The following is a 53,598-nucleotide window of genomic DNA, read 5'->3' on the forward strand; positions in this document are numbered from 1 at the left end:
AACCTTGTGATTTCGATTACTTGGACTTCGATAAAACCCACGCTTTCCTGCGGGCTTCAGCGTTCTTCACCGGCGACGAACTCGTCGCCCGAGAGCCAGGGCGTCTCGGCGAGAAAGCCGTCGAGGATCGCCAGCTTCTTTGCGCTTGCCGCCACCGAGCGCTCGGTCGCGGCCTGATCCCGCTTGGCCTCGGGTGTGCGCACGAGATTGATGAAGGCATCGCGCTGGGCGTTGGCGTAGTCGCCTTGCCAGTCCATCCAGCGCTCGACCATCGCGCGCTTGGCCGGATCGGCGGGCCACCAGCGCTCGCCGCCGTACCGCGCCATGAGATAGCGCACGATCGTGTTCGATTCCCACAGCACGACCTCGCCGTCCGCGATCGTCGGAATGAGGGCGTTGGGGTTCTTCGCCAGGTAGTCCGCATCCATGCCGAACTGGCCGCCGACATCGATGCGCTCGTATTCGAGCCGCAGTTCCTCGGCGGCCCACACGACCTTCTTGACGTTGTGCGAATTGAGCCTGCCCCAGATCGTCAGCATCGCGTCAGCTCCTGTAGTCGGCATTGATCGAGATGTAGCCATGCGTGAGATCGCAGGTCCAAACGGTGGCACGGCCTTCGCCGAGACCGAGGTCGACCTCGATTGTCACGTCGCTGCCCTTGAGGTGCGCGGCGACCGGCGCTTCGTCGTAGTCGGCGAGCGGCAGGCCCTCGCGCGCGGCCCACACGCCGCCGAAGCCGATCGAGAGCCTGTCGCGGTCGGCCGGTTCGCCCGCCTTGCCCACCGCCATGACGACGCGGCCCCAGTTGGCGTCCTCGCCCGCGATCGCGGTCTTGACCAGTGGCGAGTTGGCGATCGCGAGGCCGACCTTGCGCGCGCTGTCGTCAGAGGCCGCGCCGGTCACGGTGATCGCGATGAACTTGCGCGCGCCCTCGCCGTCGCGCACCACGAGGTGAGCGAGCTGGCGGCAGACATCGGCGAGCGCGGCGGCGAAGGCGTCGGCGCCGGGGCTGTCGAACGAGACGAGCGGCGCGTTGCCCGCCTTGCCGGTGGCGAAGGCGAGCACGGTATCGCTGGTCGAAGTGTCGGAATCGACCGTGATGCACGAGAACGTGGCGAGGTTGGCGGCGCTCAGGCACTGCTGGAGGAAGGCGGGATCGACCGCGGCGTCGGTGAAGACGTAGCCGAGCATCGTCGCCATGTCGGGCGCGATCATGCCGCTGCCCTTGATGATCGCGGCGAATTCGACGCGGGTGCCGCCGATCATCGCCGAGGCCGTGGCGCCCTTCGCGAAGGTATCGGTGGTGCCGATCGTCTCGGCGGCCTCTTGCCATGAGCACGGCTCGGCAGCGAGCGCGCGGGTGACGCCATCGCGCGCCTTGTCCTTGGGCAGCGGCACGCCGATCACGCCGGTCGACGAGACGAAGACATCGCTCGCGTCGCAGCCGAGATGCTCGGCCACTTGCCCGGCGATCTGTTCCACCGCTTCGCGCCCGCGATAGCCGGTGAAGGCGTTGGAGTTGCCGGCATTCACCACCAGCGCCCGCGCCTTGCCGATCTTGACCTGTTCGCGGCCCATCTCGACCTCGGTCGAACAGCACAGGTTCTTGGTGAACACGCCAGCGACGGCAGTGCCCTCGGCCAGTTCGACATAAGTCAGGTCGCAGCGGCCCCAGTCCTTGTAGCCGGCGCGCGCCACGCGCGCGGTCACACCGGCGATCGCGGGCATCTGGGGGAAGGGCTGGGCGAGCGGCGAGGCGGGAATCGTCATGGCGCCGCGCTATCGCCTGGTGCGGTCCAGTCAAGCATTCGCGCGGGGCGCGCGTGGGCGGCGCCTTGCGTGGCGGGCGAATTCCTCCCTCAATTCACGCGTTTCGAGCGGGCCGCAGGGGAATAGTGCGCTTCGGTAGTGGACTATTCATCGGCGCCTACCTATCTGGCGGCCATGGCCAGCCGCTTTTTCCTGACCCTGCTGGCCCTTCTGACGGGGCTCGCTGCGCAGGTATCGCCTGCGCAGGCGCGGGACTGCGCGCGCACCACCTCGGTTGTCTCGACTCTCGCCAGCCCGGGAACGCGCCGGCCTTCCCCGGTCCCTGCAGGGCTGGCCCGGCTGCCCGCACCCGGTCTGCGCACGACGCGGCTGGTCGCCGAGCCGATCGCCGCGCCCGCGTCGGGCTATCGCCCCTTTGCCGTGCGCCCCGGGATCGATCGCGCCCACGAATAGCGCCGGCGGCTTTCGAGCCGACCCCGACCCCCCGCGTCTTCCGCCGACTGCGTGCGGGGCCGCCGCTTTCGCAGATCTCCCGATATCAGAACGAACAGGAAAACCGCCATGCTCGGCGCACTCGTCAAAACCATCTTCGGCTCGGCCAACGAGCGTTACGTCAAATCGCTCGACAAGATCGTCCAGCAGATTAATGCCTTCGAACCCGCTATCGAGGCGATGAGCGACGACGAGCTCTCGGCGCAGACCGCCAAGTTCCGCCACATGCTGTCCGAGGGCACGACGCTCGACGCGATCCTGCCCGAAGCCTTTGCGACGGTGCGAGAGGCTTCGAAGCGCGTGCTGGGCATGCGCCACTTCGACGTGCAGATGATCGGCGGCATCGTCCTCCATCGCGGCGAGATCGCCGAAATGCGCACCGGTGAGGGCAAGACCCTCGTCGCCACGCTCGCGACCTATCTCAACGCGCTCGAGGGCAAGGGCGTCCACGTCGTAACCGTCAACGACTATCTCGCCCGCCGCGACGCGGAGTGGATGGGCCAGCTCCACAATTTCCTCGGCCTGACGATCGGCGTGATCGTACCCAACCTCAACGAGTTCGAGCGCCGCGAGGCCTATGGCGCCGACATCACCTACGGCACCAACAACGAGTTCGGCTTCGACTACCTGCGCGACAACATGAAGCACGATCGCGGCCAGATGGTGCAGCGGCCGTTCAACTTCGCGATCGTCGACGAAGTGGACTCGATCCTGATCGACGAGGCGCGCACGCCGCTGATCATTTCGGGCCCGACCGACGACAAGTCCGAGCTTTACATGGCGGTCGACGCCGTGGTGAAGCGGCTCGAACCGGAGGACTACGAGACCGACGAGAAGACCAAGAACATCACCCTCACCGAGGACGGCGTCGAGAAGGCCGAGCGCATCCTCGAGGCCGAGGGCCTGCTCGAAGGTTCCAACCTCTACGACGTCGAGAACACCCAGGTGGTCCACCACCTCGACCAGGCGCTCAAGGCCGTGGTCATGTTCAAGCGCGACACCGACTACATCGTCAAGGACGACAAGGTCGTGATCATCGACGAGTTCACCGGCCGCATGATGGAGGGCCGGCGCTGGTCGAACGGCCTTCACCAGGCGGTCGAGGCCAAGGAGGGCGTCAAGATCGAGCCCGAGAACCAGACCATGGCCTCGATCACCTTCCAGAACTACTTCCGCATGTACCCGAAGCTGTCGGGCATGACCGGCACCGCCGCGACCGAGGCGGCCGAGTTTTACGACATTTACAAGATGAACGTCGTCACCATCCCGACCAACGTGCCGGTGCAGCGCGACGACGAAGAGGACGAGTTCTACAAGAACACGACCGACAAGTTCGCCGCGATCGCGCGTCTGATCCGCGAGAAGAACGAGAAGGGCCAGCCGGTCCTGGTTGGCACGGTCTCGATCGAGAAGTCCGAACTGCTGTCGAACTTTCTCAACCAGGAAGGCGTCAAGCATTCGGTGCTCAACGCCCGCTTCCACGAGATGGAGGCGCACATCGTCGCGCAGGCCGGACGGCTCGGCGCGGTGACCATCGCCACCAACATGGCGGGCCGCGGCACCGACATCCAGCTTGGCGGCAACATCGAATTCCGCGTCGAGGACGAACTGCGCGACGTGCCCGAGGGCCCCGAGCGCGAGGCGGGCCTTGCGCGTATTCGCGAAGAGGTCGCCGCCGAAAAGCAGCAGGTGCTCGACGCGGGCGGGCTGTGCGTGATCGGCACCGAGCGCCACGAAAGCCGGCGCATCGACAACCAGCTTCGCGGCCGCTCGGGGCGCCAGGGCGACCCGGGCATGAGCAAGTTCTACCTCTGCCTCGAGGATGACCTGCTGCGCATCTTCGGCCCCGATACGCTGTTCGCGCGGATGATGAACTCGAACCTCGAAGACGGCGAGGCGATTGGCTCGAAGTGGCTTTCGAAGGCGATCGAGACGGCGCAGAAGAAGGTCGAGGCGCGCAACTACGAAGTCCGCAAGCAGGTCGTCGAGTACGACGACGTGATGAACGACCAGCGCAAGGTCGTGTACGAACAGCGCGCCGACATCATGGATGCCGAGACGGTCGACGACATCGTCGCCGACATGCGCGCCGATACGGTCAACGCCATCGTCGGCGCGGCGTGCCCGCCGGGGTCCTATCCCGAGCACTGGGACATCGAGGCGCTCAAGGCGAGAGCGCTCGATACGCTTGCGGTCGAAGTCCCGATCGAGGCCTGGATCGAGGAAGACGGCATGGAGCCGGAACTGATCGAGGAACGCCTCGCCGCGCTCGCGAGCGAGCACATGGACGCCAAGATGGCCAAGGACGATCCCTCCGTCTGGCGCCAGGTGGAAAAGAGCGTGCTGCTCGACCGGATCGACCACCACTGGAAGGAACACCTCGCCACGCTCGACGCGTTGCGCCAGGTCGTGTTCCTGCGCGCCTATGCGCAAAAAACGCCGATCAACGAATACAAGCAGGAAGCGTTCGGCCTGTTCGAGCGCATGCTCGAGACGATCCGCGAGGATGTGACGCGTATTCTCTCGGTCAGCGAGCTGCGCATGCCCGAGCCGATCGAACTGCCCGAGCTGCCCGATTTCCTGACCGGCCACATCGATCCGTTGACCGGGCTCGACAATTCGGACGATGGCGACGGTTCGGCGCAGCGCGCGGCGCTGTTCGGCTCGCTCGCGGGCAGCGCGCAGGCCGCCGCCAGTCCCGGCGGCGCGGGCGACAATCCCTATGCCGACATGCCGATCAGCCGCAATGCGCCGTGCCCCTGCGGATCGGGCAACAAGTACAAGCATTGCCACGGGGCGCTGGCCTGAAGACTTCTCGCAAGCAAGGGAGGGGGAATTGGTTGACGCGATCAACAAGCTGCGTTCGGTGCATTCGTTCGCCTCGCGTATCGATCACTACGAAGTACCCGACTGCGCCGAGCTGAACGCGGAGCTTCTGGAGGCGGTCGCCAAGTGGCGCGCCGACGATCCCGGCTTGCAGGTCAGCAATGTTACGGGCTGGCACTCGCCTACGACCTTGTTCTCGCGCGAGGAGCCCGCGTTCCAGAAGCTCGTCAAGGCGATCAGGGGCGCGCTGATCGGCTCGGTCCGCGGATACTGGCCGGAATTCGATCCGCTCAAGCATCCGTTCCTGACCGAAGGCTGGGTCAACGTCAGCGGGAACGGGGCGATGAACATGCCGCATACGCATGCCATGAGCAATCTTTCGGGATGCTACTATGTCGCGACGCCCGGCTCGGACGTCGATCGCAGCGGCACCATTGAATTCCAGAACCCCGCAGGCGGCCTCAAGCCGATGAACAAGTTTGCGGAGCGGATGATCTTCGAAGCCAGCCGTATCGACCCGCATCCGGGTCTCTTGCTGATCTTCCCCGGATATCTCAGGCACATGGTCTATCCCAACTATGCCGAAACGGATCGCGTCACGATCGCCTTCAACATGACCATTCTCGATCAGGGACGGCCCCGCCAGGCCCGGGTCGCCACCACCCGTCGCGGCTAGGCGGGGATGCGCCAGCCGCTCAGGCGGGGATGAGGCTGCCGTCCCAGGCGAGGTGCTGCCCGCTGTGCTCGCGCCGGAGACCGTCGATCACTTCTCGCAACCGCGCGGCGCTGAATTCGGGCGTGAACAGCTTGCCCTCCGGAACGCTGCCCTGGAACGGTTCGGACAGCCGGGTATCGACGGTCCCGGGATGCAGGGCCACGGCGATCGCGGCGGAATTGCGGCGTGCCAGTTCGATCGCGAAGTCCTTAACCAGCATCGCCAGTGCCGCCTTCGAGGCGCGGTAGCTGTGCCAGCCGCCGAGCCGGTTATCGGCGATCGAACCGACCCGCGCGCCCAGCACGGCGAAGACAGAGGGGCGCTGGCGTGCCAGCAACGGCAGGAAATGCTTGGCGATGAGGGCGGGTCCGATCGTGTTGACCGCAAGCACTTGGCGCATCGCTTCAGGATCGATCATCGACCAGCTCTTTTCCGGTCCGAAGCCCTGTCCATGCAGCAGACCCGTCGCCACGAAGACCATGTCGAGCGGACCGTCCGCTCCTGTGGTCCGCGCCGCCTCGGCGATCGAGGCTTCTTCGGTGAGGTCGAAGCGGAACGGGATCATAGCCGAAAGCCGTTCGCCGCCGCCCGAGCGCGAGCCCGCGTGAACGGTCCATCCCTCGCGAGCGAGCTGGCGGGCGAAGGCGCCCCCGATACCGCCACTGGTGCCGAACACGCAGGCGCGGCGCGGTCCGGGCGGGGCTGCCCGGGGAGAGGGCCCGGCGCTCATCGCGGAGCCGCCGGTGCGGGTGATGGTGGGCTTGCCGTCATCCTCGCGAGACTGCCGCCTGCGGCGTCACCGCGCGACATGTCCGAAAAGGCACGGTTTGCTCAGTGGCCCGCCTCGATCGCGATCCGGATCGCCTCGGCGGCGGTGCGCACGCCGAGCGCCCTGAAAAGCGCGGAACGGTGCATCTTGATCGTCCGTTCGCTCAGCCCGAGTTCGAACGCGATTTGCTTGTTGAGCTTGCCTTCCGCCATCTTCACCAGGATTTCGCGCTGACGCGGGCTGGCTGCGGCGAACCGGGTGCGGGCCGACTGCACACGGTGACCGTTGGCCTCACCGTCCCTGCCATCCTCCGGCACTTCCACCTGCGAGCCGAGGAACCATTCGATGCGCCCGTCGGCATCGAAGATCGGGGCGATCAGCACGGCGTTGCGGAACGTCGAGCCGTCCTTGCGATAGTTGAGGAGCTCGACCTGCACGGGCCGGCGTTCGCGAATGGCGATGCGCATGCGCTGCGACTGCCAAGGCTCGGTGTCCGGGCCGGCAAGGAACCGGCAATTGCGGCCGATGACTTCCTCTCGTTCGTAACCCGTCAGTTCCAGGAAAGCATCGTTGCAGGCGATAATCGGCGTATCTTCGGAGTGCGGGTCTGCAATCAAAGCCGCAATCGGACTGTTCTTAATCATTTCTTCCGGAGACATGAACCGACTTTAGCCAACGCTTGATGCCAAGGAAACCCAGTATGTTTGACAGGTCGGATCAACTGGCGCGCGACGTCGTCTAACCTTTGTCCGCCAAGAAACGTTTTGGTGCGATTGTCGGTAATTTCCGCATTTTCGTTGCAGACCGGGGGTTTCCTCGTGTTATGTCGCGTCACCGAAGCCGGATGGTGCCGGTTTCGGTCCTGTGTCCCGCAACCCGGTGTCGCGGGTTAGGGCCGTTTCGGGGACCCGGGTCGCGAATGGCGCTGACGTGCCGTCGGAGGATAAGGTTGGCAGATCGGCAATTGTGCTTTGCCTGCAATTTCTGGCTTCAGGTGGATTTTCGCGACGGTAGCCTGTTGGGACAGTGCCGTCGCAATCCGCCGCACTACGAAGGCTGGCCGCTCACCTTCCACAACGACTGGTGCGGCGAGCACACGCCGTCGCCGCCACCGGCCGACGTCCACCACTGAGCTTCGCGCCATGGCCGGCGACGCGCCGGTGATGCCGTGCGCGATCCATCTCCCGCCGACGAGACATTTGCGACAATCTTTGTCGCGGACCCGACACCTGTCCTGAGCGCCAACGCCCGGATTCGCTGCGTTTCAGTGCTGGCACGCTTCCTGCATCGACCTGGAAAAAGCAGGAGACGAACCATGGCCTACAAGATCATCGCCTCGCAATGCACTGGCTGCAGCGCCTGCGAATTCGAGTGTCCCAACGCCGCGATCCGGATGAAGGGCGATACCTTCATCATCGATCCGGCGAAGTGCACCGAATGCGAAGGGCACTTCGATCACCCCCAGTGCGACGCCGTGTGCCCGGTGCCCGGGACCTGCGTGCCGGCCTGACGGATCGGGCGGTGATCGCAGGTGTCCGAGGAGGATCTCGCGGCGGCGCTCGACTGGAAGGGGCGCCCGGTGCGCTGCCGCGAATGCGACCATCAGTCGATCAACGCGGCGGGGCTCTGCGCCAAGGGCAGGGCCTGCATCCGTGACCGCCGCGCGCGGCGGGTGGAGCGTTTCCTTTCGGCCAATCCGGAACTGGCGGAGCAATATCTTGACCATCCCTACTTCGAAGTCCGCGCCGGCGCGGCGCGCTATGCCAACGTCTTCCGGCTCGGCGCCCTGCTCGCCGACACCGAGCCCGAGGTTCGGGCCATGGCAACGCTGCGCATGCCCGCCGACAGGGTGCGTCACATGATCCACGACGAGGATATCGACGTGCGCATCGCGGCGGCCTCGCGGCTGACCGGCCAGGACCTGCTGCCGGCGATCAGCGACGAGGCCTACATGGTGCGCATCACCGCGGTGCGGCGGATGCCCGCCGAGCTGCTGCCGCTGGTGCGGCACGATCCCGATCCCGAAGTGCGCGCCTGGGTGGCGCGGCGCATCGACGTGCGGGCGCTGCCCGACATGTGCTTCGACCCCGACCCGCTGGTGCGTCGCGAAGTGGCAATGCGGCTGCCGCTTGATCAGCTCCGGCTGCTTCTTGTCGACAGCGACATGCGCGTGCGCTTCGCCGTGGCCGAGCGGATCGCCGAGGAGGAGCTGGAACCGCTGCTCGACGATCCGGAAGCGACCATCCGCGATCTCGCCCGTGAGCGCATCGCCAGAGTGCCGCAACTCGCCCGTCTGCTCGAACCGCGCGTGATGCGGCTCGTCGAACCCGACCCGTCCCAGTCTGCGGAGGAGCCGCAATGAAAGTCATGATCCGCCGCGCCGAAGGCGTGCTGTCCGCCTACGTGCCCAAGAAGGACCTCGAGGAACCGATCGTCGAGACCGAGCGCGAGAGCCTGTGGGGCGGCTGGGCCCGGCTCGCGAACGGCTGGATTCTCGAGCTGCCCGAGATGGCCGAGGACACGCGGCTGCCGATCACGGTCGAGGCGCGCAAGCGCGCCGCCGCCGAGGAGGACTGAGGCCATGAACTCCGCCACCATCGACGATCCGCGCGAAATGCTCGGCGATGTCGCCGAGGGCCTCAAGGCGGGGGCGCTGGTGCCCTACCTCGGCCCCGGCATCTCGGCCCTCTCGCAACCCGAAGCGCCGATGACGCCCGAGGCGATCGCGGCCTTCTTCGCGACCAAGACCGCGCTGCCCAAGCGGGCGCGGGACAATGCCTGGGCGGCTGCCCAATACATCGAGAGCTACAAGTTCCGCGACACCGTGACCGCCTGGATGAAGGACGCCTTCGCGGTCGGCGTCGCGCCCGCCCCCTTCCACGAATGGCTCGCCGGGCTGCCGCTGCGGCTGATCGTCGATAGCTGGTACGCGGGCGAGATGCGCCAGGCGCTTGCGTCTCGCACCGGCTGGATCGAAGTGCAGGGCATCACCCGCGCCGGGATCGGCGAGGACCGCTGGTTCCGGTTCTACGATCCGAGCGGCGCGCAGGTCGATGCCGCTGCGGCCGAGGCGGCCGCGACGCTGCTCTACACGCCGCACGGTGGCATCGCGCCCGAAGCCAATTTCCTCATCTCCGACGCCGACTATGTCGAGGTTCTGACCGAGATCGACATCCAGACGCCTATTCCCGAAGAGGTCCGCCGGCGTCGCACCGGGCTGGGTTTCGTTTTCCTCGGCTGCCGGTTCCACGACCAGTTGCTGCGCACTTATGCCCGCCAGATCATGAAGCGGTCGGGCGAGCGGCACTACGCGGTGGTCGAGCTCGATACGCTCACGCGCAACGAGCGGCGTTTTCTCGAAGAGCAGGGCATCGGCGTGATCGACATGGCGCTCGCTCCCGCGCTCGAGCACCTGATGGCTTGATCGGTTTCCCCCCTTGTCGGCAAGCCGGGCGGTCGTCCTCGCGTGCGAGGGCGGCCGCTTTCCTTCGCATGCCGCACGACGGAAGATTGCTCGGGAACACCGGGCCGCGAACGATGTCGGGGTCGTGACATTGGCGCGAAACGCACATCCGCGCTTGCGACATTTTTTGCTGCGACGCGGCATAAGGCCCCGGATTACGGCGCTTTTGCGCGAATGGCACGAGGCTTGCGATGGATCTGGCAGCAAAACATGTCCCGGCGCCGTCAGGTTGTCGGACCGGGCCAGACCGGGGAGTCTCGTATGACCGAAACCAGTTTCGACGATCTGAACGACGCGCAGGATGCTGACGGCGTCGTCGATATCGCGGACGTCATGCAGAAGATGGCGGAGCACAAGGGCTGCGGCACCAGCAGCGATGGCGGCAAGGCGAGCTGCGGCTCGAGCGCGGGCCCGGCGGATATGCCGGCCGAAATCTGGGAAAAGGTGAAGAACCACCCGTGCTATTCCGAAGAGGCGCACCACCACTATGCCCGCATGCACGTCGCGGTCGCGCCCGCCTGCAACATCCAGTGCAATTACTGTAACCGAAAGTATGACTGCGCCAACGAGAGCCGCCCCGGCGTCGTCTCCGAACGGCTGACCCCCGAGCAAGCTTCGAAGAAGGTGCTCGCGGTCGCCTCGACGATTCCGCAGATGACGGTGCTCGGCATTGCCGGTCCCGGCGATCCGCTCGCCAATCCGGCCAAGACCTTCGAGACGTTCCGGCTGATCAGCGAAGTCGCGCCCGACATCAAGCTGTGCCTTTCGACCAACGGCCTCGCGCTGCCCGACTGGGTCGACGAGATCGCCAAGTACAAGGTCGATCACGTCACCATCACCATCAACATGGTGGACCCGGAAATCGGCCAGCACATCTATCCCTGGGTGTTCTGGGAGAACAAGCGCCTCCAGGGCTACGAAGCCGCCAAGATCCTCACCGAACGCCAGCTTCTCGGTCTCGAGATGCTCACCGAGCGCGGCATCCTCGCCAAGATCAACTCGGTGATGATCCCGGGCATCAACGACAAGCACCTCGTCGAGGTGAACAAGGCGGTGAAGTCGCGCGGGGCGTTCCTGCACAACATCATGCCGCTGATTTCGGCGCCCGAGCACGGCACCGTATTCGGCCTCAACGGCCAGCGCGGCCCGACCGCGCAGGAGCTGAAGGCCCTGCAGGACGAGTGCGAGGGTGACATGAACATGATGCGCCATTGCCGCCAGTGCCGCGCCGACGCGGTCGGCCTGCTCGGCGAGGATCGCTCGGAGGAATTCACCACGGACAAGATCATGGCGATGGAGGTCGAATACGACGCCGAGGGCCGCAAGGCCTATCAGCAGGCGGTCGAGGCCGAACGCCAGGCGAAAGTCGCGGCCAAGGCAAGCGAACTCGACGGGCTCGAGGCCGCGGGCGACATCAAGATGCTCGTCGCGGTGGCGACCAAGGGCCACGGCGTGATCAATGAGCATTTCGGTCACGCCAAGGAGTTCCAGATCTACGAGCTTTCCTCGGGCGGAGCCAAGTTCGTCGGCCACCGCCGCGTCGATCTCTATTGCCAGGGCGGCTACGGCGAAGACGAGGGGCTCGAGACGATCATCCGAGCGATCAACGATTGCCACGCGGTGTTCGTCGCCAAGATCGGCGGTTGTCCCAAGGCCGACCTGACCAAGGCCGGGATCGAGCCGGTCGATGCCTATGCGCACGAATACATCGAGCAGTCGGCGCTGGTCTGGTTCAAGGACTACCTTGCCAAGGTGGCGTCGGGCGAACTCGTCCACGAGGCGCGCGGCGATGCGGCGATCCGGCAGGGCGCGCTGCTCCAGAAGGCGGGGTGACGCGCGATGCCGTTCAAGATCGTCGCCAGCCAGTGCACCAATTGCACCGCCTGCGAGGCGCTCTGTCCCAACCAGGCGATCTCCGAGGCGGGCAATACCTTCGTCATCGACCCGGCGCTGTGCACCGAGTGCATCGGCCACTTCGACGACCCGCAGTGCGTTGCCATATGTCCGGTCGATGACACCTGTGTCATCGACCGGAGCCTGCCGAGGTACGCGCCGTGACGGACAAGTTCGATCCGCTCGAAGGGGCCGGGGGGGCGGCCGGCGACAGGATGGCCGACGAGATCCTGCAGAGCCCGCTGCTTGGCGGCGGGCTCCCGGCCGAGGCGCGGCGGCAGCTTGATCTCGCGGCCGAACGCTACCGCTTCACCGATGTCGCCGAGACGCACTTGTTCGAGGCCGAGCGGATCGCGCCCGATCATGCCGCTGTGCTGATCGCGCTTTATCGGTTCTACTTCTACAAGGGGCGTCTCACAGAGGCGCTCGATGTCGCGCGCGCCTGCGTCGAAAAGGCGCTCAAGCTCAACGTGCTCGGGGACGACTGGCGCAAGGTCGAGCCGGACGACGCGCCGTTCGGCCGCTGGGAGGCGCTGCTGCCGCGCTTCTTTCTCTTCAGCCTCAAGGGCTACGCCTACCTCTCGCTGCGGCTCGGCATGGTCGAGCAGGGCCGCGCGGCGGCCGAGAAGCTGCTCGCGCTAGACCCCCGCGACCGGATCGGCGCCAAGGTCCTGATCGACGTGCTCGACGCGATGGAGGAAGCCGATGACTAACATCGTGCGCGACAGCGACGTGGTCGAACTCAACGGCCCGCCCGCCTTCCGCTACGGTGAGCGGGTGCGCGCCAAGCGCCTCGTGCGCAACGACGGCACGTACGCGGGCCGCGAGATCGGCGACCAGCTCTGCCGCAAGGGCGAGGAGGGCGTGGTCGTATCGATCGGTACCTTCCTGCAGCAGTTCTACATCTACGGCGTCGAGTTCCTCGAAAGCGGGCACCGCGTCGGCATGAAGCGCCGCGAGCTCGAGCCGGTCTGGACCGGCGAGGAAGACGAGGACGAACTGCCGAGCGCGCTGCCGATCTCGGCCTCGGCAGCGGGAGCGGGCCGATGATGGACATCCGCGAACCGGCTTTCCAATGGGGCCAGCCCGTGCGGGCCGTCGCCGACATCGTCAACGACGGCAGCCATCCGCACGCGGGCCCGGACGAACTGCTCGTCGCGCGCGGCGCGCCTGGCGAAGTGGTCAACGTCGGTCACCACCAGGACAGCAACCAGCCGGTCTACATCGTCGAATTCGCCGGAGAACGCGGCACGGTCGTGGTCGGCTGCTTCGAGGAGGAACTGGCCGCGCGAGCGGGAGGGCCACGCTGATGTCGATTGCCGCCGCCGCCACGCGCCGATTTGCTGCCGGCAGGAGCAGCCCGCGCCATCCCAACGAACTCGACGCCATGCGTATCTCGCGCGCGATCGAGACGCGCGAGCGCTATCGCTACGTCCAACCGACCGTGCAACTCGTCGAGAACGGCTATCTCGTGCGCAGCCCGTGCTGTTCGCGCAAGGTCGATCCCGAGGGCGGCGAAATCGACGTCGCCTGGCTCGAATGGGATGAGCTCCGCGCCGAATGGACGCTGCTGCGCAAGGACCACGCCGCCGGGTGCTGGCTTGAGGACAGCCGCTATGCGCGCCTCGGCGAGCTGCTGATGCGGCTGGCGAGCGATCCGGCGCGGACGTTCTGGCAATGAGCGCCGAGGAACTCGCGCGCCTTGGCGCCCTGGTCGATGCGCTCAAGGGACAGGGCGCCGACGCGATGGCTTACGGCATCTCCAGGCTGCTGCCGCACATCACCACGCGCCGCTGCGATGCGTCGGACGTGCTCGAGGAGCCGTATGTGTCGAACGAGGCCTGCGACGTCCACCTGCTCGACGCGAGCGGCCACTGCATCCGGGTGACCGACGAGCCCGGCGAGGCGAACGCCATCCTCATCGCCGAAAGGACATCGCCATGAGCGCCGAAGTCATCGCCATCACGACCGGCGAGCCGGTCCAGATTCCGCTGTGTGACCCCGACCTGACACTGCACGACGTGCTCGCCGTCGAGCATGTGCTGCGCGGCAATCGGCTCGGCGAGGGGCCGGTCGCCGAGGAACTCGAACGTGCCTTCGCCGGCTATGTCGGCCGCGCGCGCGGTCTCGCGGTCTCGAATGCGGCGCTGGGCCTGCTGATCGCGCTCACCGCCAAGGGCATCGGCGCGGGCGACGAGGTAATCCTGCCCGCGCACGGCTATCGCGAACTCGGCCACGCCGTGCTGCGCAGCGGTGCGACCCCGGTCTTCGCCGACATCGACTACTGGTCGGGCTGTCTCTCGCCCGACAAGGCTGCGGCGCAAGTCACGCCCAGGACCCGGGCCGTCATCGCCGGCAACGTCTGCGGCCATCCGGCCAACTGGCCGAAGCTGCGCGAACTGGCCGACGCGCACGGTCTGTTCCTCATCGAGGATTCGAGCGAAGCCATCGGCTCGCGGCACCAGGCGGGCATGGTCGGCAGCTTTGGCGACGTGGCGATCTTCGACTTCGCGCAGCCCGGCGTGATCTGCTGCGGCGAGGGCGGCCTCGTGCTGACCGACGATGCCACGCTGGCGATGGCGATGCGCCGGCTGCGCTCGCGCGCGCTGGCCGATCGCGGCTCGGTTTCGGCGACGGTCGATGCACCCTTCGGCGCGGCGATGGGCGAAGTCACCGCGGCCCTCGCGCTGGCGCAATTCGAACGGCTCGACGTCGCGCTCGAGCGCAGGCGCGGCATCCAGGCGATGTACGACGGCTTCATGCAGAGCTTCGAGGGGATCAAGCCACCCTACGTGGCGCCCGAGGTCGAGGAAGTGCACTGGTTCCTCTACGTCGTCCATCTCGGCACCCGCTTCACCCGCTCGTCGCGCGACGCGATTCTGGAGGATCTGCGCACCGAGGCGATCGAGGCACATGCCTATTCGAGTCCGCTGCATCTCCAGCGCGCCTATCGCGAGCGCGGCTGGAAGAAGGGCGACCTGTTCGTCACCGAAAAGGTCGCCGATCGCGCCATCGCACTCCCGTTTCACGCCCACCTCACGCCCGAGCAGGTCGCCTTCATCGTCGCCCGGCTCAAGGACGCCTCGATCAATTCGGGCGCGGGCGCGGCGATCTATTGAAAGGACCAAAGACCATGACCACGCTCACCATCATGCCCTCCGCCACCGCGCTTGCGGTCAGCGAGGGCGACAACCTGCTCGCGGTGCTCAACGCGGCGGGCGCGCCGATCCGGACCAAGTGCGGCGGCGAAGGCAATTGCGGCAAGTGCCACATCTTCGTGACCGAGGGCCGTAAGGGCCTCTCGAAGATCTCCCGCGAGGAGAACGCGACGCTCGACACCATCGTCGGTGTCGGCTCCAAGTCGCGCCTCGCCTGCCAGACGACGATCCTGGGCACCGAGGACGTGACCGTCGAGATTCTCTCGTTCGTCTAGGGAGCCGCGCCATGGCCATGAACTCCGAGGAGATCGAATCGCGCATCACCGCCGCCTTTCCCGACGCGCAGGTGATCATGGTCGATCTCGCCGGCGACGGCGATCACTGGGCGGCGCGGGTCACGTCGTCGGCCTTCGCCGGCAAGAGCCGGATCCAGCAGCACAAGATGGTCTACGCCGCGATCGGGCCGGACATGGGCGATGCGCTTCACGCGCTCGCGCTGCAGACATTCGTTCCTGTAAACTGAAAGGAAATGGCGATGACGACATCAGACCGCATCCGCAAGCTCGTCACGGATAACGAGATCGTCGTGTTCATGAAGGGCGATCCCACCCAGCCCAAGTGCGGCTTTTCCGCCGGCGTGGTGAAGGTGCTCGATGCCCTCGGCCGTCCCTACCTGGGCGTCGACGTGCTCGAGGACCCGTTCCTGCGCGAAGGCATTAAGGAATACTCGGACTGGCCGACGCTGCCGCAACTCTACGTCAACGGCGAATTCGTCGGCGGCTGCGACATCGTGCGCGAAATGTACACCAGCGGCGAACTCCAGGCGATGTTCGCGGACGCGAGCGCCTGACATGGCGACGCTCGCGCGGTTGCCGGTACGGAGCCGGACGACGCTGCGCACCAGCGCGCGCAACATGCTCTCAGGGATCGTCACCGCCATCTCGCATGGCCCGGTGAACGCCGAGGTGGGGCTGCTCGTCAACGAACACATCGTCATCGATGCGCTCGTTTCGAACGGATGCCTTGCCGCGCTCGATCTCGTCGCCGGGGGCCGGGCCGTGGCGCTGATCAACGCAAGCTTCGTGACCCTGCTCGCCGATACGCCCGACCTCAGGATTTCGGCGCGCAATCTCATCGGCGGCACCGTCGTCGCGGTGACCGAAGGGCCGGTCGACAGCGAGGTCGTGCTCGCCATCGGCGGCGGCCGCGAGCTGGCCGCCATCGTCACGACCCATTCGCTGCGCGAGCTGGGGCTGGTGACCGGGGGCGAAGCGCTCGCCTGCTTCAAGGCGAGCCACGTCATTCTCGCCGCCGAGACCTGAGGAGCTGGAGGAGGAGGATGGCCGGCGGTGCCCGAGCACCGCTGGCCGTCCTTTCATTCGGCCCGCGTGGGGCTTTCCGGCTACTTGCCGATCATCACGTCGCTGGCCTTGACGATCACGGTGACCGCGTCGCCTGGCGCGAGGCCGAGATCCGCGATCGCTTCCTCGGTGATGTTCGCGGTGATCGTCTGGCCGCCGCCGATGGCGACCTTTACGCTGCCGTTGACGGCGCCGGGCGTGATCGTTTCGACCGTGCCGCTGATCTGATTGCGTGCGCTGATCTTCATGGTTGCGTCCCTTCAAATTGGCCTTGATGTCGGCCCTCCGGGCAATCCGCTCACCGGGAGGCAGAATATCGCACGGCGCGCCAAGCGCCAGTGCCTTCGATGCGCTCCCCCTGTTCGCGGCGCCTGGCGAGTCCAGGCGGCGGTTACAGCCCGCCGAGCTGGATCAGCGGCGCGCCGCCAGCGCGGCCGAGCACGGTATCGACCTTCTGGCGCACCGCCTCGATCCGCAGCGGCTTCATCAGCGCCCCGGCGGCGCCCGCCTTGAGCGCGGCGAGGCCGAGTTCCTCGTCCTCCTGCCCCGCGACGATCAGCACCCGCGCGGCCGGATAGCGCTCGGCGATCCTTGCCAGCGCTTCGAGCCCTTCGGCGCGCAGGATCGACATGCCGAGGATCAGCACGTCGGGCTTGAGCCACTCCTCGCCCTTGGCGAAGGCCTCGGCCAGGCTCGCCAGTTCGTGCGTCTCGATCTCATCGTGCAGCATGAACTGCAGCGCGGCGCGAGTGATCTCGTCTTCGTCGACCACGAAGATGCGGCGTTCGTCGAGCGTCTTGGAAGTTTCGACACCGATCTGCATTGCGGGTTCTCCATCGGACTGTTTCCGCCAGGAGCCAAGCAAGTCGCGCGCCAAGCCGCGCTGCGGCGCAAAATGGCCCGTCGGGCACGGCCGGAGCATGTCGCACGTGTGTCCTTTGCGACAAGCAGGGCGGCTTTGTTCGCTTTGTCACACGGTCCGACACGGCCCGACATTTGCGCGAAACCCGCAAGAAACGGGCTTCTTTTTGCGGTTGCGAGCATTTGGCACGGCCCGTGCAGAGGGGTTGGCGCAGCGGAGGTTGGCCCGCTGGCCCGTCGCTCACGATTTGCGCGGCGGGGAGAGGCCGGAGGGGCTGAACCCTTCGGCCAAAGACCGTGCAAACAGCTTAGGAGCATGCAATGTCACTTCGTCAAATCGCCTTCTACGGCAAGGGAGGCATCGGCAAGTCCACGACTTCGCAGAATACGCTCGCCGCTCTCGCCGATCTGGGCCAGCGCATCCTCATCGTCGGTTGCGATCCCAAGGCCGACTCCACTCGCCTGATGCTTCACGCCAAGGCGCAGGACACCATCCTCTCGCTCGCCGCCGAGGCCGGTTCGGTCGAGGACCTCGAGCTCGAGGACGTCATGAAGATCGGCTACAAGGATATCCGCTGCGTTGAATCCGGCGGTCCCGAGCCGGGCGTCGGCTGCGCCGGCCGCGGCGTCATCACCTCGATCAACTTCCTCGAGGAAAACGGCGCCTACGAGGACATCGACTACGTCTCGTACGACGTGCTCGGCGACGTCGTATGCGGCGGGTTCGCGATGCCGATCCGCGAGAACAAGGCGCAGGAAATCTACATCGTCATGTCGGGTGAGATGATGGCGATGTACGCCGCCAACAACATCTCGAAGGGCATTCTCAAATATGCCAACTCGGGCGGTGTGCGCCTCGGCGGCCTCATCTGCAACGAGCGTCAGACCGACAAGGAACTCGAACTGGCGGAAACGCTGGCCGGCAAGCTCGGCACCGAGCTCATCCACTTCGTGCCGCGCGACAACATCGTGCAGCACGCGGAACTGCGCCGCATGACCGTCATCGAGTACGCGCCGGATTCGAACCAGGCCGACGAATACCGTCAGCTCGCGCAGAAGATCCACAACAATGCCGGCAAGGGCATCATCCCGACTCCCATCACCATGGACGAGCTCGAGGACATGCTCATGGAGCACGGCATCATGAGCGCCATCGACGAAACCCAGGTCGGCAAGACCGCGGCCGAACTCGCCGTCTGACCGATCGAACCCGGGCCTGCCGCCACGTGCGACCGGCGGCAGGTCCGGGCCTTCGAGGAACGATCGGAACCGAGCACCCGAAGCAGGAGATCAAATCATGAGTGTCTCAGACAACACCGACATCGCACAGGTCAAGGAACGCAACCGGGCGCTGATCCAGGAGGTCCTTGAAGTCTATCCGGCCAAGTCGGCCAAGCGCCGCGCCAAGCACCTCAACGTCCACGAGGACGGCAAGAGCGACTGCGGCGTCAAATCGAACGTCAAGTCGATCCCGGGCGTGATGACCATTCGCGGCTGCGCCTACGCCGGATCGAAGGGCGTGGTGTGGGGTCCGATCAAGGACATGATCCACATCAGCCACGGACCCGTCGGCTGCGGCCAGTATTCCTGGGCCGCGCGCCGCAACTACTACATCGGCACGACCGGCATCGACACCTTCGTGACGATGCAGTTCACGTCCGATTTCCAGGAGAAGGACATCGTATTCGGCGGCGACAAGAAGCTCGCCAAGATCATGGACGAGATCGAGATGCTGTTCCCGCTGAACAAGGGCATCACCGTCCAGTCCGAATGCCCGATCGGCCTGATCGGCGACGACATCGAGGCCGTCTCGAAGGCCAAGAGCAAGGAGTACGGCGGCAAGACCATCGTGCCCGTGCGCTGCGAGGGCTTCCGCGGCGTGTCGCAGTCGCTTGGCCACCACATCGCCAACGACGCGGTGCGCGACTGGGTGTTCGACAAGACCGACGACAAGGCGCCGACCTTCGAGCCGGGGCCCTACGACATCGCGATCATCGGCGACTACAACATCGGCGGTGATGCCTGGTCGAGCCGCATCCTCCTCGAGGAGATGGGCCTGCGCGTGATCGCGCAGTGGTCGGGCGACGGCTCGATCGCCGAGCTGGAAGCGACGCCCAAGGCGAAGCTCAACGTCCTGCACTGCTACCGCTCGATGAACTACATCTCGCGGCACATGGAAGAGAAGTACGGGATCCCCTGGGTCGAGTACAACTTCTTCGGGCCCTCGAAGATCGAGGAATCGCTGCGCAAGATCGCCAGCTACTTCGACGAGAGTATCCAGGAAGGCGCCGAGCGGGTCATCGCCAAGTACAAGGCGCTCACCGAAGCGACGATCGCCAAGTACAAGCCGCGTCTCGAGGGCAAGAAGGTCATGCTCTACGTCGGCGGGTTGCGTCCGCGCCACGTGATCGGGGCCTATGAGGACCTCGGCATGGAAGTGGTCGGCACCGGCTACGAATTCGGCCACAACGACGACTACCAGCGCACCGCCCAGCACTACGTCAAGGACGGCACGCTGATCTACGACGACGTGACCGGCTACGAGTTCGAGAAGTTCGTCGAGAAGGTCCAGCCCGACCTCGTCGGCTCGGGCATCAAGGAAAAGTACGTCTTCCAAAAGATGGGCGTCCCGTTCCGCCAGATGCACAGCTGGGACTATTCGGGCCCGTACCACGGCTACGACGGCTTCGCGATCTTCGCCCGCGACATGGACATGGCGATCAACTCGCCCGTCTGGAGCATGGCCCCCACCCCCTGGAAACAGGGCGGCGAGGACTTCGCGATCGCGGCGGAATGACCGCTCTCATCCAACCTTTCTGACAGGAGGCACCGATGCCCCAGGATGCAAATCAGGTTAAGGACCACTTCGAGCTTTTTCGCGGTGAGGAATACACCGACATGCTCGCCAAGAAGCGGACCGAGTTCGAGAACCCGCACCCCGACGAGGAAATCTCGCGGGTTCGGGAGTGGGCCAAGACCGAGGAATACAAGGACCTCAACTTCAGCCGCGAGGCACTGACCATCAATCCGGCCAAGGCGTGCCAGCCGCTCGGCGCGGTCTTCGCGGCGGTCGGGTTCGAGGACACGCTGCCCTTCGTCCACGGATCGCAGGGCTGCGTCGCCTACTACCGCTCGCACTTCTCGCGTCACTTCAAGGAGCCGACCTCGTGCGTCTCCTCGTCGATGACCGAGGACGCGGCCGTGTTCGGCGGGCTCAACAACATGGTCGACGGGCTCGCCAATGCCTATTCGATGTACAAGCCCAAGATGATCGCGGTCTCGACCACCTGCATGGCCGAAGTCATCGGCGACGACCTCAACGCCTTCATCAAGACGGCGAAGGAGAAGGAATCGCTTCCCGAGGAATTCGACGTTCCCTTCGCACACACGCCGGCCTTCGTGGGCAGCCACGTCACCGGCTACGACAACGCGATGAAGGGCATTCTCGAACACTTCTGGGACGGCAAGGCCAAGACCGTCGACAAGCTGGTGCGCGTGCCCAACGGCAAGATCAACTTCCTGGGCGGGTTCGACGGCTACGCGGTCGGCAACCTGCGTGAAGTGAAGCGGATCTTCGACATGATGAAGGTCGAGTACACGATCCTCGGTGACCAGTCGGACGTCTGGGACACCCCCACCGACGGCACCTTCCGCATGTACGACGGCGGCACGACGCTGGAGGATGCGGCCAACGCGATCCACGCCAAGGCGACGATCTCGATGCAGGAATACTGCACCGAAAAGACGCTGCCGTTCATCGCCAACCACGGGCAGGAGACCGCCGCGTTCAACCACCCGATCGGCGTCGAGGCGACCGACAGTTTCGTGATGGAAGTCGCGCGGCTGGCCGGCGTCGAGATCCCCGAGGAACTGGCCAAGGAGCGCGGCCGTCTGGTCGATGCGATCGCGGACTCGAACGCCCACATCCACGGCAAGAAGTTCGCGATCTACGGCGATCCCGACCTTGCCTACGGCCTCGCCAAGTTCGTCATGGAACTGGGCGGCGAGCCGGTCGTGGTGCTTTCGACCAACGGCGGCAAGGCCTGGGCGGCGAAGATGCAGGACCTGTTCGACAGCTCGCCGTTCGGCGCGAACTGCAAGGCCTACCCGGGCAAGGACCTGTGGCACATGCGCTCGCTGCTGTTCACCGAGAAGCCGGACTTCCTGATCGGCAACACCTACGGCAAGTACCTCGAGCGCGACACCGGCGTGCCGCTGATCCGGATCGGCTTCCCGATCTTCGACCGGCACCATAAGCACCGGTATCCCGTGTGGGGCTACCAGGGCGGTCTCAACGTCCTCGTGACGATCCTCGACCGGGTCTTCGAGCACATGGACGCGACCACCAACGTGCCGAGCAAGACCGACTACAGCTACGACATCATCCGCTGATGTCACGAACCCCGCCCCCCGCCGTTCCCGCGCCAGAGGGACCGGCGGGGGAGGGACCCGCAACCCGATTCCTACCCCGCCGGAGGACCACGCGATGACCAGTCTGAACCAGACCATCCAGGACGTGTTCAACGAACCCGGCTGTGGCAAGAACCAGGCGAAGTCCGAGAAGGAGCGCAAGAAGGGCTGCACCAAGCAGCTCCAGCCGGGCGGAGCGGCGGGCGGCTGCGCCTTCGACGGGGCGAAGATCGCACTCCAGCCGATCACCGACGTCGCCCATCTCGTCCACGGCCCGATCGCCTGCGAGGGCAATTCTTGGGACAACCGCGGCGCCAAGTCGTCGGGATCGAGCCTCTACCGCACTGGCTTCACCACCGACATGACCGAGAACGATATCGTCTTCGGCGGCGAGAAGCACCTGTTCAAGGCGATCCGCGAGATCGTCGAGAAATATGCGCCGCCCGCGGTGTTCGTCTACCAGACCTGCGTGCCCGCGATGATCGGCGACGATATCGACGCGGTGTGCAAGCGCGCGAGCGAGAAATTCGCCACACCGTGCATCCCGATCCATTCGCCGGGCTTCGCGGGCCCCAAGAACCTGGGCAACAAGCTTGCCGGCGAGGCGATGCTCAAGCACGTCATCGGCACCGAGGAGCCCGAATACACCACACCCTACGACATCAACATCATCGGCGAATACAACCTCGCCGGCGAGCTGTGGCAGGTGAAGCCGCTGCTCGACGAACTGGGTATCCGCATCCTCTCGTGCATCTCGGGCGACGCGCGCTACAGGGAAGTCGCCTGGTCGCACCGCGCCAAGGCGGCGATGATGGTCTGCTCCAAGGCGATGATCAACGTCGCGCGCAAGATGGAAGAGCGCTACGAGATCCCATTCTTCGAAGGCTCGTTCTACGGCATCGGCGACATGTCGGACAGCTTGCGCGAGATCGCGCGGCTGCTGATCGAGCGCGGCGCCGATCCCGAGCTGATGGACCGCACCGAGGCTGTGATCGCGCGCGAGGAAGCCCGCGCCTGGGCCGCGATCGAACCCTATCGCGCGCGTCTCACGGGCAAGAAGGTGCTGCTCGTCACCGGCGGCGTGAAGTCGTGGTCGGTGGTTGCCGCCCTGCAGGAAGCAGGCATGGAGATCGCCGGGACCTCGGTGAAGAAGTCCACCAGGGAGGACAAGGAGAAGATCAAGAAGCTGATGGGCGAGGATGCCCACATGTTCGACGATCTCACCCCGCGCGAGATGTACCGCAAGCTCAAGACCGCCGAAGCCGACATCATGCTGTCGGGCGGCCGGTCGCAATTCGTCGCGCTCAAGGCCTCGATGCCGTGGATGGATATCAACCAGGAGCGTCACGCGGCCTTTGCCGGCTATCACGGCATGGTCGAGATGGTGAAGGAAATCGACCGGACCCTGTCCAACCCTGTCTGGCAGGAAGTCCGACGTCCGGCACCCTGGGAAGGGGCGGGCGCTGCGTCATGGCAGGACCGGGCACTATCGGAGTGTGTCTCCCCCCATTCGCCGCCAACCGCAACCGGAAGGGAGGCCGCTTAGCCATGGCGCAGGTCGTGAAATCGGCGAAGGCGTGCACCGTCAACCCGCTCAAGATGAGCCAGCCGATCGGCGGCGCGCTCGCCTTCATGGGGATGCGCGGCGCGATGCCGCTGCTGCACGGCTCGCAGGGCTGCACGAGCTTCGGGCTGGTGCTGTTCGTGCGGCATTTCCGCGAAGCGATCCCCTTGCAGACCACGGCGATGTCCGAAGTCGCGACGGTGCTGGGCGGCTACGAGAACGTCGAGCAGGCGGTGCTCAACATCGTCAAGAAGACGAGTCCGGAGATCATCGGCATCTGCTCGACCGGCGTCACCGAAGTGAAGGGCGACGATCTCAAGGGCTTCGTCGCCACGATCCGCCAGCGCCATCCCGAACTCGCCAACGTGGCGATCGTGCAGTGCTCCACGCCCGATTTCGCGGGCGCCTTCGAGGACGGCTGGACCAAGGCTGTGACCGCGCTGATCGAGCAGGTCGTGCCCGAGGTCGAGCCGGTGCGTCGCGATGCCACGCGCGTCAACGTGCTGCCCGGCTGCCATCTCACCCCTGGCGACATCGACGAGTTGCGCGACATGATCGAAGCCTTCGGTCTGGCCCCCAACTTCGTGCCCGATTTGTCGGGGTCGCTCGACGGCCACATCCCCGAGGACTTCACCCCCACCACGCTCGGCGGTGCGGGCTGCGAGGAGGTTCGCGCGATGGCGACCGCGGGCGCGACGATTGCGATCGGCGCGCAGATGCGCGGCCCGGCCGAAGCGCTGGAGAAGCGCGCCGGCGTGCCCTTCCGCCTGTTCGAGCGGGTGAGCGGTCTCTCTGCCTGCGACGAACTCATCATGCACCTTGCGCAGCTTTCGGGCCGCGAGGTGCCGGTGAAGTACCGTCGCCAGCGTGGCCAGCTCGTCGACGCCATGCTCGACGCGCATTTCCACATCGGCGGGCGCAAGTTCGCGATCGGCGCCGAGCCCGATCTGCTGTTTGCGCTGGTCTCGACGTTGCGCGAGGTCGGAGCCGAGATCGTCAGTGCGGTGACGACGACTTCCTCGCCGGTCCTCGAAAAGCTGCCGTGCGAAAGCGTCACGATCGGCGACCTCGAGGATCTGGAGGCAGGCGCGGCCGACGCCGACATCCTCATCACCCACAGCCACGGGCGGCAGGCCGCCGAGCGGCTGCATGTTCCGCACTATCGCATCGGCATCCCGATGTTCGACGCGCTCGGTGCGGGGCACCTGGTCACCGTCGGCTATCGCGGCACGCGCGACATGCTCTTCGCCATCGGCAACATGCTGATGCAGCGCCACCATGAGCCCTCGCCCGACGACTGGCGCGATGCGTGGCCCGACCAAGCAAGCGAACTATCGAGCGAACCGCGAAAGGAGCTGGTCTGATGAAAGTCGCATTCGCAACGCAGGATCTCGAACGGATCGACGCCCATTTCGGCTGGGCTAGGAACATCGCGATCTACGACCTCACGCCCGAGGGCTGGGCGCTCGACCGGGTCGAGGAATTTTCCGGCGAACTCAACGAGGACGGCAACGAGGACAAGCTGGAGCCCAAGCTCAAGGCGCTCCAGGGCGTCTCGATCCTCGTCGTCGCCGCGATCGGCGGATCGGGCGCGGCGCGCGTGGTCGCGCAGAACATTCACCCGATGAAGGTCGCCGAGCCCGAGCCGATCGAGGGCATGCTCGAAAAGCTGCGCGGCGTGCTCGCCGGGACGCCGCCGCCGTGGCTGCGCAAGGTTCTCGCCAAGTCGGGCGAAGGCAAGGTCGATTTCGAGGAAGAGGAGGACGCGTGATGACCGAGGTACTCGAAACCCCCGCGGTCGAAGGATTTGCCGCCGCGCTCGTGCGCCAGATCCGCGCGCAGGATTCGCACGGCCACTGGGAGCGCAAGAGCGACATGGACCTGCTCGAGCCGTTCCTGCTCGACAAGGAAAAGCGCCGCGCGATCCCGATCATCGGCGATCCCGATCCCGACACGCTGTGGCGGGTCGAACTCTACTACGGCGCGCTGTGCCTCGAGATCGAGCGCCGCTGCGGCCGGATGGTCAGCCCGATGATGAAGATGAGCCACGAAGGCTTCGGCCGCATGGTGCTGATCGCCGGCCGCCTCGTCGTCGTGAACAAGCAGCTTCGCGACATCCACCGCTTCGGCTTCGACAGCCTCGAAAAGCTCAATGCCGAGGCGGAAAAGGTGCTGGGATCGGCGATCGGCATGATCGAGCAGTTCCCTGCCGTGGCCGACTACTGAGGAGAATCCAGGTCATGCCCGACATCGAAGACCTCAAGGCGGACCTCAAGAAGCTCTCCGCGCGGGCGATGCAGGCCAAGATGGACCTGCATGACTTGTCCGAGGAGCTTCCGGTCGGCGTCGAGAACGTGATCGCCACCGCCGAGCGCGTGCGCGATGCCTATGCCGCGCTCGACGCCAAGCGGGCCGAGCTCAAGGCGCTGGAAGCGGCGTCATGACCGCGCTGGTGACACGCGGCGGGCGCGAGTGGATTCCCGACTACCTCGTTGCGATCGATCCGGAGGTCTGCATCGGCTGCGGCCGGTGTTTCAAGGTCTGCGGCCGCGACGTGATGACGCTCAAGGGCGTCGACGAGGACGGCGAGATCGTCGAACTCGATGACGACGATGACGACGACGAGATCGAGAAGCGGGTGATGGCGATGTCCGACCCCGACGCCTGTATCGGCTGCGGCGCCTGCGCGCGGGTCTGCCCAACCAATTGCCAGACCCACGAAAAGCTGGCGGCTTGACGATGGGACGCGCCTGGACCGACCATTCCGGTGAAGCCTACGCCGAATTGATCTGGCTCGGCGCGCTCGGCGGGGCGGATGCGTTCGACACGCATCTCGCCGCTTCGATTCTCGCGCTGGCGCTGCGCGAGGCGCTTCACGAGGACACGCCGCTTTGCGAACTGACCGGGCTCGACGACGCCGAGACCGAGGCGCTGGCCGCGATCTGCTTTCCCGGCGCACGTCTGCCGCTGAGCGGCACGCCCGCGCGCACGCAGGAGGAACAGGCGTTGCGCGACATCCTCTGGATGAACTCGGCCGCCGCTTCCGTACTCGAAATCCTGCTGTCGCGGATGGTGGCGCGGCGCTGCCAGCGGCCCAACCACTTGTGGCAGGACCTCGGGCTTGGCGGGCGCACCGAACTCTCGATGCTGATGCAACGCCACTTTCCTCGCCTCGCCGCGCGCAACGGCGCGGACATGAAGTGGAAGAAGTTCTTCTACCGGATGATGTGCAGCTCCGAAGGCTTCCGCCTGTGCTCGGCGCCGGTGTGCACCGAATGCGACGACTTCGATGCCTGCTTCGGCGCGGAGGACGGGGAATCGCTGCTCGCGCGCATGGCCAATGGACGGCCTGCGCCCATGCAGCCGGAGGCAAGGGCATGACCGATACCGCCCAGGCAGAGGCAGCGTCCGAAGCCGCGATCATGGCGATGGTGCGCCGCTTCTACGCGCTGTGTTTCGAGGACGATGTCCTCGGCCCGATGTTCCGCGCGCTCATCACCGATTTCGAGGAGCATTACCGCATCGTCGCCGATTTCTGGTCGCATTCGCTGCTCGGCACGACGCGCTACAACCGCGGCACGCCCTATACCCACCATGTCGGCATGAAGGTCGAGGAGGTGCACTTCGAGCGCTGGATGGCCGCGTTCGGGCAGGCGGCGGCGGAGGAACTGCCCGCGCCGCTCGCCGAACTGGCGATGAAGCGGGCGCGGCACATGACCGAAAGCTTCAAGATGGGCCTGCTCCCGCTCAAGGCGCCAGAGCCGCGGCCGTCCGGGGCGGCGGCGTGAGCGTGGCCGACCTCGTCGCGATCTGCGCGCTCGAAGAGATCCCCAACCGCCGCGCCGTGCCCTTCGTTCTGGCGCGGCGCGGCGAAAACGGGGGCGTTGCGCCATACCCGATCTTCGTGCTGCGCTGGGGGCGCAACGTACGCGCCTACGAGAACCGCTGCCCGCACCAGGAAACCCACCTCGACTGGGAGCGCGGCGAGTTCCTCGACGGATCGGGCACGCGCATCCAGTGCGGCAAGCACGGCGCGCTGTTCGATCTGGGCACCGGCCAATGCGTCGAGGGGCCTTGCCAGGGCGAGAGCCTGACACCCATCGAGACGGTCATCGACGCCGATGGCGACATCTGCCTGGTTGATGCCGATCTCGTCGAGGAAGACGATTTCGACAGCGGGCAGGGGCTCGAATAGCAGCCGTGGCAAAGCGAGGGTCCGGCCCGTCGTCGCACGGTTGACTCGGGTCAATGCACCGCCCCGCGAAAGGTGGGATTTCGATCGAATGTCCCGGATCGTTATCCTCGACGGCCATCCCGACGCCGCGCCGCATTTCATCCATGCCGCCGCCGACGCCTATGCCGAGGGCGCGAAAGACGGCGGCCACGAGGTGCGCCGCATCGCTATTGCGTCGCTCGATTTCCCGCTGATCCGCAACGAGGCGCAGTTTCAGGCGCATGACGTGCCGATCGACATTCTCGAAGCGCAGGAGGCGCTGATCTGGTCCGAGCATGTCGCGATCTTCTATCCGCTCTGGCTCGGCTCGACCCCCGCGCTGTTCAAGGGCTTTCTCGAGCAGGTGCTGCGGCCTCATTTCGCGTTCCAGGGGCAGCAACGCGGTTTTCCCAAGGGCCTGCTCGCGGGGCGGTCGGCGCGCGTGGTCGTCTCGATGGGAATGCCGGCGCCGGTCTACGAACTCTACTACCGCGCGCACGGCGTTAAGGCGCTCAAGCGCAACGTCCTGGAGTTTGTCGGGCTTGGCCCGGTGCGCTATGCCGTCATCGGCATGATCGATGGAGGCGAGGCGCGCCGCAAGCGCTGGCTGGCGCGGTTGCGCGGTTGGGGCAGGTCGGCCGCGTGAAAGCGCGGGCGCCCGCCCCTTCGCGGCTTCAGACCGGGCGGTTCTCGTTGCGGTTGCGCTCGGGCTCCATCGCCGCGACACCGTCCTCGTAGGAAATCTCGGCAAAGTCCATGCGCGTGCCGGCAAGCTGGTCGAGCACGTATTCGAGCTTTTCCGGGCCGCTCATCTTCTTGACGTCGTTCTTGTCGACGCCGGCGAGATCGAGTGTCTCCTTCCAGACGGTCGATTCATCGAGCGGGAGGACCTTGGCGACCACGCCGTTGCCGAGCGGGACCGTGTAGGTCTTCAGGAAGTCGATGTTGTTCGCGAAGAACACGTAAGTCCCTTCGGGTACGAGGTAGTCCGCAAGCACTTCTCCCGCGTCCTTGAGCCATGCGAAGTTGTGCAGGTAGCCGGCGAGCACGGGGATCGTCTTCGTCGCGGCGTCGGCGACAAGCAGGACCTGCTCGATCGAATAGGCCGGGGGGCGCGCCTCGTCGCCGACCTGATCCTGGAAGGCGAGGGCGATGTCGCCGCGGAAGCCGAAGGTCCCTGCCTTGGGAAGCGGTTCCTTGAGCACGGCGTTGCGGAGGCGCTTCTGCTCGGCGAGAGGGCCGAGCGCGGTGTCTTCCAGCCGCACGGTTTCGAGTGTCGTCATGATGATCTCCTTGCGCGGGATTCGCTGCGACGACGCCAACGCAAGAAACGGGCCGTTTTCGCGCACCGCGCATTTCCGCACGAGCAGGCGAGCGCACCGTCCCGGCTTTGTGTGCATCGCAACAAGACCGTGTGACGAATGTGCCAAAGCCGACACGCTTTGGTCGCATCGGAGGCGGGCCGACAACGAGCAAGCAGGGCGCAATCGGGCGATTCCGCCGATCCGGAGAAATTGGCACGCTCTTTGCTGCAAGGTTCCCGCAAATCCGAAAGTGAGGGACCAGCATGATCGTCCTTACCGACAGTGCCGTTGAAGCCGTTCGCAGCGCCATCGACAAGGCGGAGGCTGAGCCCGCCGGTCTTCGGATCCAGGTCGAGGCGGGCGGATGCGCCGGCTACAAGTACATGATGGGCCTCGTCGGCCAGCCCGAAGCCGACGACGCGGTGATCGCGAGCGGAGGCGTCAGCGTCTTCATCGATCCGATCAGCCAGCCGCTGATCGCGGGCACCACGATCGACTTCGTGGTCGCGCTCGAGGGCTCGGGTTTCACGTTCGAAAATCCCAACGCATCAAGCCGCTGCTCGTGCGGCAAGTCGTTCGGCTGAGGAGAAGCAGGTCATGTGGGAATACAGCGACAAGGTGAAGGACTACTTCTTCAATCCCAAGAACAGCGGCGTGCTCGAGGACGCCGACGGCGTCGGCGACGTCGGCGCGATCTCCTGCGGTGATGCGCTCAGGCTGATGATCAAGGTCGAGGAAGCGACCCAGACCATCTCCGACGCGCGCTTCCAGACGTTCGGCTGCGGCTCGGCGATCGCCAGTTCCTCGGCGCTTACCGAACTGATCATCGGCAAGACCATCGAAGAAGCGATGCAGATTTCGAACCAGGACATCGCCGATTTCCTCGGAGGCCTGCCGCCCGAGAAAATGCACTGCTCGGTGATGGGCTACGAGGCGCTTCAGGCCGCCGTCGCCAACTATCGCGGCGAGGAATGGGTCGACGACCACGAGGAAGGCGCGCTGATCTGCAAATGCTTCGGCATCGACGAGGGCATGATCGAGCGGACCATTCGCGGCAACACGCTCACCAGTCTCGAAGAGATCACCAACTACACCAAGGCCGGCGGGGGTTGCGAGACCTGCGCCGAGGGCATCGAGGGCGTGTTGCAGCGCGTCAACGCCGAGATGGTCGAGGACGGGCTGATCGCCGCCGAGGACGCGTTCGTTCCGGGCGTCGCGCCGCGCCGCCGCAAGAAGGCCGCAGCCAAGGCCGCTGCCGCCGCCAAGGCCGGCGCGCCCAACGGCAAGGCGCCGCTCACGACACTGCAGAAGATCAGGCTGATCGAGGAAACGATCGAGCAGATCCGGCCCTCGCTGCAGCGCGACGGAGGCGACTGCGAACTGATCGACGTCGAGGGCAACCGCGTCATCGTGCGGCTCACCGGCGCCTGCGTCGGCTGCCACTTGTCGAGCGCCACCATCGAGGGCGTGCAGGCGCGGCTCGTCGAGGCGGTCGGCATGCCGCTGCTGGTGGTCCCCGCCGCCCCCGTCCACTGATCCGCCAAGAGGAGGTCACGCCCATGGAACCGGTCTATCTCGACAACAACGCGACCACCCGCTGCGCGCCCGAAGTCGTGCAGGCGATGCTGCCCTACTTCTCCGAGCAGTTCGGCAACGCCTCTTCGATGCACGCCTTCGGCGCCGAGGTCGGCAGCGCGCTGGCGACCGCGCGCAAGCAGCTCCAGGCGCTGCTCGGTGCGGAATACGATCACGAGATCGTCTACACCTCGGGCGGCACCGAGGCGGACAACACCGCAATCCTCTCCGCGCTCGAGACGCAGACCGGCCGCGACGAGGTGATCACCTCCGCGGTCGAGCACCCTGCCGTGCTCGCGCTCGTCGGCCATCTCGAAAAGACCGGCCGCGCCAAGGTCCATGTGATTGGTGTCGACGCCAAGGGCCGCCTCGACGTGGAAGCCTATCGCAAGGCGCTCGGCCCCAGGACCGCGATCGTCTCGATCATGTGGGCCAACAACGAGACCGGCACGATCTTCCCGGTCGAGCAGCTTGCCGAGATGGCGCACCAGGCCGGGGCGCTGTTCCACACCGATGCGGTGCAGGCGGTCGGCAAGATCGCGATGAACCTCGCCGAGAGCGAGATCGACATGCTCTCGCTCTCGGGCCACAAGCTCCACGCGCCCAAGGGCATCGGCGCGCTCTATGTCCGCAAGGGCACGCGGCTGCGGCCGATGGTTCGCGGCGGCCACCAGGAGCGCGGACGGCGCGCGGGGACCGAGAACATCCCCGGCATCGTCGGCCTCGGCAAGGCGGCCGAACTCGCGCTGGCACACCTCGAGGACGAGCGCACCCGCGTCGCGGCGATGCGCGACCGGCTCGAACAGGGACTGCTCGAGGCGATCCCGAACAGCTTTCCGACCGGCGACGTCGACAACCGCCTGCCCAATACAGCCAACGTCGCGTTCGAGTATATCGAGGGCGAGGCGATCCTGCTGCTGATGAACCGCGAGGGCATTGCCGCCAGCTCGGGCTCGGCCTGCACCTCGGGCAGCCTCGAGCCGAGCCACGTGCTGCGCGCGATGAACGTGCCCTACACCGCCGCGCACGGCGCGATCCGCTTCTCGTTCAGCCGCGAAAACACCGACGCCGACGTCGACCGCGCGCTCGAGGCGATGCCGCCGATCATCGCGCGGCTGCGCGAGATGAGCCCGTTCTGGAAGGAGCGCGAGAAGCTCGCTTCCGGCGAGGCCAGCGCCTTCAACCCGACTTACGCCTGAGGAGCCGTGCCATGACCGCATTCCAGCATCGCGTGATCATCAACGACAGCACTCTGCGCGACGGCGAGCAGTCGCCGGGCGTCGCCTTCAGCCTCGACGAGAAGCTGGCGATCGCCGCCGCGCTGGAACTCGCGGGCGTCGACGAGATCGAGGCGGGAACGCCGGCGATGGGTATGGAGGACATCGAGGCGATCGCGGCGATGGCAGCGCAGGCCAGGGGCGCGCAGATCATCCCCTGGTGCCGCGCGACCCGCGCCGATGTCGATGCGGCGGCGCGCTGCGGGGTGAACCGTGTGCACTTATCGGTGCCGGTCTCCGACCGCCAGATCCGCGCCAAGTTCGGCACAGGCCGTGCCGACGTGCTCGCCCGGATCGAGGAAGTGGTCGGCTATGCGCTCGACCAGGGCCTCAAGGTCTCGATCGGCGGCGAGGACGCGAGCCGCGCCGACATCGATTTCCTCAAGCGGGTCGTCGTCGCGATCGAGCAGGCGGGCGGCCATCGCTTCCGCTATGCCGATACGCTCGGCGTGCTCGATCCCTTCGGCACGCGCGACATCTTCCGTGAGCTGGCGCGCGAGACCGACATCGAGCTCGAATTCCATGGCCACGATGATCTCGGGCTCGCGACCGCGAACACGCTGGCGGCGGTGCGCGGCGGCGCGACCCACGTCAGCGTCTGCGTGCTCGGGCTCGGCGAACGCGCGGGCAATGCCCCGCTCGAGGAAGTCGCCGCCGGTATCGGCGAGACGCTTGGCCGCCCCACCGGGATCGACCTGACGCGGCTGCCCGCGCTCGCCGAGACGGTCGCGATTGCGGCCTGTCGGCCGATCCCCGAGAACAAGCCGATTGTCGGCTCGATGGTCTTCAGCCACGAATCGGGCATCCACGTTTCGGGCCTGCTGCGCGATGCCGAGACCTACGAGGCGCTCGATCCCGCGCGCTTCGGGCGCGAGCGGCGCATCCTGCTCGGCCGCCATTCGGGCCGCGCGGCAGTGACTTCGAGCCTGCGCTCGATCGGCCTCGAGGCCGATCACCAGCGGCTCGAACGCATCCTCGCCGACGTGCGTGCCCGCGCGCTCGCCACCAAGCGCCCGGTCGAGCTTGCGGACCTCGCGCTGATCTATTGCCGCACCGGCATGGCCGACGGGATCGCATGATGCCGCTGGCGACGCTCTCCGACCGGGTAGCTCCGACGCGTCCACGGCGCGCCTCGCTCGCCGCGCTGATCCGCGACGACATCGCCTGCGTCGCCGCGCGCGATCCGGCGGCGGGCGGGCCGCTGGAGATCGTGCTGACTTATCCCGGCGTCCACGCAATTGTGTGGCACCGCATCGCAAATCGCCTGTGGGGCGCGGGCCTGCGCTTTCCTGCGCGGTTCCTCGCCTGGTTCGCGCGGCTCGTGACCAACGTCGACATCCATCCCGCCGCGACCATCGGCGCGCGTTTCTTCATCGATCACGGCGCCGGCGTCGTCATTGGCGAGACCGCCGAAATCGGCGCGGACGTCACCTTGTACCACGGCGTCACCCTGGGCGGCACGAGCTGGTCGCCGGGCAAGCGCCACCCGACGCTCGAGGACGGCGTCCTGGTCGGCTGCGGCGCCAAGATCCTGGGGCCGATCACGATCGGCATGGGCGCGCGCGTCGGCGCAAACTCCGTTGTCGTCGATCCGGTGCCGCCCGAGGCGACCGTGATCGGCATTCCCGGGCGGATCGTGCGCGATCCCGCCGAGCGCCGCCGTGTCGGTGGCGGGCGGATCGACCTTGACCATCACCTCATGCCCGACCCTGTCGGCGAGGCGATCTCCGAGCTGCTCGACCGTCTCGATTTCCTCGAACTGCGCCTCGCCCACCGCGAGGGGCGCGAACCCGTCTGCAAGGAGCACGATCATGAGCCTGCTTGACGATCTCCAGGCGCTGTCGAGCGCGGAAGATTTCTTCGCCTTCCTCGACGTGCCCTACGAACCCGAAGTGGTGCAGGTCGCGCGGCTGCACATCCTGCGCCGCATGGGCCAGTATCTCGCGGGCAGCGAAGTCGAAGGCGCGCTGGCCGAGGCGGACGACGCCGCGCTGCTCGCGCTGTGCCGCGAGCACCTGGCGCAGGCTTATGCCGACTTCGTCGCCTCGAGCCCGATCGAGCAGCGCCTGTTCAAGGTGCACAAGGATGCGATCGCGCCCAAGCCCGAAGCCAACCGCCCCTTCGTTCCGCTGACAGCCCTGACGGGAGACTGACCCATGCATATCGTGGTTTGCATCAAGCAGGTGCCGGACAGCGCGCAGATCCGGGTCCATCCGGTGACCAATACGATCATGCGCCAGGGGGTGCCGACGATCATCAACCCCTATGACCTGTTCGCGCTCGAAGAGGCGCTGCGGCTCAAGGACAAGTTCGGCGCCACCGTCACCGTGCTGACGATGGGCCCGCCGACCGCGGCGGATTCGCTGCGCAAGACGCTGACTTTCGGCGCGGACCGCGCGGTGCTGCTGACCGACCGCTATTTCGCCGGATCGGACACGCTGGCGACGAGCTATGCACTGTCGATGGCGCTCGGCAAGATCGCCGAGGAATTCGGCAAGCCCGAGATCATCTTCACCGGCAAGCAGACCATCGACGGCGACACCGCGCAGGTCGGCCCCGGCATCGCCAAGCGGCTCGGCTACAATCAGCTCACCTACATCGCGAGGATTTCCGAGGTCGATCTCGATGCGGCGACCATCCGCGTCGAGCGGCGCGCCGAGGGCGGCGTGCAGGATCTCGTCTCGTCCTTCCCGGTGCTGATCACGATGCTGGAAGCCAGCAACGAGATGCGCCGCGGAACGATCGAGAACGCGCTCGGCGCGGCGCGCGCCGAGGTCGTCACATGGAACGCCGAGGCGGTGGGCATCGAGGACCTGACCAAGTGCGGCCTGAGGGGCTCGCCGACCATCGTCAAGAAGGTCTTCGCCCCCACCGCGCGCGCGGAAAAGGCCGAGATCGTCGAAGCCGAAGGCGGTGTCGACGCCAAGGCGGCGGCGCTTGTCGAAGCGATTTTCGCGAAGGCGCCGGGCATCGAGGGCGATCTGCTCGAACTCGCCGGCGAACACTACGTCTGAAGGAGGCACGTACCATGGCCGAAGACAAGAAGCCCGCACCCGCGGCTGGCGGCCGGGCCCAGACCAAGAAAGAGCTGCCCGAGCATTTCAAGGCGTACAAGCACGTCTGGGTGGCCGTCGAGATCGAGCACGGACAAGTGCATCCGGTCTCGTTCGAACTGCTCGGCGAGGGGCGCAAGCTTGCCGACAAGCGCGGCGTCGAACTCGCCGCGGTGGTCATGGGCGATGATCGCGAGAGTCTCGAGGCGGCGGCCAGGGCGGCATTCGAATACGGCGCGGACTGCGCCTATCTCGCCTGCGATCCCGCGCTGAAGCACTATCGCAACGAGGCCGCGACGCGGGTGCTGACCGACATCGTCAACACCTACAAGCCGGAGATCCTGCTGCTGGGCGCGACCAATCTCGGCCGCGATCTGGCGGGCTCGGTCGCCACCACGCTGCAGACGGGCCTCACCGCCGACTGCACCGAGCTGGCGATCGACGAGGAAGGCTCGCTCGCGGCGACGCGCCCGACCTTCGGCGGTTCGCTGCTGTGCACCATCTTCACGCTCAACTTCCGTCCGCAGATGGCCACGGTGCGTCCGCGCGTCCTCGCCATGCCCGAGCGCGAGGAGGGCCGGCAGGGCCGGATCGTCGAAGTCACGCCCGGCCTCGTCGAAGACGACATCGTCACCAAGGTGCTTGATTTCATCGCCGACCGCGACAGCGACCAGGCGCAGCTTCCCTATGCCGACATCGTCGTCGCGGGCGGGCTGGGGCTCGGCTCGGTCGAGAACTTCCAGCTCGTGAAGGACCTCGCAGAAGTGCTCGGCGCCGAATACGGCGGCTCGCGGCCGCTGGTGCAGAAAGGCTGGATCACCTCGGACCGCCAGATCGGCCAGACCGGCAAGACCATCCGCCCCAAGCTCTACATCGCCGCGGGCATCTCGGGCGCGATCCAGCATCGTGTCGGCGTCGAGGGCGCCGATGTGATCGTCGCGATCAACACCGATCCTGACGCGCCGATCTTCGCCTTCGCGCATCTCGGCATCGTCGCCGATGCCGTCACGCTCCTTCCCGCGCTCACCGCGGCATTCGCCGCGCGCCTGCGCGTCAACCGTCTCGCAAGCTGAGGAGGCACCGATGGGCCAGTTCGACAAGCCGTTCGACGCGATCGTGGTGGGGGCAGGGCCCTCGGGCAACGCCGCCGCATACGTCATGGCGCGCGAGGGTCTCAATGTCCTGCAGATCGAGCGCGGAGAGTATTCGGGCTCGAAGAACGTGCAGGGCGCGATTCTCTATTCCGACGCGCTCGAAAAGATCATCCCCGATTTCCGCGAGGAAGCGCCGCTCGAGCGTCACGTCATCGAGCAGCGCATGTGGATGATGGACGACGCATCGCATTCGGGCATGCATTACCGCTCGAACGACTTCAACGAGGAGAAGCCCAACCGCTACACGATCCTGCGCGCGCAGTTCGACAAGTGGTTCTCGTCCAAGGTCAAGGAAGCGGGCGCGCTGGTGCTTTACGAGACCACCGTGACCGAACTGGTCAAGGACCTTTCGGGCAAGGTGATCGGCGTGCGCACCGATCGCCAGGGCGCGCCGATCATGGCGAACGTCGTGATCCTCGCCGAGGGCGTCAACGGCCTGGTCGGCCAGCGCTCGGGCCTGCGTCCCGAAGTCGGCGCCGACACCGTCGCGCTCGCGGTCAAGGAAATGCATTTCCTGCCGCGCGAGACGATCGAGGCGCGCTTCAATCTCAAGGGCAACGAGGGCGTGGTGATCGAGGCGATGGGCACGATCACCAAAGGCATGACCGGAACCGGGTTTCTCTATACCAACGAGGAATCGATCTCGGTCGGCATCGGCTGCATCGTATCCGACTTCGCGACGAGCGGGGTGACGCCCAACGAACTGCTCGAGGCGTTCAAGGCGCATCCCTCGATCAAGCCGCTACTCGAAGGCTCGGAAGTCAAGGAATATGCAGCGCATCTCATTCCCGAGGGTGGCTACAAGGCGATCCCGCAGCTCACGGGCGCGGGCTGGGTGGTCGTCGGCGACGCCGGCCAGTTCGTCAACGCGGTGCACCGCGAGGGCTCGAACCTCGCGATGACCACTGGGCGCGTCGCCGCCGAGACGGTGATCGCGCTCACTCGTAAGCGCGAAGAGATGTCGGCCGCCAATCTCGCCGACTACGAGAAGCGGCTGGGCGAGACTTTCGTGATGAAGGACCTCAAGAAATACAAGGGCATCCCCGAGCTGCTCCATCGCAAGAAGGGGGCGTTCTTCGGCGCCTATCCGCAGCTCGTCAGCCAGGCGATGCAGACCTGGTTCCGCGTCGACGGCGTCGACAAGGTTTCCAAGGAAAAGGCGATCTACAGCAATTTTCGCAAGACCCGCACCTTGCGCGGGATGATGGGCGACGCGTTCCGCCTGGTCATGGCGTGGCGCTGAGCCTCAAGGAAAGGAGAGACCGGCAATGAACATGGTGACCACGGCCCCGCCGCGCGCGAAAGTGGAGGAGAAGCTCTTCCAGAACCGCTACCTCGTCGATGCCGGCCGCCCGCATATCCGCGTCAAGCCGCACGAGACGCCGTCCGCGAGTTTGGTCGCGATGACGACGCTGTGCCCGGCGGGCTGCTATTCGCAGACCGAGAGCGGGCAGGTGGAAGTGGCCGCCGACGGCTGCCTCGAATGCGGCACCTGCCGCATTCTCACGCGCGAGACCGGGGAGATCGAATGGAACTACCCGCGCGGCGGTTTCGGCGTACTGTACAAGTTCGGCTGACCTCTTGCACTTGTGAAGTCGAGAAGCGTCATCAAGCGATCGAATGTTTAGATTTGACTTGGCGAATCGGTCAAAGCCTGCGACTCTTCCGGACTTGAACTTAGGGCACCGCGAAACGCGCGGGCCAAGGTCCCGAAACGGAGAGGCTAGACCTGTCGGCGGAAGGATTCCGTCATGAACAGTCGTCAGGCCACGAACGACAGTCGTCCCCCTGGGGAGCAAGGCGCGGTGCTGGCGCGGACGCGTCGACGCGTGATTGCGAGCCACACTCGCACTGACGTCGCCTTGCGCGGCGTCTACGAGATTTCGAAAATCCTCGCCGTTCCCGGCCGGCTCGAATCCTCGCTCGCCAACGTGCTTACGCTGCTTTCGAGCTTTCTCGACATGCGCCGCGGTCTCGTTACCCTGCTCGATCCCGAAGGGCAGCCCGAGAACGTCGTCGGCATGGGTTGGAGCGAGGAACGCGCGGGACTATGGCGCGGCCGCCTGCCCGAACTCGCGGTCGAACGCATCTTCAAGACCGAGATGCCGGTCGTCGTCCACAACATGGAAACCAGTTCCCTGTTTCCCGGCTGGAGCTTCGACGGCCCGCTGAACGACAATGCGCGGGTCTCGTTCATTGGCGTGCCGATCAAGGACGCGCACCGCGTCGTGGGCACGCTCACCATCGAGCAGATCTGGGACGATACCACGACCTACCACGCCGCCGACGAGGACGTGCGCTTTCTCACCATGGTCGCCAATCTCATTGGCCAGACGATCCGCCTGATCGAGCTGGTCCAGCGTGACCGCGAGCGGCTCATGGAGCAGCAGCGGCTGCTGGAGAAGGGCCTGCCGCGCGAGGCCGGGCGCAAGGGGGCGGCGGTCGACACCGGCATCGTCGGTTCGAGCCCGGCCCTGCAGACCGCGCTCCAGCAGATCCGGAGGGTCGCGCGTAGCCATTCGGCCGTGCTGCTGCGCGGCGAATCGGGCACCGGCAAGGAACTGTTCGCCCGCGCGGTCCACGATTTCAGCCCGCGCGCGAAGAAGGCCTTCATCAAGCTGAACTGCGCCGCGCTGCCCGAATCGGTGCTCGAATCCGAACTGTTCGGCCACGAGAAGGGTGCCTTCACCGGCGCCGTCGCCCAGCGCAAGGGCCGCTTCGAACTGGCCGACGGCGGCACCCTGTTCCTCGACGAGATCGGCGACACCTCCATCGCCTTTCAGGTCAAGCTGCTGCGCGTGCTGCAGGAGGGCGAGTTCGAGCGCGTCGGGGGCAACACCACCATCAAGGTCGACGTCCGGCTGGTCTGCGCGACCAACCGCAATCTCGAGGAAATGGTGGCGAACGGTGAATTCCGCGCCGATCTCTATTACCGCATCAACGTCGTATCGGTGCGCCTGCCCGCGCTGCGCGACCGGCGCGAGGACATTCCCCAGCTCGCGCGCGAATTCCTGCGCCGCTTCGACGAGGAACACCGCACCGAGCATGTGCTGAGCCCCTCGGCGATCCGCGTGCTCGAAAGCTGCTATTTCCCCGGCAACGTGCGCGAGCTCGAAAACTGCGTGCGGCGCACCGCGACGCTGGCCCACGACGATCGCATCGACGAGGAAGACTTCGCCTGCCGCAACGACGAGTGTCTCTCGGCGACCTTGTGGAAATCCGCGGTCTCCAAGCCGTTCAACATCGTCCAGCCCGCGCCGCGTGCGCCGCGCGAGGAAGAGGCTCCGACATCGGGTGCGGAAGAGGCGCGCGAAACGGCGGCCGATTTCGGGCGTGAGGTGCCGGTCGATAACGTCAAGGTCAGCCGCCGCGATCTGGTCGATGCACTGGAGGCCACCGGTTGGGTTCAGGCCAAGGCCGCCCGCATGCTCGGCCTTACCCCGCGCCAGATCGGCTATGCGATCCGCAAGTACGAGATAGAGGTGCGCAGGTTCTGAACGCGTGCCCTCGCGGGATGGCACGGAACGCGGCTGCGATGTTCCATCCGGGCGTCCGGCGGAGATTCAAGCCAAGGCGTTTCGATACGTCGCCGATCCCAGGGCCTTTCGCGCAAGCCAAAGGTGGACGATGGGCCATATGCCGAGAAGGCAGCACCATGTCAGTGCCGTTCGAAGCGCTTCCTTGCCGACGCCGGCGGAAGCATAGACGTCGCTAAGGACGCCGACGAACAGCGGCCCGGCACCCGTGCCCAGCAGGCTCACGAAGAAAGTCAGGACGGCGACGGCCCGCGCCCGCAATCCCGGCGGGACGAGAATCTGCACCAGGGCGAATGCCGGGCCGAGAAACGCGCTGCTGAACAGGCTTCCGCCGAAGTTGAAGGCCAGGGACGCCGCTTGCGTCGTCGAGACGACCGTCGCGAGCTTCAGCAAGGCGGTCAGGACGGTGCAGGCAATCCCGTAGAGAAGGACCGCTCCCACGCCGCGGCGATACAGCCTGTCACCGACGTAGCCGCCGGCAATCGTCCCCAGGATTGACGCCGTCCCGCTGACCAGGCCGAACAGCAATCCCACTTGCGCGATCGTCAGCCCGTAGGAGCGCATGTAGAACGAGGGCAGCCACTGCTGCATTCCGTAGCCGAAGAAGGAACTGGTGGCGATCGCGAGGACGAGCTGAAGATAGACCGGGCGGGCGCGGATCAGTTCGATGATCGTCGCGGGATCGCCTTCGCGCCCGGCCGGGGCCGGTGCGGGATTCCTCGTTCTGGCGGGTTCGCGCAAGGTCAGGAAAACGATCACGCCAAGCAGGACTCCGGGCACCCCCATGGCAAGGAACGTCCCTCTCCAACCCAGCGCGGCGACGAGCCATCCCCCGACGATCAGGCCGGCAATCGAACCGAGACTCCCCCCGGCGGTGATGATGCCCAACGCTCTTGATCGCCATTCGGCCGGGATGAAATCCGTGATCATCGAGTGCGAGGGCGGAAGGCACCCGGCTTCGCCGATCCCGACGCCGACGCGCGCGAGCGTGAGATGGAGAAGGTTCTGGGCAAGGCCGCACAGCGCGGTCATGGCGCTCCAGATGATCAACGCGGCTCCGACGATATTTCGCCGCACCGAGCGATCCGCGTAGGCGGCGATGGGAATGCCCAGCGTGGCGTACAGCGCCGCGAAGGCGAATCCGGACAAGAGTCCGAGCTGCGTGTCGGAAAGCTGAAGCTCCGCCTTGATGGCGGGCATCATGACCGAGAATACCAGCCGGTCCATGAGATTGACCGCGTTGACGAGCGCGAGCAAGCCCACCACGTACCACAGATAGGCTTTCGAATAGGGCTCTTCGTCCGGCGAAGTGAGCGGGCGGCTCATCGCAGGATGCCCCTTTCGGCAAGGCGTCCCTGCTCCGCTTCGGACAGGCCCAGGACGTCACCGAAGACATAGGCATTGTGCTCGCCAAGGGCGGGGGCGCCGCGCGTCACGCTCGCTTCGCGTGCGGACCGCCATGATGGGCCGACGATCGGGCGGGTCTGGCCGCCGGTTTCGTCGACGACGCGGAAAAGCCCATGGTCCCACAACCGCGCGTCGGCGCAGACATCGATGGTGTTCTGGCTTTTCGCCGCGCAGATTCCGGCGTGCTGGAGCCGTGCGGGCAGATCGGCCGGGGCCTGCGTGCGCGTCCAGGCGGAGAGGCGTTCGTCAAGCTCACCGGAATGTTCCCGGCGGCCGCCGAGCGTTGCAAATCGCGGCGCCTTGAGTTCGGGATCGCCCGTGAGTGCGGCGAGCGCGGCCCAGGATACGTCGTCCGGGGTCGCGATGGAGATCCATTCGCGATCGCCGCAGGGGTAAGCGCCGTGCGGCGCCATGTCGGGATGGCCGCTGCCGGATCGGTCCCGGTCCGCGCCGGCGCGCGCGAAGTCCAGCAGCACGTCGCCGATCATCGTGCTCATCGTTTCGGCTGCCGAGACATCCACGAACTGACCTTCTCCGTGCCGACGCCTGTGGAGCAGCGCCGCCATGGTACCGACCGCCGCGGCGGCACCGAAGGTCGAATCGCCGTAGCGGATGTTCATGCCCGAGGGTTTCCGGCCTTCGTAGCCGACCAGCCCGCTGACGCCTCCTCCGGCAACGAAGCATGGGGCATATCCCGTCTGGTAGCTCAGCGGCCCGGAGCTGCCGTAAACGCTCATCGCGGTGTAGACGATCTGCGGGTTGACCGCCCTGACCGCTTCGTAGCCGAGCCCCAGGCGTCCGGTGATGCCGGGACGCAGGTTCTCGATGAAGACATCGCTCTCGCCGAGCAGGCGAAGGAGCAGGTCGCGCCCCTCCTGATGCTTGAGATTGATCTGCGCGCTCAGTTTCTGCGGATTGACCGCGCGAAAGCCCGCCGAGACATCGAGGCCGTTCACGCCGTAGGCCCGCGAAGCATCAAGGGAATCGAGACTCTCGATCCGGATGACCTCGGCCCCCAGGAAAGCCAACAGCTTGCCGGCGAAAGGTCCGGCCCAGACGCGTGTCAGTTCGACGACCCGCACGCCGGCCAGCGGGCCGCCATTGGCTGGGCCGCTGACTGACGCGCTCCGCCGCTTGCGGGGCGGATTCCCCGAAAGCTCGGTGCGGGGCATCAGCCTTTCCGTGTCCTGGCCGAGCGCCGGCGCTGGCAAATCGAACCGCGCGGGAGTCCGGCTCAGCCGATAGGGCACGGTCGGATAGCTGGCGCCGCCGATGACGGGATGATCGAGCCGGGCGAAGAACTCACGGCTCTGGTACTGTTGCGAGTGGTGGAGATCCGCCGGCGTATTGACTGGAACCGCCTGCAGGCCCGCTTTCTGAGCGAGCTCGGCCAGGTCGTCGCGCTTGAAGCCGGCAAGCCATTCCCCCAGCCGCGCCCTGCATTCGGCCACCCGCTCGGGCGTGGCGTGGAGCGACAGCCAGTCCGCCGGAAAACCGTCCATCCAGGCAGGATCGGCCATGAGGCCCCGGAGCGCACGCCAGTGCGAAGCATCGGAAAGCCAGAGAAAGACGTAGCCGTCCGCGCAAGCGAAGATGCCCGACGGCCCGCCCAGATCGAGCGCTGTGCGCTCTTGCAAAACGTCCATGTCGCCCGCGATCATCTGGCCGAGCACGTAGTCGAGCCGGGAGGTCAGAACGGCCTGGGTTGAAACGTCGATGAAGTCGCCCGTGCCGGTCGTCTCGCGACCATACAGGGCCGCGAGGATGCAAAGCGTCGCATCGAGCGCCGTCTCGTAGCTGGGAAGAAAGCGGCCCGCGGCGTTCAGCGGCGGCAGCGAGGCATCCGGACCGCTGGGGGTATGATACCCCCAGCCGCTGGCGTGGAACACGTTCAGATCGACCGCCCGCGCCCCGGCCTTGCCTGCGGTATGACCGAATGGGGTGAGGGCGCACAGCACCGCATGGGAGAACGATTCCGCCATCGTCTCGCGTCCCAGTCCGATCTCGTCCAGCCACCCGGGCGGGTGGTCGTCGACGATCACGTCGAACTCCGGCACCATACGGTGCAGGGCCGATCGCCCTTCGGGACTTTCGAGGTCGAGCGTGACCGACGCCTTGCCGGCGTTGAGGTAAGCGAAAAGGCCGCTGCGCCCCCGCTCTCGCCTTTGTGTCTTTACTACCCCAGCCGCCGCAACCCTCCAGCGGCATTCAAGGTCTTCGTCGACCTCGCGCGCGAACTCGCCCGCTCGTCGCGCGGCCCACGATCTGCCTGATCATGGGCAAAGCATGTCGAACTCGAATATGCGACATGGCTTTCGGATCGCGAAAACGGCCGGCAACGAGACGAGTCGACGGGAGTGAGCCTTCCAGGCTCACTGGGCCGATGCCCAGAAGACCGGCGTGGAACCGATAGCGCCGGTCGATTCATGATCCGAAATTTTGCTGTATAGGATTTTTCCGCCTCGGTTGTCTCTGAGAGAGGAGCAGTGTTTGCTCATCGAGCGGAGGTGAACGGCCGGTCATGGTCGATGACGCGACACTGGAGGCGTGGTTTTGCCGGGAGGTCTTTCCTCTTGAACGCGCCCTTACGCGCTTCATCCGGCGGAACTGGCGAGAGGAGAGCGATGTGCTCGACCTCCGACAGGAGGTCTACGCCCGGGTCTATGAGGCCGCGCGCGACGGTTTGCCCCGGCAGGCTGGGCCATTCGTCTTTACCGTCGCGCGCAACCATCTGATCAACTGCGCACGACGCGCCCGCATCGTGTCGTTCGATCAGGTCGCGGATCTCGAGAGCATGGACATCCAGCCCGATGTCCTGACTCCCGATCGGCATCTTGCCGCACGCGATGAGTTGAGGCGGTTCGAGGCGGGGCTCGAGAAGCTGCCGCGGCAATGCCGCGAGGTCGTCCGCTTGCGCAAGATCGAGGGCCTGACCACGCGAGAGACGGCCGACCGATTGAGCATCGCCCGTGGCACGGTCGAGCAGCAGTTGGTCCACGGCATGCGCGCGGTCGCCGATTTCATGCGAGGGGGAAGCGGAAAGGTGCGGCGTCCCACCTCGAAGGCCAGGGCGAGGAACCAGGAATGAGCAAGTTCGATCGCACCGAAGAAGCCGCTGCTCGCTGGCTGATCCGCTATGAGGAATCCGACTGGACGGACGCGGATCAGGCAGAGCTCGATTCATGGCTGTCGGCCGATGTCGAGCACAAGGTTGCCTTCTGGAGGCTGAAGGACGCCTGGACCAAAGGCGACCGGCTTGCGAGCAGGCGGGCCGACACCGTAACGGCCGAGCGACAAAGGCCAAAGCTGCACCGATATTTCCAGATCGCCGCCGGGCTCGCCGCGGTCCTGGTGGCGGCGATATTGCTGGTGCCGGCGATGCTCGGAAACGGGGAACTGTTCGAGACCGCGAAGGGCGTCCAGCAGACCGTGTTGCTCGCCGACGGCAGCCAGATGGAACTCAACACGGCCACCCGCCTGCGGGCGGATCTTGCAGGAGCGCGGCGCGAAGTGTGGCTCGACAGCGGCGAGGCTTATTTCGAGGTGGTTCACAACCCCCGCCGCCCCTTCGTGGTGCATGCCGGCTCACACGACGTGAAGGTCCTCGGTACGCGCTTTTCGGTTCGGCGCGACGGCGACGCGGTGCAGGTCGCGGTGCTTCAGGGCAGGGTGCGCCTCGATGATATCGAGCGAGCGAAGCCCAGCTCCTCCGCCGTGCTGACGGCGGGCGCGATTGCCCGCACCGACGACGCCGGCGTGCTCATCCGCCAGGCGTCGGCCGAACGCGTCCAGGATGATCTCGGTTGGCGTGAAGGGTTGCTCGTCTTCGATCAGACCACGCTTGAGGAAGCCGTTGCCGAGTTCAATCGCTACAATGGCCGCCAGTTGGTGATCGCCGATCCGGCCGTCGCGGCGATCCGCATCGGCGGGCGGCTGCAGGCCCGCAACGTCGACGGATTCACGCGCCTTCTCGAGCGGATTTACGGCCTCAAGGTCGAGACCGACGGCAACCTTGTCACTATTTCGAAATAAACCCACCGCGATCGCCACTTCGATTGCCGAGACCACCGGGAAACGTATCTTCTGCGCGAACCGCTCGAGAGAACATCTCGTCGAAGTCCCAGGGCCGGTCGATCCGGTTTGCCGACGGTCCGGAGAATCTGCCGCCGCTCTCAGCGAAGCTCTTTTCGGCGGGAAATGTATGCTCCGTCGGCTTTTGACGTGTGAATTTGCCCCCGCTACGGCGGCGACATGATCGCTTTGCTCTCCCCAGCCAAGACGCTCGATTTTGAGCGCGAGCTGCCGCCGCTGGCCGCCACGCAACCGCATTTCGCCGAGGAAGCGAGCGGCCTCGCCAAATCGGCGGCGAACCTGTCGCAAAAGCGATTGAGCGAGCTCATGCATATCTCGCCCCGGCTCGCGAAGCTCAATGCGGAGCGGTTTCGCGACTTCTTGAGTCTGCCCGAGCGGCAGGCGCTCTTCGCGTTTGCCGGCGATGTCTACACCGGCTTCGAAGCGCATACGCTGCACGACGCGGGTATCGTTTTCGCTCAGGATCACGTGCGGATATTGTCTGGGCTTTATGGTCTGCTGCGTCCGTTGGACACGATCCGGCCCTACCGGCTCGAAATGGGGACTCGCTGGGCCCCGCGCCGCAAAAGCCTGACCGACTGGTGGGGCGGGCGTATCGCAGAGCTGCTGCTTGCCCAGGTCGCAGAAGAGGGTTCCGGCACCGTGCTCAACCTCGCCAGCCAGGAATATTTTGCCGCGGTCAAAGGCAAGCTCACCGGCGTGCGGGCGATCGAGGTGGAGTTTCGCGAACCCGGTCCGGACGGTCCGCGTTTCGTGAGCTTCAATGCCAAGCGCGCGCGCGGCATGATGGCTCGCTGGCTTTGCGAAAATCACGTCGCGGACATCGATGCCATGCGCGGCTTCGACACTGACGGATATCGCTTCGACGCGACCGAAAGCGAGGCCGATCGCTGGCGTTTCGTTCGCACGTGAGCGGCTCGACATCACGCTGATTGACGTGATCGGGATTGACGTCAGGGCGACTCGCGCGGGCCGGGGACGCAACGATGCGGGGCAGGACGGTCACCGGGAACAAGACCGATGCGATGTTCGGATATCATGCCACCAGCGCGAGCCGGGAGAGCGCGGCCGAAGAGGCGCTCGCAAAACTGGTGATGGCAAACCCTAAATGGCAAACACACCAAAAATGGCTGATTTCTGCGGGCTTCAGGAGGGTAGTGGCTCCCCGAGTAGGATTCGAACCTACGGCCATTCGATTAACAGTCGAATGCTCTACCGCTGAGCTATCGGGGAGCAGTCCGCTTTCGCGAACAGGGGTGCGCCTATAGCAGCGTGAACCGGTTTGGCAAGTGGGGTCTCGGGCGAAATCGGCACGAGCCGCGCCGATCGGCGCAGCCGGCGCGTCAGACCTGGAACTGCTCGGCGAAGATGCGCTCCTCGAGGCTGAAGCCGGGCTCGAACAGCAAGGTCAGCTCCTTTTCGGTCGAGGCGCGGATGCGCACCGTCTTGACGTCGCGGACCTCCTTCTGGTCGGCGACGGCGGCGACGGGGCGCTTCGAGGGCTCGCGGATGCGGAACTCGATCTCGGCGCTCTCGGGAATGATCGCGCCCTTCCAGCGGCGCGGGCGGAACGGACTGATCGGCGTCAGCGCGAGCATGCGGCAGCCGAGCGGCAGGATCGGTCCGTTGGCGGACAGGTTGTAGGCGGTCGAGCCGGCGGGCGTGGCGACGAGGATGCCGTCGCCGGCGAGTTCCTCCATCCGCACTTCGCCGTTCACGACCACCTCGATCTTCGCGGTCTGGCGCGTTTCGCGCAGCAGCGAGACCTCGTTGATTGCGTGGTAGCACATCTCGCGCTCGTCCTGCGTGGTGACGTGCATCTCGAGCGGATGAACCGCCACCCGATGCGCCTTGGCGACGAGATCGCCGATATTCTGGTCGGCGTGATGGCCGTTCATCAGGAAGCCGACAGTGCCGAGGTTGAGCCCGTAGCAGGGCATGACCCGGTCCCAGTCGAGCATTTCGTGAAGCGTATGCAGCAGGAATCCGTCGCCGCCGAGCACGACCAGCACGTCCGCCTCGGCCGGCTTGACCCAGTCGTGCGTGGAGCGCAGCATCGCCGCGCCTTCCTGCGCCTTGCGACTGTCCGACACCACCAGCGCGAGCTTCAGATCGCTTGCCATTCCATTCCTCTCGGCCGTTTCGCCACGACAGGGCTCGACAATTTTGCACAGTTTGGCAAGGCCCATGCGCTAGGGGCATGACATGGAGGTGGCAGCGGACGACATGCGCGGGGGGCTCGGCGACAAACTGACCGGATTGCCGGGGCTCGATTCGGCGCGCGAGCGGATCACGGCGTGGATGGGCGAGGATGCCGCGGCGCCCGCAGAGGCGCGCGGCCACGCGATGCTGCTCGGGCTGCGCCGCTTCGACACCGTCAACCGCGCTTATGGCGAGGACGCTGGCGACGGCGTGCTCGGCGAAGTCGCCTCGCGCATCGCGGGCTTCGCCGACGAGGAGATGGAGGCGGGCTGGGTGGCCGCGCGCGCGGGCGGCGGAGCCTTCCTGCTCGCCGCGCGTGACGCATGCAGCCGCGAGCGCTGGCAGATGCTCGCCGAGCAGCTTGCCGACGCCGTCGCGCGTCCGATCGCCACGCCGGCGGGCATGGTCCGCCTGTCGCCGCGCGTGGCGCTGGTGCGCGTGCTCGGCGGCGATGACTTCGCTTCGGTGCTCGACCGGCTCGGCCAGTGCCTCGATGCCGCCAACCGGCAGGAGGGCGCGCGCATCGCCTGGGCGCAGGGCGAGGCGATCCCGCGCGGACGCACCGGCGCGCAGCTCGAGACTGACCTCATGGGCGCGATCGACGGCGAGCAGATCGAGATCCTGTTCCAGCCGCAGTTCGGCCTTCCCGATAACGCACTGATCGGGGCCGAGGCGCTGGCGCGCTGGAACCATCCCGAACTCGGCAAGATCGGCGCGGGGGCGCTGTTCGCGATCGCCGAGCGGTCCGACCAGATCGCGCCGCTTTCGCGCCACATCGCGGGCAAGGCGCTCGAGGCGGCCCGGCATTGGCCCGAGCACTTGCGGCTCTCGCTCAACGTCACTCCGGCCGATCTCGCTTTCGGCTCCTACGTGCGGCAGATGCTCGACATCATTCGCGAGAGCGGCTTCGCGCCGCGCCGGTTGACGCTCGAGATCACCGAGCAGGCGCTCATCTCCGATGTCGAACTGGCCGCGCAGATCATGGCCGAATTCTGCGCGCAGGGCATCCGCATCGCGCTCGACGATTTCGGCGCGGGCTTCTGCAACTTCCGCTATCTCAAGATACTGCCGCTGCACTACCTCAAGCTCGACCGGTCGATGATCGAGGGCATCACCCGCGAGAAGCGGGACCTGGCGGTGCTGCGCGCGATCGTGGCCATGGCCCGCGCCCTAGACCTCCAGGTCATCGCCGAGGGAATCGAGACCGAGGAGCAGCGCGCCGCGATCGCGGCCGAAGGCTGCGCCTCCTACCAGGGCTTCCTGCGCGCCGAACCGATGAGCGCGGCGAAGTTCGAGGCGCTCGCGGCGGGCGGCTGAGCAGCGCGCGCCATCGCGTGGTTCGCGCTCACCCTGCCTTGCGCGCGATGGCGCTGAGGCCCTTGGTGAGCTGGAACAGGCCGTTGAGGCGTGACTTGGGATCGCCCCAGGCGCGGTTGACCTGGAGGCGGTTGTCGGGGCGCAGCTTGATCGTGCCTTCGCGCTTGGCGGCATAGTCGATCAGACCCGCCGGGTTGGGGAAGACGTCCTCGTGAAAGCTGACGAGCGCGCCGCGCGCGCCGACGTCGATCTTGGCGATGTGGGCCTCGATCGCCTGGCGCTTGATCTCGATCAGCCGGACGAGGTTGGCGGTGGCGTCGGGCAGGGGGCCGAAGCGGTCGATCATCTCGGCCGAGAGCGATTCGATCTCCTGCTGGCTGTCGGCATCGTTGAGGCGGCGGTAGAGCGCCATGCGCACCGCGAGGTCGGGGACGTAGTCCTCAGGGATCATGATCGGCGCATCGACGGTGATCTGGGGGGAGAGACCCGAGGTGTCCTTCTCCAGCCCCGCGCCGCCTGCCTTGGCGGCGAGGATCGCGTCCTCGAGCATCGACTGGTAAAGTTCGAAGCCCACCTCGCGGATATGGCCCGACTGCTCGTCGCCCAGGAGGTTGCCCGCGCCGCGAATGTCGAGGTCGTGGCTGGCTAGCTGGAAGCCCGCGCCGAGGCTGTCGAGATCGCCGAGCACTTTGAGGCGTTTTTCCGCGACTTCGGACAAGGCAGTGTTCGCGGGCGTCGTCAGGTAGGCGTAGGCGCGCAGTTTCGAGCGGCCGACGCGGCCGCGAAGCTGGTAGAGCTGGGCGAGGCCGAAGCGGTCGGCGCGGTGGATGATGATCGTGTTGGCGCGCGGAATGTCGAGCCCGCTCTCGACGATCGTGGTCGAAAGCAGCACCTCGTACTTGCCCTCGTAGAAGGCGCTCATCCGCTCTTCCACTTCGCCCGCGCTCATTTGTCCGTGGGCGGTGACGACCTTGACCTCGGGCACGTGCCTGGCGAGCCATTCCTCGATCTCGGGCATGTCGGCGATGCGCGGCACGACGATGAAGCTCTGCCCGCCGCGATGGTGCTCGCGCAGCAGCGCCTCGCGCATCACCATGTCGTCCCATTCCATCACGTAAGTGCGCACCGCGAGGCGGTCGACCGGCGGGGTCTGGATGGTGGAAAGCTCGCGCAGGCCCGACATAGCCATCTGCAAGGTGCGCGGGATCGGCGTGGCGGTGAGCGTGAGGACGTGGACGTTGGTGCGAAGCTGCTTGAGCTTCTCCTTGTGGGTCACCCCGAACCGCTGCTCCTCGTCGACGATGACGAGCCCCAGCCGCTTGAACTGCACCGATTTCGAGAGCAGCGCGTGGGTGCCGACGACGACGTCAACGGTGCCGTTCGCCAGCCCGTCGCGCGTGGTCCGCGCCTCCTTTTCGGGCACCAGCCGCGACAAGCGTCCGACCTGGAGCGGGAAGCCGGCGAAACGCTCGGAAAAGCCGGTGTAGTGCTGGCGCGCGAGCAGGGTGGTCGGCGCCACGACAGCGACCTGCTGGCCCGCCATGGCGGCGACGAAAGCGGCGCGCAGCGCGACCTCGGTCTTGCCGAAGCCGACGTCGCCGCACACGAGGCGATCCATCGGTTTGCCCTCGGCGAGATCGCCCAGCACGTCCTCGATCGCGGCTTCCTGGTCGTCGGTCTCCTGCCAGGGGAAGCGGTCGGCGAACTGGTCGTAGCTCGAGCTGTCGGGCTGAAGCACCGTGCCCTGGCGCAGCGCGCGCTCGGCGGCGGTCTTCATCAGCTCGCCCGCGATCTCCTGGATGCGCTCCTTGAGGCGCGCGCGGCGCTTCTGCCAGGCTTCGCCGCCCAGCTTGTCGAGCGCGACGCCCTCGCTCTCGCTGCCGTAGCGCGAGAGCACGTCGAGGTTCTCGACCGGAATGTAGAGCTTGTCGCCGCCCGCGTAGGTCAGCATCACGCAGTCGTGCGGCGACTGGCCGACCGGGATCGACTGCAGCCCCTCGTAGCGGCCGATGCCGTGATCCATGTGGACGATCAGGTCGCCCGGCGTCAGCGCCGCCAGTTCGGCGAGGAAGGCGTCGGAATCCTTGCGCTTCTTCTTGCGGCGCACCAGCCGGTCGCCGAGGATGTCCTGCTCGGTGACGACTTCGAGCGTGTCGTTGGAAAAGCCGGTCTCGAGCGGCAGGACGAGCGCGGCGGGGCGGCTCTTCGAAGCCTTGCCCTGCGCATCCTGCCAGGTCTCGGCGAGCGCGGGTTCGGGCGGCACCGCTTCGCCGAGGATCGAGGCGAGCCGCGCCCGGCTGCCGGTCGAATAGGCAGCGAGGATCGCTTTGCGGCCCGACTTCGCCACCGCGTGCAAATGCTTCGCCGCCGCCTCGTAGGCATTGTCACCGCGCGCGCGTTCGGGCGCGAAATCGCGCGCGTTGGCAAAGCCGAAGTCGATCGCTTTGGCGCTCTCGGGCTGGGCGAAGGGATCGGCGCGGTGCGCGGGCCACTGGGCGAGGCAATCGGCGATCTCGTCCGCGCCGAGATAGAGCGCGTCGGTCGCCAGCGGGCGATAGGAACCCGCCTTCTGCCCCGAGGTTTCGAGGCGCGCCTTGTGATAGTCGGCCACGTCCTTGAGCCGCTCGTCGATCGCGCCTTGCGCGGCGCTGTCGAGCACGATCAGGTCGTCGGGGGATAGATGCGCGAACAGTGTGTCGAGCCGCTCTTCGAACAGCGGAAGCCAGTGCTCCATGCCCGCCAGCCGCCGGCCCTCGCTCACCGCCTGGTAGAGCGGATCGGCGGTGGCGTTGGCGCCGAACATCTCGCGGTAGCGGCCGCGGAAGCGCTTGACGGTGTCGTCGTCCATCAGCGCCTCGCTGGCGGGGAGCAGCAGGTGCTCGGCCACCGGCCCGGTCGAGCGCTGGGTCGACGTATCGAACAGCCGCAGCGTTTCCAGCTCGTCGCCGAAGAAGTCGAGCCGCAGGCCCTGTTCGAGCCCCGACGGCACAATGTCGAAGATCGAGCCGCGCACCGCGAACTCGCCCGCGTCAATCGCCGTGTCGCTGCGCTGGTAACCCTGGCGGCGCAGCAGCGCGATCAGGCTCTCGTGGCCGATCTCCATGCCCGGCTTGAGCAGGCGCACCGACTCGCGGATGCGGAACGGGGTGAGCACGCGCTGGAGCAGCGCGTTCGCCGTAGTGACGAGCAATTGCGGTCCATCGCGCCTGGCTTGCAACCGGTGCAGCGCCGAGAGCCGCCGCGCGCTGACCGAGAGCGCCGGGCTGGCGCGGTCGTAGGGCAGGCAGTCCCAGGCGGGAAACTCGATGACGTCGAGCTCGGGCGCGAAGAACGCCGCGGCCTCGGCGACCGCGCTCATCTCCGCCTCGGCCGTCGCCACGAACACCGCCCGCGCGCCCTTGCCCGAGGCCGAGACCGCGCGCGCCAGATCCGCCATGACCATCGGCTGCGCCCCGCGCACGATCGAGGACAGCGTCAGCGGCGCCTTGGCCGAAAGGATGCGGTTGAAGTCGGGCATGGACAGGGAGGCTGGCAGATAGCCTCTCGGCGGAGAAATTCAATCGGGAAGGGGGCCGCGGGCGACTCAAGTCCGGTGTTTTGCCAGTCGCCGGTTCCACCCGGCCGACGTGGACAGGCTTACGGCCGATCCGGATGGCGGCTTTCGCGCAGATGGCCGTGCGAAACGGACTTACCGGATACGACGACATTGCGGACGCATTCCCCCATGCGTCATGCCAGCGAAAGCTGGCATCGCTCTCGGAGTTGCGCCACCGTGGTTCGATGGGCGGCTGGACCTATATCCTGACCAACAAGCCACGCGGTGTGCTGTACGTGGGCGTCACCGCGAATCTGGCCGCGCGCATGGCGCAGCATCGCACTGGGTCCGGTTCCTCTTTCTGCCGCAGATATGGACTGAAGCGACTGGTCTTGGTCGAGTGCCATGAGGAAATCGCCATGGCCATTATGCGAGAGAAGGCGCTCAAGGCTTGGAAGCGCGACTGGAAAATCAAACTGATCGAGCAAGCGAACCCTGGCTGGGAGGACTTGTTCGATCACCTCGCCCAACCGTGAGTGATCCCAGCTTTCGCTGGGATGACGGATGAGGCTCGATGTCCGCTCTCCCCGACTTTCCGGACATTCGCGACTAGCCGACTTTGCCTCGATAGGGGGGGCATGACAACTTCCCGGCAAGGAACGAGCAAGGCCGCTGTTCCGGACTCCGCGCCAGCACCCGCATATTCGTCATTCCCGCACAGGCGGGAATCCAGTCAGCGCAGGGCTCCGACGCCGAGATCGGCTGCGTTCCTTGTCGTCCAACGATCTGTTTAAGAAGGGAAATCCGAAAAATTTCCCATGCGCTGCCTGAACAATCTTCGTGAAGTGCGGCTCAGCGCGGGATTTCAACGTAGTCCAGCCGCATCATGCGCTCCATCAGCGGGCCGCGGTAGGCTTCGGGCACGGGCTGGGTGCCGAGTGCCCAGGCCATGATGTCGACGTCCTGTTCCTCGATGATCGTCTCGAACAGCGCGATGTCGTCTTCCGACCACCCGGCGTGGAAGCGATCGAAGAAGCAGCCGATCATGTAGTCGGCCTCGCGGGTGCCGCGGTGCCAGGCGCGGAAGCGCAGGCGGGCCATGCGGGGAGGTAGGGCGGACATGCCCGCGCCGGTACGCGATGACGGCGGCGCGGGCAAGGTGTGCCGAGGATCGCGCCGGCGGGCGCGGGCGGCTCAGGTGTGCAGCGCCTTGACGATGTCCGACGGCGGGCGGCCGGTCATGGTCTTGGCCAGTTCGCCCACGAGAATGCCTTCCAGCTCCTTGTGGTAGCGCTTGCGCATCTCGCCGAGCGACTTGGGGTCGGCGATCACCACCAGCTTGTCGATCTTGTGCTTGAGCACCTGGTCGTTGAGCCAGTCAGCCACCGCGACCGCGTGGGCGCTTTCCTCCAGCTTGTCGAGCCGGTCCTTGGGCGCGCCGGTGGTGAAGCGCGAGACCTTGTCGTGGTCGCGCGCGCCATAGCTGTAGTTGGTCTCGTCGAGGCTGGGGGTGTCGAGCGAGGTCAGCTCGGGATCGGCTTCGCGTCCCGTGTTGCGATACAATTCGAACTTCTCGCCGTCGACGACGGCAAAGACGGTTCCATGCGGCAACAACATGCGGTTCCTCCTTGGTTATCCTGCTGTGCGGTGA

The 53,598-nt window shown here is 66.3% G+C and carries 61 protein-coding genes, 1 tRNA gene and 1 pseudogene; 48 read left to right on the plus strand and 15 right to left on the minus strand.

Going from position 1 to position 53,598, the window contains the following annotated elements:
* Positions 1-56 precede the first annotated feature (56 nt).
* Positions 57-539 (minus strand): glutathione S-transferase N-terminal domain-containing protein, encoded by a 483-nt coding sequence (locus B2G71_RS14700; protein WP_098107128.1) that lies wholly within the window; start codon positions 537-539, stop codon positions 57-59.
* A gap of 4 nt (positions 540-543) precedes the next feature.
* A complete protein-coding gene (gene argJ, locus B2G71_RS14705) occupies positions 544-1,770 on the minus strand; it encodes a bifunctional glutamate N-acetyltransferase/amino-acid acetyltransferase ArgJ (RefSeq protein ID WP_098107130.1) in 1,227 nt (408 codons plus the stop codon).
* Positions 1,771-1,908: 138 nt separating this feature from the next.
* Here argJ and B2G71_RS14710 point away from each other — a divergent pair, with 138 nt between their 5' ends.
* The 3 genes from B2G71_RS14710 (at position 1,909) to B2G71_RS14720 (ending at position 5,764) form a co-directional block, all read left to right on the plus strand.
* A complete protein-coding gene (locus B2G71_RS14710) occupies positions 1,909-2,223 on the plus strand; it encodes a hypothetical protein (protein WP_240530168.1) in 315 nt (104 codons plus the stop codon).
* A 108-nt stretch (positions 2,224-2,331) separates the two neighbouring features.
* A complete protein-coding gene (secA, locus tag B2G71_RS14715) occupies positions 2,332-5,070 on the plus strand; it encodes a preprotein translocase subunit SecA (protein WP_098107132.1) in 2,739 nt (912 codons plus the stop codon).
* A gap of 28 nt (positions 5,071-5,098) precedes the next feature.
* Positions 5,099-5,764: a TIGR02466 family protein gene (locus tag B2G71_RS14720; RefSeq protein WP_168176372.1), complete on the plus strand. Its 666-nt coding sequence runs from the start codon at positions 5,099-5,101 to the stop codon at positions 5,762-5,764.
* Positions 5,765-5,783: 19 nt separating this feature from the next.
* Here B2G71_RS14720 and B2G71_RS14725 read toward each other — a convergent pair whose 3' ends face one another.
* Together B2G71_RS14725 and B2G71_RS14730 are read right to left on the minus strand one after the other, a co-directional pair.
* Entirely contained in the window at positions 5,784-6,533 is a 750-nt protein-coding gene (locus tag B2G71_RS14725; protein WP_098107135.1) for an SDR family NAD(P)-dependent oxidoreductase, read from the minus strand.
* A 101-nt stretch (positions 6,534-6,634) separates the two neighbouring features.
* Positions 6,635-7,216 (minus strand): PAS domain-containing protein, encoded by a 582-nt coding sequence (locus B2G71_RS14730; RefSeq protein ID WP_098107380.1) that lies wholly within the window; start codon positions 7,214-7,216, stop codon positions 6,635-6,637.
* A 671-nt stretch (positions 7,217-7,887) separates the two neighbouring features.
* On the opposite strand from B2G71_RS14730, the gene B2G71_RS14735 reads away from it, so the two are divergent.
* The 16 genes from B2G71_RS14735 to B2G71_RS14810 all read left to right on the plus strand — a co-directional run bounded on the left by B2G71_RS14735 (position 7,888) and on the right by B2G71_RS14810 (position 16,408).
* On the plus strand, positions 7,888-8,082 hold the full coding sequence (locus tag B2G71_RS14735) for a 4Fe-4S dicluster domain-containing protein (RefSeq protein WP_098107137.1): 195 nt from the start codon (positions 7,888-7,890) through the stop codon (positions 8,080-8,082).
* 21 nt (positions 8,083-8,103) lie between these two features.
* Positions 8,104-8,934 carry a 4Fe4S-binding leucine-rich repeat protein gene (locus B2G71_RS14740; protein WP_098107139.1) on the plus strand — a complete coding sequence of 277 codons (831 nt, stop codon included), beginning with the start codon at positions 8,104-8,106 and terminating at the stop codon, positions 8,932-8,934.
* Positions 8,931-9,149 carry a putative nitrogen fixation protein NifT gene (nifT, locus tag B2G71_RS14745; protein ID WP_098107141.1) on the plus strand — a complete coding sequence of 73 codons (219 nt, stop codon included), beginning with the start codon at positions 8,931-8,933 and terminating at the stop codon, positions 9,147-9,149. The genes B2G71_RS14740 and nifT overlap by 4 nt, the downstream gene beginning before the upstream one ends.
* Before the next feature lie 4 nt (positions 9,150-9,153).
* Positions 9,154-9,996: an SIR2 family protein gene (locus B2G71_RS14750; protein WP_098107143.1), complete on the plus strand. Its 843-nt coding sequence runs from the start codon at positions 9,154-9,156 to the stop codon at positions 9,994-9,996.
* Positions 9,997-10,296: 300 nt separating this feature from the next.
* Positions 10,297-11,868 carry a nitrogenase cofactor biosynthesis protein NifB gene (gene nifB, locus B2G71_RS14755; protein ID WP_098107145.1) on the plus strand — a complete coding sequence of 524 codons (1,572 nt, stop codon included), beginning with the start codon at positions 10,297-10,299 and terminating at the stop codon, positions 11,866-11,868.
* 6 nt (positions 11,869-11,874) lie between these two features.
* The gene (locus B2G71_RS14760) at positions 11,875-12,093 is read left to right on the plus strand and encodes a 4Fe-4S binding protein (RefSeq protein WP_098107147.1); all 219 of its coding nucleotides are present in this window, start codon (positions 11,875-11,877) and stop codon (positions 12,091-12,093) included.
* Positions 12,090-12,641 carry a hypothetical protein gene (locus B2G71_RS14765; protein WP_240530169.1) on the plus strand — a complete coding sequence of 184 codons (552 nt, stop codon included), beginning with the start codon at positions 12,090-12,092 and terminating at the stop codon, positions 12,639-12,641. The genes B2G71_RS14760 and B2G71_RS14765 overlap by 4 nt, the downstream gene beginning before the upstream one ends.
* Positions 12,634-12,978 (plus strand): nitrogen fixation protein NifZ, encoded by a 345-nt coding sequence (locus B2G71_RS14770; protein WP_098107148.1) that lies wholly within the window; start codon positions 12,634-12,636, stop codon positions 12,976-12,978. The genes B2G71_RS14765 and B2G71_RS14770 overlap by 8 nt, the downstream gene beginning before the upstream one ends.
* The gene (locus tag B2G71_RS14775) at positions 12,975-13,238 is read left to right on the plus strand and encodes a nitrogen fixation protein NifZ (protein ID WP_098107150.1); all 264 of its coding nucleotides are present in this window, start codon (positions 12,975-12,977) and stop codon (positions 13,236-13,238) included. The genes B2G71_RS14770 and B2G71_RS14775 overlap by 4 nt, the downstream gene beginning before the upstream one ends.
* Positions 13,238-13,609 (plus strand): hypothetical protein, encoded by a 372-nt coding sequence (locus tag B2G71_RS14780; protein ID WP_098107152.1) that lies wholly within the window; start codon positions 13,238-13,240, stop codon positions 13,607-13,609. The genes B2G71_RS14775 and B2G71_RS14780 overlap by 1 nt, the downstream gene beginning before the upstream one ends.
* Positions 13,606-13,872, plus strand: coding sequence for a hypothetical protein (locus B2G71_RS14785; RefSeq protein ID WP_240530170.1), 267 nt, complete (start codon positions 13,606-13,608; stop codon positions 13,870-13,872). Before B2G71_RS14780 ends, B2G71_RS14785 begins: the two co-directional genes overlap by 4 nt.
* Positions 13,869-15,047: a DegT/DnrJ/EryC1/StrS family aminotransferase gene (locus B2G71_RS14790; protein ID WP_098107156.1), complete on the plus strand. Its 1,179-nt coding sequence runs from the start codon at positions 13,869-13,871 to the stop codon at positions 15,045-15,047. Before B2G71_RS14785 ends, B2G71_RS14790 begins: the two co-directional genes overlap by 4 nt.
* Positions 15,048-15,061: 14 nt before the next feature.
* On the plus strand, positions 15,062-15,361 hold the full coding sequence (locus tag B2G71_RS14795; RefSeq protein WP_098107158.1) for a 2Fe-2S iron-sulfur cluster-binding protein: 300 nt from the start codon (positions 15,062-15,064) through the stop codon (positions 15,359-15,361).
* 11 nt (positions 15,362-15,372) lie between these two features.
* On the plus strand, positions 15,373-15,609 hold the full coding sequence (locus B2G71_RS14800; protein WP_098107160.1) for a BolA family transcriptional regulator: 237 nt from the start codon (positions 15,373-15,375) through the stop codon (positions 15,607-15,609).
* Between the two features lie 6 nt (positions 15,610-15,615).
* Entirely contained in the window at positions 15,616-15,936 is a 321-nt protein-coding gene (gene grxD / locus B2G71_RS14805) for a Grx4 family monothiol glutaredoxin (protein ID WP_206049419.1), read from the plus strand.
* 1 nt (position 15,937) lies between these two features.
* Positions 15,938-16,408 (plus strand): TOBE domain-containing protein, encoded by a 471-nt coding sequence (locus B2G71_RS14810; protein ID WP_098107162.1) that lies wholly within the window; start codon positions 15,938-15,940, stop codon positions 16,406-16,408.
* An 80-nt stretch (positions 16,409-16,488) separates the two neighbouring features.
* Here the strand turns inward: B2G71_RS14810 and B2G71_RS14815 are convergent, their stop codons facing one another.
* Both B2G71_RS14815 and B2G71_RS14820 read right to left on the minus strand, forming a co-directional pair.
* Positions 16,489-16,695: a TOBE domain-containing protein gene (locus tag B2G71_RS14815; protein WP_098107164.1), complete on the minus strand. Its 207-nt coding sequence runs from the start codon at positions 16,693-16,695 to the stop codon at positions 16,489-16,491.
* Between the two features lie 143 nt (positions 16,696-16,838).
* Positions 16,839-17,270, minus strand: coding sequence for a response regulator (locus tag B2G71_RS14820; RefSeq protein ID WP_098107166.1), 432 nt, complete (start codon positions 17,268-17,270; stop codon positions 16,839-16,841).
* Positions 17,271-17,629: 359 nt separating this feature from the next.
* Between B2G71_RS14820 and nifH the strand changes: the two genes are divergently transcribed.
* From nifH to B2G71_RS14885, 13 genes are all read left to right on the plus strand, one after another.
* The gene (gene nifH, locus B2G71_RS14825; RefSeq protein WP_098107168.1) at positions 17,630-18,508 is read left to right on the plus strand and encodes a nitrogenase iron protein; all 879 of its coding nucleotides are present in this window, start codon (positions 17,630-17,632) and stop codon (positions 18,506-18,508) included.
* 97 nt (positions 18,509-18,605) lie between these two features.
* Positions 18,606-20,105, plus strand: coding sequence for a nitrogenase molybdenum-iron protein alpha chain (gene nifD, locus B2G71_RS14830; protein ID WP_098107169.1), 1,500 nt, complete (start codon positions 18,606-18,608; stop codon positions 20,103-20,105).
* A gap of 35 nt (positions 20,106-20,140) precedes the next feature.
* Complete coding sequence (gene nifK / locus B2G71_RS14835) at positions 20,141-21,700, plus strand: nitrogenase molybdenum-iron protein subunit beta (RefSeq protein WP_098107171.1); 1,560 nt, start codon at positions 20,141-20,143, stop codon at positions 21,698-21,700.
* Between the two features lie 94 nt (positions 21,701-21,794).
* Complete coding sequence (gene nifE / locus B2G71_RS14840) at positions 21,795-23,264, plus strand: nitrogenase iron-molybdenum cofactor biosynthesis protein NifE (RefSeq protein WP_098107173.1); 1,470 nt, start codon at positions 21,795-21,797, stop codon at positions 23,262-23,264.
* A gap of 2 nt (positions 23,265-23,266) precedes the next feature.
* Positions 23,267-24,646 (plus strand): nitrogenase iron-molybdenum cofactor biosynthesis protein NifN, encoded by a 1,380-nt coding sequence (nifN, locus tag B2G71_RS14845; protein ID WP_098107175.1) that lies wholly within the window; start codon positions 23,267-23,269, stop codon positions 24,644-24,646.
* Positions 24,646-25,053: a nitrogen fixation protein NifX gene (nifX, locus tag B2G71_RS14850; protein ID WP_098107176.1), complete on the plus strand. Its 408-nt coding sequence runs from the start codon at positions 24,646-24,648 to the stop codon at positions 25,051-25,053. Before nifN ends, nifX begins: the two co-directional genes overlap by 1 nt.
* On the plus strand, positions 25,053-25,508 hold the full coding sequence (locus B2G71_RS14855; protein ID WP_098107177.1) for a NifX-associated nitrogen fixation protein: 456 nt from the start codon (positions 25,053-25,055) through the stop codon (positions 25,506-25,508). Before nifX ends, B2G71_RS14855 begins: the two co-directional genes overlap by 1 nt.
* Positions 25,509-25,522: 14 nt before the next feature.
* Positions 25,523-25,726: a CCE_0567 family metalloprotein gene (locus B2G71_RS14860; RefSeq protein ID WP_098107179.1), complete on the plus strand. Its 204-nt coding sequence runs from the start codon at positions 25,523-25,525 to the stop codon at positions 25,724-25,726.
* Positions 25,723-26,019: a ferredoxin III, nif-specific gene (fdxB, locus tag B2G71_RS14865; protein ID WP_098107181.1), complete on the plus strand. Its 297-nt coding sequence runs from the start codon at positions 25,723-25,725 to the stop codon at positions 26,017-26,019. Before B2G71_RS14860 ends, fdxB begins: the two co-directional genes overlap by 4 nt.
* Before the next feature lie 2 nt (positions 26,020-26,021).
* Positions 26,022-26,663, plus strand: coding sequence for a nitrogen fixation protein NifQ (locus B2G71_RS14870; protein WP_098107183.1), 642 nt, complete (start codon positions 26,022-26,024; stop codon positions 26,661-26,663).
* Positions 26,660-27,070 (plus strand): group III truncated hemoglobin, encoded by a 411-nt coding sequence (locus B2G71_RS14875; protein WP_098107185.1) that lies wholly within the window; start codon positions 26,660-26,662, stop codon positions 27,068-27,070. The genes B2G71_RS14870 and B2G71_RS14875 overlap by 4 nt, the downstream gene beginning before the upstream one ends.
* On the plus strand, positions 27,067-27,477 hold the full coding sequence (locus tag B2G71_RS14880) for a Rieske 2Fe-2S domain-containing protein (RefSeq protein WP_206049420.1): 411 nt from the start codon (positions 27,067-27,069) through the stop codon (positions 27,475-27,477). Before B2G71_RS14875 ends, B2G71_RS14880 begins: the two co-directional genes overlap by 4 nt.
* 88 nt (positions 27,478-27,565) lie before the next feature.
* Complete coding sequence (locus B2G71_RS14885) at positions 27,566-28,141, plus strand: NAD(P)H-dependent oxidoreductase (RefSeq protein ID WP_098107187.1); 576 nt, start codon at positions 27,566-27,568, stop codon at positions 28,139-28,141.
* 28 nt (positions 28,142-28,169) lie between these two features.
* Here B2G71_RS14885 and B2G71_RS14890 read toward each other — a convergent pair whose 3' ends face one another.
* Positions 28,170-28,778, minus strand: a complete 609-nt coding sequence (locus tag B2G71_RS14890; RefSeq protein ID WP_098107388.1) for a hypothetical protein — start codon at positions 28,776-28,778, stop codon at positions 28,170-28,172.
* A 284-nt stretch (positions 28,779-29,062) separates the two neighbouring features.
* Between B2G71_RS14890 and B2G71_RS14895 the strand changes: the two genes are divergently transcribed.
* From B2G71_RS14895 to nifA, 11 genes are all read left to right on the plus strand, one after another.
* Positions 29,063-29,383 carry an iron-sulfur cluster assembly accessory protein gene (locus B2G71_RS14895; RefSeq protein WP_098107189.1) on the plus strand — a complete coding sequence of 107 codons (321 nt, stop codon included), beginning with the start codon at positions 29,063-29,065 and terminating at the stop codon, positions 29,381-29,383.
* A gap of 13 nt (positions 29,384-29,396) precedes the next feature.
* Positions 29,397-30,335, plus strand: coding sequence for a Fe-S cluster assembly protein NifU (gene nifU / locus B2G71_RS14900; protein ID WP_098107191.1), 939 nt, complete (start codon positions 29,397-29,399; stop codon positions 30,333-30,335).
* A 23-nt stretch (positions 30,336-30,358) separates the two neighbouring features.
* Entirely contained in the window at positions 30,359-31,573 is a 1,215-nt protein-coding gene (nifS, locus tag B2G71_RS14905) for a cysteine desulfurase NifS (RefSeq protein WP_098107193.1), read from the plus strand.
* 11 nt (positions 31,574-31,584) lie between these two features.
* Positions 31,585-32,730, plus strand: a complete 1,146-nt coding sequence (gene nifV / locus B2G71_RS14910; protein WP_098107196.1) for a homocitrate synthase — start codon at positions 31,585-31,587, stop codon at positions 32,728-32,730.
* On the plus strand, positions 32,730-33,476 hold the full coding sequence (cysE, locus tag B2G71_RS14915; protein ID WP_206049421.1) for a serine O-acetyltransferase: 747 nt from the start codon (positions 32,730-32,732) through the stop codon (positions 33,474-33,476). Before nifV ends, cysE begins: the two co-directional genes overlap by 1 nt.
* A complete protein-coding gene (gene nifW / locus B2G71_RS14920; RefSeq protein ID WP_098107199.1) occupies positions 33,463-33,804 on the plus strand; it encodes a nitrogenase stabilizing/protective protein NifW in 342 nt (113 codons plus the stop codon). Before cysE ends, nifW begins: the two co-directional genes overlap by 14 nt.
* 3 nt (positions 33,805-33,807) lie before the next feature.
* Entirely contained in the window at positions 33,808-34,665 is an 858-nt protein-coding gene (locus B2G71_RS14925) for an electron transfer flavoprotein subunit beta/FixA family protein (RefSeq protein ID WP_098107201.1), read from the plus strand.
* 14 nt (positions 34,666-34,679) lie between these two features.
* A complete protein-coding gene (locus B2G71_RS14930) occupies positions 34,680-35,777 on the plus strand; it encodes an electron transfer flavoprotein subunit alpha/FixB family protein (protein WP_098107203.1) in 1,098 nt (365 codons plus the stop codon).
* Positions 35,778-35,787: 10 nt separating this feature from the next.
* Positions 35,788-37,101, plus strand: coding sequence for an FAD-dependent oxidoreductase (locus B2G71_RS14935; protein WP_098107205.1), 1,314 nt, complete (start codon positions 35,788-35,790; stop codon positions 37,099-37,101).
* 25 nt (positions 37,102-37,126) lie between these two features.
* On the plus strand, positions 37,127-37,435 hold the full coding sequence (locus B2G71_RS14940; RefSeq protein ID WP_098107207.1) for a ferredoxin family protein: 309 nt from the start codon (positions 37,127-37,129) through the stop codon (positions 37,433-37,435).
* Positions 37,436-37,609: 174 nt separating this feature from the next.
* Complete coding sequence (nifA, locus tag B2G71_RS14945; RefSeq protein WP_098107209.1) at positions 37,610-39,355, plus strand: nif-specific transcriptional activator NifA; 1,746 nt, start codon at positions 37,610-37,612, stop codon at positions 39,353-39,355.
* 66 nt (positions 39,356-39,421) lie between these two features.
* On the opposite strand, the gene B2G71_RS14950 is transcribed toward nifA, so the two are convergent.
* The 3 genes and pseudogenes from B2G71_RS14950 to B2G71_RS24135 form a co-directional block, all read right to left on the minus strand.
* Positions 39,422-40,720 carry an MFS transporter gene (locus B2G71_RS14950; protein ID WP_098107211.1) on the minus strand — a complete coding sequence of 433 codons (1,299 nt, stop codon included), beginning with the start codon at positions 40,718-40,720 and terminating at the stop codon, positions 39,422-39,424.
* Positions 40,717-41,973: a CoA transferase gene (locus B2G71_RS24130; RefSeq protein ID WP_168176375.1), complete on the minus strand. Its 1,257-nt coding sequence runs from the start codon at positions 41,971-41,973 to the stop codon at positions 40,717-40,719. Before B2G71_RS24130 ends, B2G71_RS14950 begins: the two co-directional genes overlap by 4 nt.
* A gap of 69 nt (positions 41,974-42,042) precedes the next feature.
* Positions 42,043-42,906, minus strand: a pseudogene (locus B2G71_RS24135) (CoA transferase); the annotation flags it as partial.
* Positions 42,907-43,322: 416 nt separating this feature from the next.
* Between B2G71_RS24135 and B2G71_RS14965 the strand changes: the two are divergent.
* The 3 genes from B2G71_RS14965 (at position 43,323) to yaaA (ending at position 45,805) form a co-directional block, all read left to right on the plus strand.
* Positions 43,323-43,889 carry a sigma-70 family RNA polymerase sigma factor gene (locus tag B2G71_RS14965; protein ID WP_098107215.1) on the plus strand — a complete coding sequence of 189 codons (567 nt, stop codon included), beginning with the start codon at positions 43,323-43,325 and terminating at the stop codon, positions 43,887-43,889.
* Complete coding sequence (locus tag B2G71_RS14970; protein WP_098107217.1) at positions 43,886-44,833, plus strand: FecR domain-containing protein; 948 nt, start codon at positions 43,886-43,888, stop codon at positions 44,831-44,833. The genes B2G71_RS14965 and B2G71_RS14970 overlap by 4 nt, the downstream gene beginning before the upstream one ends.
* Positions 44,834-45,052: 219 nt before the next feature.
* Positions 45,053-45,805, plus strand: coding sequence for a peroxide stress protein YaaA (gene yaaA, locus B2G71_RS14975; RefSeq protein WP_098107219.1), 753 nt, complete (start codon positions 45,053-45,055; stop codon positions 45,803-45,805).
* Positions 45,806-46,051: 246 nt separating this feature from the next.
* Here the strand turns inward: yaaA and B2G71_RS14980 are convergent.
* Positions 46,052-46,126: transfer RNA gene (locus tag B2G71_RS14980), tRNA-Asn, on the minus strand.
* A gap of 110 nt (positions 46,127-46,236) precedes the next feature.
* Positions 46,237-47,016 carry an NAD kinase gene (locus tag B2G71_RS14985; RefSeq protein ID WP_098107221.1) on the minus strand — a complete coding sequence of 260 codons (780 nt, stop codon included), beginning with the start codon at positions 47,014-47,016 and terminating at the stop codon, positions 46,237-46,239.
* 82 nt (positions 47,017-47,098) lie between these two features.
* Here B2G71_RS14985 and B2G71_RS14990 point away from each other — a divergent pair, with 82 nt between their 5' ends.
* Complete coding sequence (locus B2G71_RS14990) at positions 47,099-48,412, plus strand: bifunctional diguanylate cyclase/phosphodiesterase (protein WP_098107223.1); 1,314 nt, start codon at positions 47,099-47,101, stop codon at positions 48,410-48,412.
* Positions 48,413-48,440: 28 nt separating this feature from the next.
* Here B2G71_RS14990 and mfd read toward each other — a convergent pair whose 3' ends face one another.
* Positions 48,441-51,929: a transcription-repair coupling factor gene (gene mfd, locus B2G71_RS14995; protein WP_098107225.1), complete on the minus strand. Its 3,489-nt coding sequence runs from the start codon at positions 51,927-51,929 to the stop codon at positions 48,441-48,443.
* 263 nt (positions 51,930-52,192) lie between these two features.
* On the opposite strand from mfd, the gene B2G71_RS15000 reads away from it, so the two are divergent.
* On the plus strand, positions 52,193-52,483 hold the full coding sequence (locus B2G71_RS15000) for a GIY-YIG nuclease family protein (RefSeq protein WP_098107389.1): 291 nt from the start codon (positions 52,193-52,195) through the stop codon (positions 52,481-52,483).
* A 316-nt stretch (positions 52,484-52,799) separates the two neighbouring features.
* On the opposite strand, the gene B2G71_RS15005 is transcribed toward B2G71_RS15000, so the two are convergent.
* Positions 52,800-53,069, minus strand: coding sequence for a succinate dehydrogenase assembly factor 2 (locus tag B2G71_RS15005; protein ID WP_098107227.1), 270 nt, complete (start codon positions 53,067-53,069; stop codon positions 52,800-52,802).
* A gap of 72 nt (positions 53,070-53,141) precedes the next feature.
* Positions 53,142-53,564: a host attachment protein gene (locus B2G71_RS15010; RefSeq protein ID WP_098107229.1), complete on the minus strand. Its 423-nt coding sequence runs from the start codon at positions 53,562-53,564 to the stop codon at positions 53,142-53,144.
* Between the last annotated feature and the right edge of the window lie 34 nt (positions 53,565-53,598).

It is taken from the genome of Novosphingobium sp. PC22D, assembly GCF_002556635.1.
Taxonomy (GTDB): Bacteria; Pseudomonadota; Alphaproteobacteria; order Sphingomonadales; family Sphingomonadaceae; genus Novosphingobium.

What these genes read in the sequence shown, in the direction of transcription:
- B2G71_RS14895 (WP_098107189.1), top strand. Translation starts at nt 29,063, where the DNA reads ATGATCGTCCTTACCGACAGTGCCGTTGAAGCCGTTCGCAGCGCCATC.
- B2G71_RS14735 (WP_098107137.1), top strand. Translation starts at nt 7,888, where the DNA reads ATGGCCTACAAGATCATCGCCTCGCAATGCACTGGCTGCAGCGCCTGC.
- B2G71_RS14885 (WP_098107187.1), top strand. Translation starts at nt 27,566, where the DNA reads ATGTCCCGGATCGTTATCCTCGACGGCCATCCCGACGCCGCGCCGCAT.
- B2G71_RS14780 (WP_098107152.1), top strand. Translation starts at nt 13,238, where the DNA reads ATGTCGATTGCCGCCGCCGCCACGCGCCGATTTGCTGCCGGCAGGAGC.
- B2G71_RS14820 (WP_098107166.1), bottom strand. Translation starts at nt 17,270, where the DNA reads ATGCAGATCGGTGTCGAAACTTCCAAGACGCTCGACGAACGCCGCATC.
- B2G71_RS14870 (WP_098107183.1), top strand. Translation starts at nt 26,022, where the DNA reads ATGGGACGCGCCTGGACCGACCATTCCGGTGAAGCCTACGCCGAATTG.
- B2G71_RS14750 (WP_098107143.1), top strand. Translation starts at nt 9,154, where the DNA reads ATGAACTCCGCCACCATCGACGATCCGCGCGAAATGCTCGGCGATGTC.
- B2G71_RS14775 (WP_098107150.1), top strand. Translation starts at nt 12,975, where the DNA reads ATGATGGACATCCGCGAACCGGCTTTCCAATGGGGCCAGCCCGTGCGG.
- nifD (WP_098107169.1), top strand. Translation starts at nt 18,606, where the DNA reads ATGAGTGTCTCAGACAACACCGACATCGCACAGGTCAAGGAACGCAAC.
- B2G71_RS14890 (WP_098107388.1), bottom strand. Translation starts at nt 28,778, where the DNA reads ATGACGACACTCGAAACCGTGCGGCTGGAAGACACCGCGCTCGGCCCT.
- nifB (WP_098107145.1), top strand. Translation starts at nt 10,297, where the DNA reads ATGACCGAAACCAGTTTCGACGATCTGAACGACGCGCAGGATGCTGAC.
- cysE (WP_206049421.1), top strand. Translation starts at nt 32,730, where the DNA reads ATGCCGCTGGCGACGCTCTCCGACCGGGTAGCTCCGACGCGTCCACGG.
- nifX (WP_098107176.1), top strand. Translation starts at nt 24,646, where the DNA reads ATGAAAGTCGCATTCGCAACGCAGGATCTCGAACGGATCGACGCCCAT.
- B2G71_RS14855 (WP_098107177.1), top strand. Translation starts at nt 25,053, where the DNA reads ATGACCGAGGTACTCGAAACCCCCGCGGTCGAAGGATTTGCCGCCGCG.
- B2G71_RS14925 (WP_098107201.1), top strand. Translation starts at nt 33,808, where the DNA reads ATGCATATCGTGGTTTGCATCAAGCAGGTGCCGGACAGCGCGCAGATC.
- argJ (WP_098107130.1), bottom strand. Translation starts at nt 1,770, where the DNA reads ATGACGATTCCCGCCTCGCCGCTCGCCCAGCCCTTCCCCCAGATGCCC.
- B2G71_RS14730 (WP_098107380.1), bottom strand. Translation starts at nt 7,216, where the DNA reads ATGATTAAGAACAGTCCGATTGCGGCTTTGATTGCAGACCCGCACTCC.
- B2G71_RS14875 (WP_098107185.1), top strand. Translation starts at nt 26,660, where the DNA reads ATGACCGATACCGCCCAGGCAGAGGCAGCGTCCGAAGCCGCGATCATG.
- B2G71_RS14760 (WP_098107147.1), top strand. Translation starts at nt 11,875, where the DNA reads ATGCCGTTCAAGATCGTCGCCAGCCAGTGCACCAATTGCACCGCCTGC.
- B2G71_RS14700 (WP_098107128.1), bottom strand. Translation starts at nt 539, where the DNA reads ATGCTGACGATCTGGGGCAGGCTCAATTCGCACAACGTCAAGAAGGTC.
- yaaA (WP_098107219.1), top strand. Translation starts at nt 45,053, where the DNA reads ATGATCGCTTTGCTCTCCCCAGCCAAGACGCTCGATTTTGAGCGCGAG.
- nifS (WP_098107193.1), top strand. Translation starts at nt 30,359, where the DNA reads ATGGAACCGGTCTATCTCGACAACAACGCGACCACCCGCTGCGCGCCC.
- B2G71_RS14930 (WP_098107203.1), top strand. Translation starts at nt 34,680, where the DNA reads ATGGCCGAAGACAAGAAGCCCGCACCCGCGGCTGGCGGCCGGGCCCAG.
- B2G71_RS14940 (WP_098107207.1), top strand. Translation starts at nt 37,127, where the DNA reads ATGAACATGGTGACCACGGCCCCGCCGCGCGCGAAAGTGGAGGAGAAG.
- nifK (WP_098107171.1), top strand. Translation starts at nt 20,141, where the DNA reads ATGCCCCAGGATGCAAATCAGGTTAAGGACCACTTCGAGCTTTTTCGC.
- B2G71_RS14950 (WP_098107211.1), bottom strand. Translation starts at nt 40,720, where the DNA reads ATGAGCCGCCCGCTCACTTCGCCGGACGAAGAGCCCTATTCGAAAGCC.
- B2G71_RS24130 (WP_168176375.1), bottom strand. Translation starts at nt 41,973, where the DNA reads ATGCCCCGCACCGAGCTTTCGGGGAATCCGCCCCGCAAGCGGCGGAGC.
- nifU (WP_098107191.1), top strand. Translation starts at nt 29,397, where the DNA reads ATGTGGGAATACAGCGACAAGGTGAAGGACTACTTCTTCAATCCCAAG.
- B2G71_RS14860 (WP_098107179.1), top strand. Translation starts at nt 25,523, where the DNA reads ATGCCCGACATCGAAGACCTCAAGGCGGACCTCAAGAAGCTCTCCGCG.
- fdxB (WP_098107181.1), top strand. Translation starts at nt 25,723, where the DNA reads ATGACCGCGCTGGTGACACGCGGCGGGCGCGAGTGGATTCCCGACTAC.
- B2G71_RS14770 (WP_098107148.1), top strand. Translation starts at nt 12,634, where the DNA reads ATGACTAACATCGTGCGCGACAGCGACGTGGTCGAACTCAACGGCCCG.
- B2G71_RS14725 (WP_098107135.1), bottom strand. Translation starts at nt 6,533, where the DNA reads ATGAGCGCCGGGCCCTCTCCCCGGGCAGCCCCGCCCGGACCGCGCCGC.
- B2G71_RS14795 (WP_098107158.1), top strand. Translation starts at nt 15,062, where the DNA reads ATGACCACGCTCACCATCATGCCCTCCGCCACCGCGCTTGCGGTCAGC.
- B2G71_RS14810 (WP_098107162.1), top strand. Translation starts at nt 15,938, where the DNA reads ATGGCGACGCTCGCGCGGTTGCCGGTACGGAGCCGGACGACGCTGCGC.
- B2G71_RS14790 (WP_098107156.1), top strand. Translation starts at nt 13,869, where the DNA reads ATGAGCGCCGAAGTCATCGCCATCACGACCGGCGAGCCGGTCCAGATT.
- nifT (WP_098107141.1), top strand. Translation starts at nt 8,931, where the DNA reads ATGAAAGTCATGATCCGCCGCGCCGAAGGCGTGCTGTCCGCCTACGTG.
- B2G71_RS14965 (WP_098107215.1), top strand. Translation starts at nt 43,323, where the DNA reads ATGGTCGATGACGCGACACTGGAGGCGTGGTTTTGCCGGGAGGTCTTT.
- B2G71_RS15000 (WP_098107389.1), top strand. Translation starts at nt 52,193, where the DNA reads ATGGGCGGCTGGACCTATATCCTGACCAACAAGCCACGCGGTGTGCTG.
- B2G71_RS14970 (WP_098107217.1), top strand. Translation starts at nt 43,886, where the DNA reads ATGAGCAAGTTCGATCGCACCGAAGAAGCCGCTGCTCGCTGGCTGATC.
- B2G71_RS15010 (WP_098107229.1), bottom strand. Translation starts at nt 53,564, where the DNA reads ATGTTGTTGCCGCATGGAACCGTCTTTGCCGTCGTCGACGGCGAGAAG.
- nifA (WP_098107209.1), top strand. Translation starts at nt 37,610, where the DNA reads ATGAACAGTCGTCAGGCCACGAACGACAGTCGTCCCCCTGGGGAGCAA.
- B2G71_RS14800 (WP_098107160.1), top strand. Translation starts at nt 15,373, where the DNA reads ATGGCCATGAACTCCGAGGAGATCGAATCGCGCATCACCGCCGCCTTT.
- B2G71_RS14785 (WP_240530170.1), top strand. Translation starts at nt 13,606, where the DNA reads ATGAGCGCCGAGGAACTCGCGCGCCTTGGCGCCCTGGTCGATGCGCTC.
- B2G71_RS15005 (WP_098107227.1), bottom strand. Translation starts at nt 53,069, where the DNA reads ATGTCCGCCCTACCTCCCCGCATGGCCCGCCTGCGCTTCCGCGCCTGG.
- B2G71_RS14815 (WP_098107164.1), bottom strand. Translation starts at nt 16,695, where the DNA reads ATGAAGATCAGCGCACGCAATCAGATCAGCGGCACGGTCGAAACGATC.
- mfd (WP_098107225.1), bottom strand. Translation starts at nt 51,929, where the DNA reads ATGCCCGACTTCAACCGCATCCTTTCGGCCAAGGCGCCGCTGACGCTG.
- nifH (WP_098107168.1), top strand. Translation starts at nt 17,630, where the DNA reads ATGTCACTTCGTCAAATCGCCTTCTACGGCAAGGGAGGCATCGGCAAG.
- nifW (WP_098107199.1), top strand. Translation starts at nt 33,463, where the DNA reads ATGAGCCTGCTTGACGATCTCCAGGCGCTGTCGAGCGCGGAAGATTTC.
- nifV (WP_098107196.1), top strand. Translation starts at nt 31,585, where the DNA reads ATGACCGCATTCCAGCATCGCGTGATCATCAACGACAGCACTCTGCGC.
- nifN (WP_098107175.1), top strand. Translation starts at nt 23,267, where the DNA reads ATGGCGCAGGTCGTGAAATCGGCGAAGGCGTGCACCGTCAACCCGCTC.
- nifE (WP_098107173.1), top strand. Translation starts at nt 21,795, where the DNA reads ATGACCAGTCTGAACCAGACCATCCAGGACGTGTTCAACGAACCCGGC.
- grxD (WP_206049419.1), top strand. Translation starts at nt 15,616, where the DNA reads ATGGCGATGACGACATCAGACCGCATCCGCAAGCTCGTCACGGATAAC.
- B2G71_RS14985 (WP_098107221.1), bottom strand. Translation starts at nt 47,016, where the DNA reads ATGGCAAGCGATCTGAAGCTCGCGCTGGTGGTGTCGGACAGTCGCAAG.
- secA (WP_098107132.1), top strand. Translation starts at nt 2,332, where the DNA reads ATGCTCGGCGCACTCGTCAAAACCATCTTCGGCTCGGCCAACGAGCGT.
- B2G71_RS14990 (WP_098107223.1), top strand. Translation starts at nt 47,099, where the DNA reads ATGGAGGTGGCAGCGGACGACATGCGCGGGGGGCTCGGCGACAAACTG.
- B2G71_RS14935 (WP_098107205.1), top strand. Translation starts at nt 35,788, where the DNA reads ATGGGCCAGTTCGACAAGCCGTTCGACGCGATCGTGGTGGGGGCAGGG.